Source organism: Streptomyces sp. NPDC030021, assembly GCF_055574035.1.
This window is the reverse complement of record NZ_JBVIAH010000002.1, coordinates 288747-346417: the sequence shown is the minus strand read 5'-3', so window position 1 is coordinate 346417 and position 57671 is coordinate 288747. Positions and strand designations below refer to the sequence as shown.

Below are 57671 nucleotides of genomic sequence, written 5' to 3'. Positions count from 1 at the left end.
GGCGATCACATCACGCGCGCCCGCGCCCGGGGGCGGTACTTCCGTGCCGTCCGCCGGACCGACGGCGCCACCGCCCGACGGGCCGCCCGGGCGGAGCACTGCCTGGGCCGAGGGCGTGGAACGGCTGCGCGAGACGGCGACCACCGAGCCGGGCCGGCTGCGGATCATCGGCGCGGTACTGGCCGCCCTGATCGTGCTGTTCGGCACGGTGAGCGTCTGGGAGATCTCCGACCGGGCCGCGGCCGCCGACGACGTGGTGGGCCGCAGCCAGCCGCTGAGCGCGGACGCGGCGAGCATCTACCGCTCCCTGGCGGACGCCGACACCACCTCCTCCAGCGGGTTCCTGCTGGGCGCCCAGGAACCGCGCGAGGTCCGCCAGCGGTACGAGAAGGACATCGCCAACGCCTCCAAGCTGCTGGTGAGCGCGGCCGCCAACACCGGCGGCAACGAGGACTCCCGCCGGCAGATCACCGTGCTCAGCGAGCAGCTCCCGCGCTACACCGGCCTGATCGAACAGGCCCGGGCCACCAACCGGCAGGGCCTGCCGCTGGGCGGCGCCTACCTGCGCTACGCCAACGAGCAGATGACCACCCAGCTGCTGCCCGCCGCCCAGCGGCTGTACGAGTCGGAGACCAGGCGGCTCTACACGGACCACGACGACGCCCGGTCCTGGCCGCTGGCCTCGATCGGGCTGGGCCTGCTCGCGGTCGCCGCCCTGGTCTGGGCGCAGCGGCGCAACTACCGGCACACGAACCGGGTCCTCAACCACGGACTGGTGGCCGCGACGGCCGCGTCGGTGGTGGTCCTGTTGTGGCTGACCGTGGGGCACACGGTGGCACGCTCCTCGCTGAGCGAGGCCCGGGCGGACGGGCAGGAGTCGATGAAGGTGCTCAACGACGCGCGGATCGCCTCCCTGCAGGCGCGGGCCGGTGAGAACCTGACCCTGATCGCGCGGGGCGCCGTACTGGCCGAGGACAAGAAGTCCGACAAGTACGACGTGGACTTCACGAACAACATGAAGCAGTTGGACGCCGGACTGGCGACCGCGCTGCGGCTCGCCGACGACGCGGCCGGCCGGGACCCCGTCAGCCGGGCCGCGGAGGGCGTGAAGCAGTGGAAGCAGCGGCACACGGCGGCCCGGGAGGCGGACTTGAAGGGGGACTACGAGGCCGCGCTGCCCCAGGTCGTCGGGGACGAGAAGCACAAGGAGAGCAGCGGCGCCGCCTTCGACACGGTGGACGCCTCCCTGGAACAGGCCGTCGCCCACGAGCAGCGGGAGTTCACCCTGGCCGCCCAGGACGGGCTCGGCGCGCTGGGCGGTCTGGTGACGGGGGCCGCGGTCCTGGCGGTCATCGGTGCGGCAGCGGCCCTGCTCGGCATCGGCCGCAGGCTTTCGGAGTACAGGTGAGCGCGATGCGGATACGGGCGAGGCGGGCCGCCGAAGGTCACGAGAACCACGAGGGCCACGAGAACCACGCGGCCCGGGAGAGCCGGACGGGCCGGGCCGGGCGGGCGGCGACCGCGGGCGCGGCCTCCGGCATCCGCCGGGCAGCGGGCCGGCTGCGCGGCTGGGGCGGGGTGAGCGCGATGGCCGTCGCCTGCGCGACGACCGCCGCCGCCGTGCTGCTGCCGCTGGCCCACGCGACGCCCGACACCGGCCGGCCGGTGGTCCGCCGGCCCGCGTCGATGGCGGCGGCCCCGGCCGCGCCCTGGGCCCTCACCGACACCTGCCAGGACCCCGAGGCCAGCCTGCGCCCCTCCGACGTGGACGGCGCGACCATCGCGCGGATCAAGGCGGCCGGCAAGCTCGTCGCCGGCGTGGACCAGAACAGCTTCCGCTGGGGCTACCGCAACCAGACCGCCGAGGGCAGCCGCCTCGACGGCTTCGACATCGACCTGGTCAAGGCCATCGCCAAGGACATCCTGGGCGACGAGAACGCGGTCATCTACCGGGCCATCCCCACCAGCCAGCGCATCCCCGCCCTCCAGGAGGGGCGCGTCGACATCGTCGTACGGACCATGACCATCAACTGCAAGCGGCTGGAGGACGTCGCCTTCTCGACGGCCTACTTCGAGGCCGGTCAGCAGGTGCTGGCGCCCAAGGGGTCGCCGATCACCGGGTACGACCCCTCGCTGAAGGACCGGCGGATCTGTTTCGCGGCCGGTTCCACGGCGGAGGCGGCCCTGAAGGCCCAGTCGTACGGCTCGGTGCCGGTCACCGTCGCCAACCAGCTGGACTGCCTGGTCCGGCTGCAGCTGGGCGAGGTCGACGGCATCATCACGGACAACGCCCTCGCGGCCGGTCAGGCCGCACAGGACCCGTCGGTGCAGCTGGTGGGCTCGCCCTTCACCCGCGAGTTCTACGGGGTGGCGATGAACAAGGACGCCTCGGACCTGGTCCGCCGGGTCAACAGGGTGCTGGAGAACTACCGCGCGGGCGGCGGTGACAGCCCGTGGATGAAGGCGTACCTCAAGCACCTGCAGCCCGTGCTGCCCGGTGTGACGGCGCCCCCCGCACCCAAGTACCGGGACGGCTGAGGCCCGTGACGGTTTCGGACACGGGACCGGGCGCGGGGCAGGATACGAGGACGCACACGGAGGCGGCGGAAGCGGAGGCACAGCCGGTGGAGGTGGGGTCTGCAGTGATGGACCGGGACGACGTCGACCGCGCGCTGGCCCGGCTGGGCGCGGAGCACGAGGCCGTCGAGACCTCGCTGCTCGCCCTCCAGGACCACGCCGGGCGCCGGCTGCTGGAGGGCGCCGCGCTGAGCGGGACCACCAAGGAGCGGTGGACGGCCGCCGACGCGGACATCACCCGGCTGTGGACGTACTTCGACGCCTACAGCGGGGCCCTGACCGCCGCCCGGGAGGTACGGGAGCGGCGCCGCTGGCCGAACCGCGAGGACCTGATCGAGCTGACCGAGCGGCTGCGCGGGCCCGGGGTGCTGATCGCCGGGGCCGGCGCCGAGGGCGTCGCGCTGGCGGAGCGGCTCTCGCTCGCCGAGCTGGTGGCCCGGATGAACGGCCTGTACGCGCGCTCGCTCGACGTGGTGGTCGCCGCCGACGCCGTGTGGTCGGCGCTGCCCGCCCGGATCGACCTGCTCGCCGCCGAGCTGCACCGCACCCGCTCGCTGGCCCAGTCGGTGGGCGTACGGCCGGGCGAGCACCCCTCCGGCGACGACCTGGAGGACATCACCGCCGAGCTGACGGAGCTGCGCACCCGGGTGATCGCGGACCCGCTGGCCTTCTGGCTGCCGGCGTCGGGCAGCTCGGCGCCCGGCGGCGGCCGTCCGGACACCGGGCGCTACGACCGGGCCGCGCTCGCGCTGGAGGACGTACGCCGCGAGATCGAGGCGGTGCTGGACGTACGGCAGGACGCGGAGCAGCGGCTGATCGCCCTGCGGGACGTGCTCTCGCGGGCCGACCGGACCCTGGCGGAGGCGCGGACCGCGCGCGGCGAGGTGCTGGCGAAGATCGCCGCGTCCGAGGTGCCCGCGGTGAGCGGCCCGCCCACGGTGCTCCAGGAGCAGCTCGCGGCGGCGGCCGAACACCGGCGCCAGGCGCGCTGGCACCGGCTCTCGCCGCTGCTGGAATCTCTGGAGGAGCGCGCCGAGGAGGAACTGCGGCGGGCCCGTGAATCGTTGACCGCGGTGACGGCGCCCCTGGCCGTACGGGCCGAGCTGCGCGGGCGGCTCGACGCGTACAAGGCGAAGGTGGCCCGCCACGGAATGGCGGAGGACCCCCTGCTGATCGAGCGGTACGACACCGCCCGGCGCATGCTGTGGAGCGCGCCCTGCGACCTGCGGGCCGCCGAACAGGCCGTCCTGCGCTACCAGCAGGCGACGGCGGAGTCGCTGATGCCGCCCCAGGACCGGCCCGAGCAACCACGACACCAGGAACAGCGGCCCGACGGGCCCGGGGAGGAGGACGCATGAGCCTGATCGGAACCGCCTGCGTGCGTCCCGGCTGCCCGGGGGCGTACGAGGACATGGGCGGCGGCGAGGTCTACTGCGACACGTGCGGGCTGGCGCCGATCGGCTCGATCGCAGCGGGCGCGGACGAGCTCGTGTCGCCGCCGACGGGGATGACGAGCGCGGCCCGGGGCTCCCTGGGCTCCGGCGGGTCCCGTGGCTCTATGGGTTCGCAGGGCTCCCACGGCTCGGCGCGGTCCTCGGCCTCGGCACGGTCCTCCCGGTCCTCCTCCTCGCGCCGCTCGGTGTCCGGGCGGCTGTCGCGCTCGGTGTCGGGGACGACCTCCACCCGTTCGGTGTCGGTGCGCAGTTCGGGCTCGGCGGCCTCGGGCCGCAGCCGGCTGGGCGCCGGTCTGGTCAACGTGCCGGAGGTGCCGCGTCCGAATCCCTCGACCGCGGTCCTGGAGAACCCGGAGGTGCCGGAGCGCAAGCGGTTCTGCTCGCGCTCGGACTGCGGGGCCCCGGTGGGCCGCTCCCGGGGCGACCGGCCGGGCCGGACGGAAGGGTTCTGCACCAAGTGCGGGCACCCGTACTCCTTCGTGCCCAAGCTGCGCTCCGGTGATGTGGTGCGCGGCCAGTACGAGGTGGCGGGCTGCCTCGCGCACGGCGGCCTCGGCTGGGTGTACCTGGCGGTGGACCGGGCGGTCGCGGACCGGTGGGTGGTGCTCAAGGGCCTGCTGGACACCGGGGACCAGGACGCGATGGAGGCCGCGATCTCGGAGCGGCGCTTCCTCGCGGAGATCGAGCACTCCAACATCGTGCGGATCTACAACTTCGTGGAGCACCTGGACCAGCGGACCGGTTCGCTGGACGGGTACATCGTCATGGAGTACGTCGGCGGCAAATCGCTGAAGGAGATCGCGAACGAGCGGCGCCGGCCGGACGGGCGGCGCGACCCGCTGCCGGTGGAGCAGGCGTGCGCCTACGGCATCGAGGCGCTGGAGGCGCTCGGCCACCTGCACAGCAGGAACCTCCTGTACTGCGACTTCAAGGTCGACAACGCGATCCAGCAGCAGGACCAGCTGAAGCTGATCGACATGGGCGCGGTACGGCGGATGGACGACACCGAGTCGGCCATCTACGGCACGGTGGGCTATCAGGCCCCCGAGGTCGCGGAGCTGGGCCCCTCGGTCGCCTCCGACCTGTACACGGTGGCGCGGACGCTGGCCGTGCTGACCTTCGACTTCCAGGGCTACACCAACGTGTTCGTGGATTCGCTGCCGGATCCGGAGCACATCGAGGTGTTCCGGCGGTACGAGTCCTTCTACCGGCTGCTGGTGCGGGCGACCGATCCGGACCCGGGGCGGCGGTTCTCGTCCGCGCAGGAGATGGCGGACCAGCTGACGGGCGTGCTGCGGGAGGTGGTCGCCCTGCAGACGGGCCGGCCGCGGCCGCAGCTGTCGACCCTCTTCGGCCCGGAGCTGCGGGTTCCGGACACCCAGCTGTTCGCCGACGCGGCCGGCACCGTCGTCTCCCGGCTGGGCTACCGGCCGATCGCCTCCCGGCGGGGCGGCGGACTGTTCGGGCTCGCCGGCCGCGGCCGGGCCGCGGCCGGAGCGCACGCGCCCGGCGGCAGCGCCCTGCCCGGGTCGGCGGCCGCCGGGGCGCTCGGCCCGCAGGGCCGTACCCCTGTCGGCGGCACCCCGCCCGGCGGCACGCCCGTGCCCGGGGCGGCCGGCGGCGGCGCGGCGGGTACGTGGGCGCCCGCGACCGGCGGACCGGGGGCGGGCGTGGCCGGGCTCGGGACCACCGCCACGCGGGTGACGGGCGTGCCGGGTCCGCGGCCCGCGCCGCCCGCTGTGGTCCAGGGCGCGGGGGCCGCGCCCGTACCCGTACTCCTGTCCCCGGAGCCGGCTGCCGCGAGAGCGACGACCCCCGACGCGCGCGACACCGCGCTGGCCCTGCCCGTACCGCTGGTGGACGCGGCCGACCCGAACGCCGGTTTCCTGACGGGTCTGCTGGCCTCCGCGCCGGGCGACCTGCTCGGTGCCCTGAGCGCGGCGCCGGCCGATTCGGCCGAGTTGCGGCTGCGGGAGCTGCGGGCCCGCCTGGAACTGGGCGAACTGGCCGAGGCCGGACACACCCTGGCGGAACTGGAAGCCCGGCATCCGGACGACTGGCGGGTGGTGTGGGCCCGTGGCATCGCCTCGCTGGCCACCGGTGACGACGAGATAGCGGCCCTGTCCTTCGACGCGATCTACGACGCCTTCCCGGGCGAGCCCGCGCCGAAGCTGGCGCTGGGGCTGTGCGCGGAGGTGCTGGGCCAGCTGGACAACGCCGCCGAGTACTACCGGCTCGTGTGGACCACCGACCCGGGGTTCGTGAGCGCGGCCTTCGGGCTGGCCCGCGTCCAACTGGCCGCCGGGGACCGGGACGCGGCCGTGCGCACGCTGGAATCCGTGCCCGAGGCGTCCATCCACTACACCGCCGCGCGGGTGGCGGCCGTACGCGCACGTCTGCGCGACCGGTCCCCGCAGGAGCCGCTGCTGGCCGACCTGGCGGCCGCCGCGGACCAGGTGGAAGCCCTGCGGCGGTTCGGACTGGACCCGGAGCGTCAGGAGCGGCTCGCGACGGAGGTTCTGGGCTCGGCCCTGGACTGGGTACTGTCGGGTAGCCGGGGTTCCGACCCCGGCCGGACCTCGCTGCTCGGCAGTCAACTGGACGAGCGGGGCCTGCGCTTCGGACTGGAGCGCTCGTACCGCGTCCTCGCACGGCTGGCGCGGCGTGGCGAGGAGAGGATCGAACTGGTGGAGCGGGCAAACCGTTTCCGTCCCCGGACGTGGGTGTGAGTGATGTCGATGCATCGGCTGTCGGGCTGCCCCAGCTGCGCGGAACCCCTGGAGGAGGGTGACCGTTTCTGCGGCGTCTGCGGCTACGCCGTGAGCGCTCCTCCCCCGGCCGCCGTGGACCACCCGACCATCCCCATCCCACCGGCGCCACCGGCGCCGACCGCGCCACCGGCCCGGCCGACCGCTGCGGGCGGTTACGGGAGCCCGGCTCCCGGCGTCCCGCACGCCGCCGCCGAGCCCGCCCCGGGCTGGGGCAGCGTGGCCGCGGCCGCGCCGACGCTGGTCGGCGACCCGGCCGCCTGGGTCACCGCCCCGGCGGAACCGGAGCCGGAACCGGAGCCGCGGCAGGGTCCGGCCGGGGTCACCTACGCGGCCTCCGGCCACGGGAACCCGTACGGGAACGGCACCCCGCCGGAAGGCACCCCGTGGGGCGCGGCCGAACACCCGTACGGCGCCGCGGACGGCCCCGAGACCCGCCACGACCGGCCCGGGGGCGACCCCGGCACGCCTGCGGAGGGGACGCCCTGGGGCACGGGCGAAGCCCCGTACGAGAATCCGCCCCAGCCCGGCGGCGCGGCCGGCGGGAAGACCTGCGTCGCCTGCCGCGCCGGGCACGTCGACACCGACGGGTACTGCGAGCACTGCGGGCACGCGCAGCCCCGTGAGCGCGACCACATCGAGGAGGAGCTCGGGAGCGTCGCCGCCGTCACCGACCGGGGACTGCGCCACCACCGCAACGAGGACTCGTTCGCCGTGTCGGCCACCGCCCTGCCCGACGGCTCCGCCGCCACCGTGGCCATCGTCTGCGACGGCGTCTCCTCCGCCAGCCGCCCCGACGAGGCATCGGCCGCCGCGGCCGTCGCCGCGAACGAGGCGCTGCTCGAAGCGCTCCCGCGCGGCGCCCACCCCCAGGAGGCCATGCACGAGGCGATCCTGGCCGCCGCCGAAGCCGTGAACGCCCTGGCCCCGGAGACCCCCGGCGCGCAGAACGCCCCCGCCTGCACCCTGGTCGGCGCCGTCGTCGGCGGCGGCCTGCTGACCATCGGCTGGGTGGGCGACAGCCGTGCCTACTGGGTCCCCGACGACCGCGCCGCCCTGCCCCGGCGCCTCACCGAGGACGACTCCTGGGCCGCCCAGATGGTCGCCGCCGGCCTGATGGGCGAGGCCGAGGCCTACGCGGACGTCCGCGCGCACGCCATCACCGGCTGGCTGGGGGCCGACGCGTACGACCTCGAACCGCACACCGCGACCTTCAAGCCCGACCACCCCGGGGTGGTGGTGGTCTGCACCGACGGACTGTGGAACTACGCGGAATCCGCGCGGGAGATGGCCCAGGTGGTACCCGCCGACGCCGCGACCCGCCCGCTGCACAGCGCCCAGGTACTGGTGGGATACGCACTCGACGGCGGCGGCCACGACAACGTCACCGTGGCAGTCGTGCCGTTCGCCACGCACCCAGAGCAGGAACCGGGACCGGATGCGGAGCCGGGCCCGGCGGCAGGACCGGAATAGGAAGTGGAAGCGCGCCCGCAGGTCTGACCCGCCTGCCCGAGCCCCCTAGGAGTCCAACCGATGGCGAATTTCGCCAAGCCGAGTGCCCCGCGGTTCAGCGTGGAGGTGTACCAGAACGAGTTTCTCCCCGAGGGCGGACGGGACGTCCACGCGATCGTCACGGTGACCGCCACCGGCGGTGCCACCGCCACGCGCGCGCCGGTCGCCGACGGCACGGCGGCCGTGGTGCTCATGGTCGACTGCTCGGGGTCCATGGAGTACCCGCCGGAGAAGATGCGCGGCGCCCGTGAGGCCACGGCGGCCGCCGTCGACACCCTGCGCGACGGCACCGCCTTCGCCGTGATCGCCGGGACACACGTGGCCAAGGAGGTCTACCCCGGCCAGGGCCGCCTCGCGGTCGCGGACGCGACCACCCGCGCCCAGGCCAAGGAGGCCCTGCGCGGGCTGAGCTCCGGCGGCGGCACCGCCATCGGCACCTGGCTGCGCCTCGCCGACGGCCTGCTGCGCGGCTCCACCGCCGCCATCCGGCACGGCGTCCTGCTCACCGACGGCCGCAACGAGCACGAGGAGCCGGCCGTGCTCCGCGCCACCCTCGACGCGTGCGCGGGCCGCTTCACCTGCGACGCCCGCGGCGTGGGCACCGACTGGGACGTCAAGGAGGTCACCGGGATCGCGAACGCGCTGCTCGGCTCCGCCGACATCGTGGCCGACCCGGCCCATCTCGCCGAGGACTTCACGCGCATGATGGAGAACGTCATGGGCAAGGAGGTCGCGGACGTCGCGCTGCGCCTGTGGACCCCGGTCGGCGTGGAGATCCAGTACGTCAAGCAGGTGGCTCCCGTCCTCCAGGACCTGACCGACCGCCGCACCGAGGTGGGCCCGCGCGCCGGCGACTACCCGACCGGGTCGTGGGGCGACGAGTCCCGCGAGTACCACGTGTGCGTGCGCGTCCCGACGGCGACCGTGGGCCAGGAGATGCTCGCCGCCCGCGCCACGCTCGTGCTCCCGGCCGCGGCGGGCGGGCCGGACGGGAAACCGACCGTCCTGGCCCAGGGCCTGGTGCGCGCGGTGTGGACGGACGATCTGGCGGCGTCCACCGCCATCAACGCGCAGGTCGCCCACTACACCGGACAGGCGGAGCTGGCGGAGGCTATCCAGCAAGGTTTGGAAGCCCGCAAAATGGGCGATGTCGGTGGTGCCACGGCCAAGCTGGGGCGTGCGGTACAACTGGCGAGTTCCTCCGGAAACGCCGACACAGCGCGACTCCTGGCGAAGGTGGTGGATGTGGTGGACGCGGTGGCGGGTACTGTGCGGCTGAAAGCGAAGGTCGCCGATGCCGACGAGATGACTCTTGACACGCGTTCGACGCAGACCGTCCGAGTGAAGAAGACCTGAGAAGACCTGACGTGATGACGCAGGGAGAAGAAGGGGGAAGCGCCGCCATGCCGACCTGCCCGAACGGGCACCAGTCCGCGTCCGACGACTGGTGCGAGGTCTGCGGCCACCGCATGGCTGCCTCGGAGGGCCCGCCCCCGGTGCCGTCCTACGGCTACGGCTTCCCCCCGACCGCCGGTGAGCCGACCGCCCAGGCCGAGCTCTGCCCGCAGTGCCGGACCCCGCGCGAGGCCATGGCCCCGTTCTGCGAGGAATGCCGCTACAACTTCCTGACCCGTACCCCGACTTCTTACGCCCCGCCGGCCCCGGAACCGGGACCCCAGGCGACGGGTGCCGGCGTCGGTGGCGGTGCCGGGGGCCGCGGTACGCCTCCGCCGCCCGTGCCCGCTCCCGGGACCTACTCCCAGGACCACTTCGAGTACCAGGGCTCACGGCCGTCCCGGGTCAACCGGCCGGCCGAGCCGCTGCAGCGCGAGGACGACTGGCTGCTGCCGCCGCCCGCGCACGAGTCGCCGCTGGAGTACCAGCGGGCCCCGCAGCCCCAGTACCAGCAGCAGCCCCCGCCGCAGCACCAGCGGGAGTACCAGCAGGAGTACCAGCAGCAGGGACCGCCGCCCCAGCAGCAGTACCAGCAGCAGCCTCCGCCGCAGCACCAGCCCTTCCCGCCCCAGGGCGGGGGCGCCTGGAGTGCGACGATCGCCCCCGACCGCTCGTACTTCATGGCGATGATGCAGCGCAGCGGCCCCGAGGCCGCCGGGCTGAACCTGCCCGCGTACTCCCCGGAGCAGCACCTTCCGCTGTCCGGCGGCCAGATCACCATCGGCCGCCGCCGCGCCTCCACGGGCGAGTCCCCGGACATCGACCTGTCGGTGCCCCCGGAGGACCCGGGCGTCTCCCACCAGCACGCGGTGCTCGTCCAGCAGCCCGACCTCAGCTGGGCGGTGGTGGACCAGAACTCCACCAACGGCACCACGATCAACGGCGGCGAGGAGCCGATCCAGCCCTACGTCCCGGTCCCCCTAGCCGACGGCGACCGGGTCCACGTGGGCGCCTGGACGACGATCACGATCCGCCGCGGCTGATTCACCCCTCCCCCAGGGGCCACACGTACGGCCCCTGGGGATCGTCGAGCCACGACCACTGGCCCCCGGTGCTGACCGAGACCCCGAAGCGTTCCCGGGCCGGGCGGCCCTCGCGGCGCCACAGGTCCAGGGCCTCGCGGGGGTGCAGGGCGCCCGCGGTCAGCACGAGCATGAACTGGAAGCGCTCGTTCTCCACCAGCTCGTACGGAAGCCCGTACCCCGTACCGGCCGGGTCGGGCTGCGGGGCGGCCGTGGCACCGCGCAGCGGGACGAAGTACGCCGAGGTGTGCAGGAAGTTGCCCTCGGCGAAGCCGGCGTCCCGGACGGTCAGCGCGATCAGGCCGGTCGACAGCGGCGCCAGGATCCGCGCACCCGGCCGGCACTGGCCGAGCCAGGCGTGCGGGATCAGCGGCAGCGTGCAGGTCACGATGATCCGGTCGAACGGGGCCCGGGCGGGGCAGCCGCGCGCCCCGTCCCCGGTGACCACCACCGGGTGGTAGCCGAGCTCGGCCAGGTGCACCCGCGCGGACTCGGTGATCTCCTCGTCCAGGTCCACGGTGGTGACGTGCTCCTCGCCGAGCCGGTGGCAGAGGAGGGCCGCGTTGTAGCCGGTGCCCGCGCCGATCTCCAGGACGTCGTCGCCGTCGTGCACGTCCAGGGCGGCCAGCATCTTCGCCATCAGGGAGGGCTGGCTGCTGGAGGAGACCTGCAGGCCGTCGCGCATCCGCGTGGCCAGCGGGGTGTCGACGTAGACCCCGCGCAGCCAGCGGGCGCGGCGTTCGGGGTCGGGGTCCTGCGCCCAGAGCCGCTCGTGGCCGGCGCCGCGGCCGGTCCAGAAGTACGGGACGAACACGTGCCGGGGCACGGCGGCGAAGGCCGCCCGCCAGCGCGGGTCCTCCAGCACCCCGCCGGCGGTCAGCTCCCGCACCTGGGCGGCGTGCGCGGTCTCCCGCAGGTCCCGTGTCTCGGTGTGCGCGGTGTGTGCGGCCATGCCTCCACTGTCCTGCGCCGGGCCGCCGCGTGCGAGCGCGAGGGGGGTCGGGGGGCTTGAGGGGGCCTGTGAGGGCTTCGGAGGATGGTCCTAGGACCTCGGTCCTGGATCCGGGCGTCTGAGACGATGGTCGGGTGAATGAGATTCCGCGGGGCACGCTTCAGGAGCAGACCTTCTACGAGCAGGTGGGCGGCGAGGACACCTTCCGCCGCCTCGTCCGGCGCTTCTACCAGGGGGTCGCGGAGGACCCGCTGCTGCGCCCGATGTACCCGGAGGAGGACCTGGGCCCCGCCGAGGAGCGGTTCGCGCTGTTCCTGATGCAGTACTGGGGTGGTCCGACCACCTACAGCCAGCACCGCGGCCACCCGCGCCTGAGGATGCGGCACGCGCCGTTCCAGGTGGACGCGGCCGCCCACGACGCGTGGCTGAGGCACATGCGGGTCGCACTGGACGAGCTGGGCCTGGCGCCGGAGCACGAGGCGCAGCTGTGGAAGTACCTGACGTACGCCGCCGCCTCGATGATCAACACGGCCGGCTAGAGCGCGAGCCCGGCCTGATCGGCAAGACACCCCCTGGGGCCCGTACGGGGCAAGAGTGCGCTCTTCGCGATACACGGCTCTCCCTGCCGGGAACCTCTCCTGCGCACCAACCAACCCACGGAGAGCAGGAGACTCATGTCCCACGACACTACCGACGGTGCGGATCCGACTACCGATGCGGACGAAGAGGCACTGGAACGCGTGCTCACTTCGGGCCGGCCTGCTGCCGGCTCCGGCCAGGCACAAGCGGTGAGCACGAGCGCGTCGAGTCCCAGTCTGGGGCCGGCGACCCTGGTCCGGTCCGACGGCAGCCCGGCCGCCCGCAGGCAGCCGGAATCCGAGTAGGAGGCGCGTCATGTCGTTGAGGCTCCAGAACAACTACCACACGGAAATCTGGACGATGGTCGAGTGGCACCAGCCCAACTGCTCCGACGGCAGCAGCTGGGTGAAGAAGGGCTGGTGGAGGATCGGCCCCGGGCAGAGCTCCACGGTCTTCGGCGGCGACGTCAACTTCAACCCGATCTGGTACTGCTACGCCTACGCGACCGACGGCGCCGAATGGCGGGACCGCTATCAGGAGGTGGTCCCGCACCGCGCCTTCGAGTGGTGCTCGAACACCTCGGACTCGACCTCGCGGACGATCCTCATGAACGAGTTCGTCGTGAGCCGCCCGAACCACGTCCACACCTTCAACGGGTAGTCCCGGATCAATCAGCCCCGGCGGAGGCGCGAGCTAGACCGGCCGGACCTGGAGGGCGCCCAGGCCGCCGGTGACGCCGGGGCGGCGCATGGCGACGGATCCGTACGGGGTGCGCAGCCGCAGCCAGGTCCCGGCGGCGAGCAGGGCCACGGGGGCGGAGGCGGAGGCGCCGGGCAGGGGGGCGGGGGCGGGCACGGCGGCCCGTACCGGCCGCAGGAAGCCCAGCGACTGCGCGGCGTGCACGGCCCGCAGCGGGAGCTCGGTGTCACCGAGGGTGCGGGACCAGATCTCGCGGCCGATGCGGTCGCGCTCGGACCGGGTCCGGTGCTGCAGGGGCAGGGCCTCGTCCCGGGCCCGGAACTCGGCGACGGCGGCGGCCACGGCCGCTCCCATCGCCTCGGGGCCGGGCAGCCCCGGAACCTGCCGCCAGCCACCGCGGGGCGGGAGCACGCCGGCCCAGGGCGGTCCGGTGACCGGCCCGGGCACGGTGGCCTCGGCCGAAACCTCGTCCACGGATTCCAGCAGCTCACCGGCGGACACCGTCAGGTCCAGCGGCATCGCGACGGGTGCGGCGAGCCGCACCGTGCGGATGGCCAGGATGTCGAAGGACGGCGGCCGTCCGAAGACGGCGAGCGCGCCGCCGCCCCCCTGGAGGCGTACGGCGGCGGCGCGGTCGTAGTGCACCAGCCGGCCCAGGAAGGCGGCGAGGTCCGCCGCCTCCCCGGAATCGGCGAAGCGCAGCTGGTCGTTCATGCCGCGAGGGGCCCTTCCCGGCCGGTGCCGGACTCGGACCCGGTCGCGGGTGCGTCGAGGTACTCCTCGAGGAAATGCCTCTCCTCGGCCGTGATGCGGCGGGGCCGCCCCGCGGCGAGGTTGTAGGGCACGACCACGGTCTCGGCGCGCACGTAGACCGTCTCGGGCGCGTCCTCGGTCGCCTCGTCCTTGACCTCGTAGCCGATGGTCAGGGACGCGGCGCCTATCCGGGTCACCCAGGACTCGATGAGGACAGGCTCGTGTCGGTGTACGAGGGGCAGCTTGTAGTCGATCTCGTGACGGGCCACGACGGACCCGCCCGTGAAGGACTCACTGCCCTCCCCCGGCGCGAGGCGGAACATGAAGTCGATCCGCGCCTCCTCCAGATAACGGAGGAAGACGACGTTGTTGACGTGCCCGAAGGCATCCATGTCCGCCCAGCGCAGGGGGCACCGGTAGTGGTGTCTGGCCATGACCGCGACCTCAGCCTCGGGTGAGCTTCTTGTAGGTGGCACGGTGCGGACGGGTCGCGTCCACGCCGAGCCGCTCGACCTTGTTCTTCTCGTACGACTCGAAGTTGCCCTCGAACCAGTACCACTTCGACTCGCCCTCGTACGCCAGGATGTGCGTGGCGACCCGGTCGAGGAACCAGCGGTCGTGGGAGATGACCACGGCCGCACCGGGGAACTCCAGCAGCGCGTTCTCAAGCGAGGACAGGGTCTCGACGTCGAGGTCGTTGGTGGGCTCGTCGAGGAGCAGCAGGTTGCCGCCCTCCTTGAGCGTCAGCGCCAGGTTGAGGCGGTTGCGCTCACCACCGGACAGGACGCCGGCCGGCTTCTGCTGGTCCGGGCCCTTGAAGCCGAAGGCGCTGACGTACGCGCGGGACGGCATCTCGACCTGGCCCACGTTGATGTAGTCGAGCTCGTCCGACACGACCGCCCAGAGGGTCTTCTTGGGGTCGATGTTGGCGCGGGACTGGTCGACGTAGCTGATCTTGACGGTCTCGCCGACCTTGACGGAGCCGGAGTCCGGCGCCTCCAGGCCCTGGATCATCTTGAAGAGCGTGGTCTTGCCGGCGCCGTTCGGGCCGATGATGCCGACGATGCCGTTGCGCGGCAGCGTGAAGGACAGGTCGTCGATGAGGACCTTGTCACCGAACGCCTTGGAGAGGTTGTTGACCTCGACCACGATCGAGCCCAGACGCGGGCCCGGCGGGATCTGGATCTCCTCGAAGTCCAGCTTCCGCATCTTGTCCGCCTCGGCTGCCATCTCCTCGTAGCGGGCGAGGCGGGCCTTGGACTTGGTCTGGCGGCCCTTGGCGTTGGAGCGGACCCACTCCAGCTCTTCCTTGAGGCGCTTCTGGCGCTTCTCGTCCTTGCGGCCCTCGACCTTGAGGCGGGTGGCCTTCTTCTCCAGGTAGGTGGAGTAGTTGCCCTCGTAGGGGTGCGCGCGGCCGCGGTCGAGCTCAAGGATCCACTCGGCGACGTTGTTCAGGAAGTACCGGTCGTGGGTGACCGCCACGACGGCGCCCTTGTACTGCGAGAGGTGCTGCTCCAGCCAGTTCACCGACTCGGCGTCGAGGTGGTTGGTGGGCTCGTCGAGGAGGAGCAGGTCCGGGGCCTCGATCAGCAGCTTGCAGAGCGCCACGCGGCGCTTCTCGCCACCGGAGAGGGTGGTGACCGGCCAGTCGCCGGGCGGGCAGCCCAGGGCGTCCATGGCCTGCTCCAGCTGGGCGTCGAGGTCCCACGCGTTGGCGTGGTCCAGGTGCTCCTGGAGCTTGCCCATCTCGTCCATGAGGGCGTCGGTGTACTCGACGCCCATCAGCTCGGCGACCTCGTTGAAGCGCTTGAGCTTCTTCATGACGTCGGCGGCGCCGTCCTGGACGTTCTCCAGGACCGTCTTCGACTCGTCGAGCTTGGGCTCCTGCATGAGGATGCCGACGGTGAAGCCGGGCGACAGGAAGGCGTCACCGTTGGACGGCTGCTCCAGGCCCGCCATGATCTTCAGAACGGTGGACTTACCGGCGCCGTTGGGGCCGACCACGCCGATCTTCGCGCCGGGCAGGAAGTTCAAGTAGACGTCATCAAGAATCACCTTGTCGCCGTGCGCCTTGCGCGTCTTGCGCATGGTGTAGATGAACTCAGCCAAGAGAAACCGTCCGGCAGATCGATGGTGGGCAGATACACCCCATCTTGCCGTACGTCCATACCCTCGGGCGAATGGGTAGGTCAGAGGCCCCTGACCTGCGGCGCGGCCGGAGGGGGAGCCTCCACGTCCGGTCACTGTCGGTCATCGCCGGTGTGCGAGCCAAGAACGCACGCCCCCGCGGGGTGCGGCGGCGCCGATCCGCCGGGCGGCACCCACCACTGCTTCACCCCGGGGCAGGATGCCTCTGTCAGGACGAACGGACATGGATGCCAGGGGGGCGGCGGGGAACACACTGATGGCACTGGACGCCATGCGGGCCGATCTCGGCGTGGAGAGCAGCAGGTAGGCCGGCGAGCGGGGACAGCCACCGGCCGAGGTGCATGAGTACGGGCCCCGCAGGACGGGCCCCTGCGGCCCGGGCCCCGCGGGGCCCGGGCCGGGCAGGATGGCGGGGAATGCGGGGGCGCGGCCTCCGTCGGCCGTACACGGAGGTACATGTGAACAACGCGCTGCTGGCGCTCGCCGGCGCGATCGTCGCGGTGACCGGCACCCTGCTCGCGCCGATCCTCTCCCAGCGCGTGCTCGCACGCGTGCAGACGGAGCAGTTCGAACGGCAGGAGCGGGCGGCCGACGCCCAGTGGGCGCGCGAGCAGCGCGTGGCGGGGGTGGAGAAGCGGCGGGCCTGCTACGTCACGGCGAACTCCGGCTACCGCCGCTACCGCATCGAGCTCATGAAGTACCTGTGGCTCGTCCACAAGGGCGAGGCCACCGCGCAGGCGCGGACCGATCTGGAGGAGACGCGGCTCGCCATGCACACCGCCTTCGCGGAGGCCCAGATGGTGGCTTCGGACGCGGTGCTGCAGGAGCTGGACGCGATGACGACGACCCTGGCCGGCGCGTACAGGCGCACCCTGCACCTGGAGGAAGGCAACCCGCACCCCGGCTGGTCGTTCGAGGAGATACAGACCGAGCTGCTGCAGCTGGGGGACCACTGGAAGAACATGCGCGGCCTCATGCGGGCCGACCTGGGGGTGAGCCCGGGCCCGACCGCCGCCGACGCCTGACCCGTCAGCGGGGGCGGTAGACGGTCAGGGCGTCGGGGAGCTCGTCGAGGACGAGGTCGGTCGGGGCCGCGGCGTGCTCGCCGTCGTAGGCGAGCGGCGTGCCCGCGGGGATGTCCCCGATACGCAGGCTGCGCAGGCGGGTGGCCACGTGGATCGGGGAGCGGCTCAGCGGCCCCGTGAAGGCGGCGGCCAGGAGCCGCGGGCCGGGGCGGCCACCGCCGTGGACGAGCCGCAGGTCCAGCAGGCCCTCGCCGAGATGGTCACGGCGGCGGGGGGTGGGGCCGGTGCCGTGGTAAGTGCCGTTGCCCGCGAAGAGCAGCCATACGCTCCGGGGCCGCCCGGCCAGCCGCAGCCGCACGGGCCGCTGGGAGCGCAGCACCCGCCAGGCCGCCAGCAGCGCGGCGGGGCCGCCGCCGATGCGCGGGGCCCAGCGCAGCCGGTGGCCGAGCAGCTCCGGATAGGCGCCGATGCTGAAGTTGTTCAGGAAGTAGCCGGGCTCTCCCCCGGGCCCCGGGGAGAATCGGCCCACGCCGACGCGGACGGCCTGCCCCTGCGCCACGGCCTCGCAGGTCGCCTCGGCTCCGGCGAGGCCGAAGTCCATCGCGAAGTGGTTGAGGGTGCCGCCGGGGAACACGGCCAGCGGCACCCCGGCCCGCAGTGCGGCGGTGGCGGCCGCGTTGACCGTGCCGTCGCCGCCGCAGACCCCGAGCACGGTGGCCCGCGAGGCCGCCTTCGCGAGTGCGGCGGACAGTTCCGGGCCCCCGCACTCGATCACCTCGGCCGCGGGCAGGCGGGTGCGCAGGATGTCGAGACCCGCGGCGGCGGCCGTCCCCGACCCGGTGTTGACCACCACGGTGAGCCCGGCCCCGTCGGAGAGCGCGGGGGCCCCGGCGGCCGGCCGCTCGTCGCCCGGCACGACCCGGGCCTCCTGCGCGTCGCGCGCGAGGCGGCGTACGACGAACCCGGCGGCCACCCCCAGTGACGCGCCCACGAGCACGTCGGAGGGGTAGTGCACCCCGGTGTAGACCCGGGAGAACGCCACGGACGCGGCGACCGGGGCGAGGACGGCCCCCCAGCCCGGGGAGGCCAGCGCCACCCCGGTGGCGAAGGCGAAGGCCGACGCGGAGTGCCCGGACGGGAAGGAGGTGGTCTGCGGCTGTGTGGCCAGCTGCCGGGTCATGGGCACGCCTTCCAGCAGCGGTCGGCGACGGCGTACGGACCACTTGCCGACGGTGTTGATGGTCGCGGAGGCCAGCGCCAGCGAGGCGACCCCGCGCACGGCGGCCTTGCGCGCACCGGCCGACCCGAAGACCGCGATCGCCGCGGCGGCCCCGCCCCACAGCACCCCGTGGTTCGCGGCCCGGCCGAGCCGCGGCAGCACCCGGTCGGCCCCGGGCCAGTGCCGCTGCGCCACCGCGTCGAACAGCCGGCGGTCCCACCGGGCGAAGGCGCCGGACCAGGTCAGTTCTTGATCAGCCATCTTCTGCCCTTACCCCGGGCGGCGGATCCGAACCGGTCCGCGCGGCCACCCGGCCCATCGGGCCCATCCGGTCGGGCCGCACGGCCCGACCGTCACGACACCCCGCAGGTTCTCAGGGCGTGTCCTCCTCGTCCAGCGGGCGCTTGCGGAGCAGCAGCACCACCAGGCCGCCCAGGACCACCAGGCCCACCGCCAGGGAGGCGATGACCGGGGTGGCCGCCGAGCTGCCGCTGATCGCCAGCCGCTCGTCGTCCGGGGAGGTCGTCGCGAGGGCCGCGGACCGCTCGCCCAGCACCTCGGCCGCCGAGCCGGAACCGGCCCCCGGGGCATCGCCCGAGGTGCCTCCCGGCGCCGGGACCGGGGGCTGCGGCCAGACCGCCGTGGCCGTGGCGGCGGCCGCGGACTCGCTGGAGCCGGCCACGATCTGGGCGTGGGTCGGCAGCTCGCCGGTGAAGACCCGCCCGACCGGCACCTTGGTCGCGCCCTGGACGGTGACCGAGGCCGACCCGTCGGGGGTGCCCGCGGGCACCTCGAAGTACAGCCGGCTCCCGTTGACGGCCGTGGTCAGCGGCTGCCCCTCGGCGTCCACCACCCGCACCCCCATCGCGACGGCCGCCGCGTCCGGGACGACCGACACGCTCGGCGCCCCGGTCCGCACGGTCACCGGGCCGACCCGGGTGCCCACGGCCCCCGACACGTCGCCCGGGTCCAGCGCGAGCGAGGCCGGCGGCTCCGGCAGCTGCCCGGCGGCCCGCTGCAGGTAGTCGGCCAGCTTCTCGGCCGCCGGGTCCGCGGCCTCGACCTGCGCCCCCTCCGCCAGCCGCCAGATCGCCACCTGGGTCCCGGCGGCCGCGCTCTGCGCCGTGAGGGCCCCGGCCCCGGCCGCCTTGGCGAGCCCGGCCAGATCGTTGTGCTGCGGGTAGGAGTGCTCCAGGACCCAGCGGATCCGGCCCGCCTCCCGGTTCCCGGCGAGCGGGCTGCCGCTCCAGCCGCTCTCGGTGTACCGGGCCTGCGGCTGGGCGTTGCCCGTCACGCCGACCCCGTACGTCTGGAGCATCCCGCCGCCGTCGACCCGCATCTCGTAGAGCCCGGCCGGGATCTGCCGGACCGAGCCGTCCCCGGACCGCAGGACCGCCTGCCCGAACGTCTTCAGCCCGTCCAGCACGGCGCTCGCACCCTCGGGTGACCTGGGCGCGGCCGGGCCGGAGTCGGCGGCCGCCCGCGCCGCGGGCGCGGTGGCGAGGGCCGCGGCCAGCAGGGCCACCGCCAGCGGCCGCCGCGCGGAGCCCCGTACCGCGGCGGGAGGTTCGAGAGGAACCGGGCCAGGAGCAGGAGCAGGAGCTGGAACAGGCGCAGACGCAGACGCAGACGCAGACGCAGGAGTGGGATCAGGAGCGGAGGATGCGGGAACGGCAATCGACACAGTCTTCCCCTTCGGGCCAAAGACCCAGGTGCCCGTGAGTACCGGGGAATCCTATCCGTCTCGAACACTCAGACCACCGCCGCCTTCTGATTGATCATCAGCGGTGTCTCCGTCCGTACCACGCGCCGGAAGGCGGCGGTACCCCGGTTCAGGTCATGACCGATGGCCGTCGCGTCGATCTCCGCGGAGAACCACCGGTTGCCCTCCCCGTCGGGCGGGTCCTCCCGCACCCGTAGCCGCCCGTGCACCACCAGCGGCTCGCCGACGGATACGGAACCGGCGAGGTTCACGGCGAGCGTCCGCCGCGCCCACACCGTGTAGAAGCTGGTGGTCCCGTCCGTCCAGGCGTCCTTGCGCCGGTCGAAGTACCTCGGCGTCACCGCGAAGCGGAACCGCGCCGCCGGGCCGTTCACCGTCTCCTTGTAGTCGATCTGCGTCGCCACATAACCCACCAGCGTCACCTGGGTGTCGTACATCCCGGTCGCCCTCCCCCATGGTTCCGGCCCGTACGGATCCGTACGGACCAGCCGTACGGACCATCCGTACGGGGTGCGAACCATGCTGGGGCAGGCCGCCGGTCCCCGCTCCGGCCTGTGGATTACTGCCGGGTTGTGGACAACCTGCTCCCCCCTGCGGCCACCGTGGCGTACTGCTCCCGCACCTCCCGGTAGCGCAGCAGCTCCGCCGCCACCGGTTCCAGCACCCGGGCCCGGCCGCACCCGGCCGCCGCCTGCCGCAGTCTGCGCTCCGCGTCCTGCCCGTACCTGCGCGCCGGACCCCGGGCCGCGATCGAGCAGGACCATTCCACGAGCGGCCCGCCGATGATGCCCGCCACCATCAGCAGCACCGGCGGCAGCAGCCTCGGCTCCAGGACCCCGACGATCTGCCCGACCAGCCACAGCCCGCCGTAGATCTGCAGCAGGGTCATGGCCGCCTGCGCCAGCACCGCCGCCGGCCACCACCTGGGCCGCGGCGGTTTGACGCTCGGCACCGCGACCGCCGCCCCGAGGGTCACCGCGATCTCGTCCAGCGCCTCCGGCAGCCGCTCCGCGCCGCGCACCGCGGTCTCGCGGACCGCCTGCGCCCACGGGTCCGGCAGTCCGGACACCGCCTCGTCGGCGACCGCCCGCACGGCCTGCTCCACCCGCTGACGCGCGGTCACCTCCTCCTCGACCGGGGCCTCCGCGACCGCCGGGCCGCGCCCGCCGATCGCCGCGAGGGCGGCCAGACCCGCCAGGGTGCGGGGCGCGCGGCGGCCCTCGTACCAGCGCCACAGCCGCAGCCACGGCGTCCCGCACGCCTTTCCGGCGTTGCGCCGCCACGCGCGCTCGGCGGCGAGCCCGGCCGCGTACGCCCCGACCGCCTCGGCGAGCCGGTCCTCGAACTCGGCGCGCGCCGCCTCCCCGATCTCCGGCCCGGCGTGCCCGTCGGCCACGTACAGCGGTCGCAGACGCACGGCCGCGCGGTCGACGTCGGCGGAGATCCGCCGGGTGGCCGCGCCCTTCTCCTGGGTGAACTGTCCGAGGAGCTCGCGCAGTTCCCCGACGCCCTCCCCGGTGAGTGCGGACAGCCCGAGGACGGTGGCGCCGGGCTCGCCGTGCTCGCCGAGGGCGATGCCGTCGTCGTCGAGGAGCCGGCGCAGGTCGTCCAGTACGAGGTCGGCGGCCTCCCCGGGCAGCCGGTCCACCTGGTTCAGGACGACGAAGGTCACCTCCGCGTGCCCGGCGAGCGGCCGCAGGTACCGCTCGTGCAGCACGGCGTCCGCGTACTTCTCCGGATCCACCACCCACACCACGGCGTCGACCAGCGCCAGCACCCGGTCCACGTGGTCCCGGTGCGCGCCGACCGCCGAGTCGAGGTCGGGCAGGTCGACGAGGACCATCCCGCGCAGCGCCTCCGCCTCCGAGGTCTCGCGGGGCCGGCGCCGCAGCCGCCCGGGGATCTCCAGCCGGTCCAGCAGTCCGGCGGCTCCGTCCGACCAGCTGCACGCGATGGGCGCGGCGGTGGTCGGGCGGCGCAGCCCCATCTCGGAGATCTGCACACCGGCGAGTGAATTGAAGAGAGTGGACTTGCCACTTCCGGTGGCTCCGGCGATCGCGACGACCGTGTGCTGGGGCGACAGCCCACGGCGCGCGGCCGCCTCGTCCAGTACCCGCCCGGCCTCGGCGAGGGTCTTTCCGTCGAGCCTGGTCCGGGACAGCCCGACCAGCTGGCGCAGCGCGTCGAGGCGCAGCCGCAGGGCTTGTCCCTCCGGGCTGAGCGGGGGCGCGGTCGACTTGCCGCCGTCGCTGCCCGCGCCGGAGACGGCCCGTACGAGGGCCTCGTCGCCCTCGTACCCCTCGTACCCCTCGTCCCCCTCCTCGTCCTCGTGCCCGTCCACGGGCCGGGGGCGCGAGCGCGCGATGAGTCCGTCGTCCCAGCGGTCGTCGGTGCGGTCGGTCAGGGCGGTCACCGCGTCACCTCTCCTTCTGCAGTACGGACAGCGCGGCAATCAGCTCGGCCTGTGGTTCCGGGGTCACTTCGAGCGCCTCCAGCGGGGCGAGCCGGCGGTCGCGTTCGGCGCGCAGCACCTGGTCGAGGTGGTCGCCGACCAGTTCCCCGCCCCGGTCGCGCAGCCGCAGGGCGGCCTGCGCGCCGATCCGTTCGGCGAGCTTCTCCCCCGCGGGCCGGGCCCGTTTGCCGCCGAGGAGGGCGGCGACGAGCAGGGCGGCCACGCCGTCGGGGTCGGGTGCGGGCTGCCGGTCGCTCTTGGCCACCTCCTCCTCGGCGAGTTCCTCCAGGACCCGCCGCCAGCGGCGTACGGCCATGCCGATGCGCTCGCCCGCCTCCCGGTCGGGCGCGGGCAGCGAGACCGCGCCGGCGGCCGGCTCGCGCCGCCAGGCCTCGGCGATGCGCTCGTCGGCGGCGGCGACGGCGCACTGGAGGAGCGCGGCGAGGGATTCGGCGAGCGAGTCCAGCAGTTCGTCGGCGCTCGTGTCGAGCGGGTAGCCGCGCCACCGGGTCAGCGCGTCCCCGGCCAGTACCGCGCCGTGGTCGAGGCGGCCCCGGACCCGCTTGCCCTCCCGTTTGTACGCGTCCTCGACGGCCGAGGTCAGCCGTACGGCGGCGGCGTGCTGGGCGGCGACGGCGGAGGCGAGCTCCGGCATCCGGCGCCGCAGCGAGTCCAGCGCGCCGAGCGCGGTGCGCCCGACGGCGTACTGCCGGGCGGCCGGGTCCTGCGCGTGATGGGCGAGCCAGGCGAACAGCGGGGCGACGGCACTGGCCGGCAGCAGCCCGCCCCCGCCGGTGGACTCGGGCAGCTCCGGGACGGTGAACCGCGGTACGTCGCCCAGCCCGGCCTTGGTGAGCAGGGCCCCGTACTGCCGCGAGACCTCGGCGAGCACCTGGTGCGGGACCCGGTCGAGGACGGTGATGAGGGTGGCCCTGTACTGCTTGGCGGTGCGCAGCAGGTGCCAGGGGACGGCGTCGGCGTACCGCGAGGCGGTGGTGACCATCACCCAGACGTCGGCGGCGCAGATGAGTTGGGCGGCGAGGGTCCGGTTCTCGACCACCAGGGAGTCGATGTCGGGGGCGTCGAGGATGGCGAGCCCGCGCGGCAGGCTGGAAACGGTCTCGATCCGCATCTCGCGGGTCGCGTGGGTGTCGGCCGGTCCGCGGTCGCGGGCCCGGGGTCTGGCGGCGGGGGGCACCTCCTCCTCCCCGTGCGGCACCCAGACCCGCATCAGGTCGGGCAGTACGCGCATTCCGGCGAACCAGTGGTGGTCATCCGGATGGCAGACGAGCACCGGTGTGCGCGTGGTCGGGCGCAGCACCCCGGCTTCGCTGACCTGTCGGCCGACGAGGGAGTTGACGAGGGTGGACTTACCGGCCCCGGTGGACCCGCCGACGACGGCGAGCATCGGCGCCTCGGGCGCCTTCAGCCGGGGTACGAGGTAGTCGTCGAGCTGCGCGAGCAGCTCGGCTCTGGTCTGGCGGGCGCGCGGAGCGCCGGGCAGGGGCAGCGGCAGACGCACGGACGCGACCCGGTCGCGCAGGGCGGACAGGGCATCGAGCAGCTGAGGCCGAACATCCAAGGTCACCACATGCGAAGAATGCCCAATTTGGGACCATTTTTGAAGCTTATACGTCCTCTGCGCGCCGACCGCGACTCCAGTGGGACATTCTGGGCACGACGGACGAGTGGGGCGCAGGCATAACGAGTGCACAACACCAGGGGCGCCGCGGCGCAAAAGCGATGCGAGAATCGCACCTGCCTGCGATTATCGGGACCGCTTCACCGAACCTCCACATCGTGGCTCGCGGGTGAAGCAACCGGGACAAGGCGACCGGAGCCCTATCCTTGACCCGGCACGGACCTCAGCCCCACCCCCACCGGGGGCTCCAGGCCCACCAAGGCCGCCTTCCGGCCCCCGTAGCTCAGTGGATAGAGCAGGTGCCTTCTAAGCACTTGGCCGCAGGTTCGAGTCCTGCCGGGGGCACCACTTCTGCACCGCCCGAAGCCCTCCCTCCGCGGAGGGCTTTCGTGCAGGTCAGCGCACCTTACCGAGATATCGGTAGTCGCGTGATAAGGGCCGGAAGGCCGCGCGGTAACCGCGAACGGCAGTCCGGCCGTATCCGGCTGATTCCCGCTTTCTACGGGTGGCCACGGTGGATACGCGGTGGCGTTCTCGGGCAAGGGCCCTCAGACCTCGGGGAGGTCTCCCCCTGCCTCGATGCGCTTCTTGAGGTCCCCTAGATGACCAACGATGCACCGGGCGTAGACGGCCAGCAGGACCGGGACACTATTACCTGCCCATTCCGCCACCTGCGCCGGCGGAACGCCGTCGTTGAGCCAGTTCGTCAGGCACGTGTGGCGCAGGTCGTAGACACGCTTCCCCAGAGGTGACGCGATCTCCTCCGGGGTCAGGGTCTCCTGGCGAGCGGAACGCCATGCCCGCCGGATGACGGACCCGGCGAGCATCTCCCCCTTCTCACCCGGAAAGAGCAGGTCTCCCGGCTTGAGCTCCTCGCGCTCGACGTGCTCCCTGAGGATCTTGGTCAAGGCGGGCCGGCACGGAACCGTTCGCATGTCGTCCTTGGCCCTACCCTTCAAGCCCCTCTCTTCGTGGATCGCGCCGTCGTTCGTCCAGTGCTTGCCCACTTCGGGTTGCGCAGTGTGGATCAGCAGCTCGCCCCACTGGTCGGCGGCCCCCTCCGGAGGAAGCCGGGCATCCATGACGTACATGGCGACCATTGACCTCTTGGCGGACTACCAGGGGCGCGTGATTGAGCTTTCGCGTATCCGGCGAGAGGCGATCGAGGAGGCGGCGGCATCGGGCATGTCGCAGTCGGAGATCACGGCCCTGTTGGGTGTGAGCCGCGGCCGTGTGGGCCAGCTAGCCCCTCAGGGGCCCCCGCCGGAACGCGCCTTCTTCGGTACAGACCTCATGACCATCTCGCTAGGCGGCAAGTACGAAGCCGGAAAGTTACCTGACGAAAACCCGGGCGAAGTGGTCGCGCGAGAAGACTTGGGGAACTTCGATCGCCTGAGAAGGCTCTTGGCGACGCTCAAGCTCGATGCGCACTACGAGGTAATCCCACCAAGCGGCATGGTCAACCTGAATCGCGACAACCACGTCGTGGTCTGTGGTCACCGGCTCTCGCCGATCATCGCCCAGGTGCTTGAGGGTGACGACTACCTGCGTTTCGAGAAGGACAGGGCCTGGCACCACGACCAGCACGGCCGGCAGGTACCGACGTACAGCGGGGACGCGAATGGCGAGCTCCGTTCGCAACGCGGGCGTTGGCTGACGCCTTCCGCTCCGAGCTGGTCAGCGCCACCCGCCGCGGTGAAGCCTTCAGCGTGTCGACGGGGCGGCCGCTCTCGCACGCCTCAGGTGCAAGCTCTGTCAGCTGGTACGAGTTCGCCGTGAAGTTCGCGGATTTCCAGTGGCACCGGACGAGCGGGAACAGCCGTAAGACGACGTCCAAGGTCTTGATGGCCGCCACCGGAGCGCTCCTGCGCAGTCCGGTGCCCAGCGCGTACGACCCGGTGGTTGTGCGTACCGCGCTGCGGGAGTTCGCCTTCAACGCCCGTCGGCGGAACGAAGCTCCTCCCGAGGTTCTCTCCATCCTCAAGTGGGTCGAGCGCAACTGTCTGTCCATGGCCGCTTGGGAGGACTCGGCTCGGGTGGACGCGGTCTTGCGGGCGGTTTCCAGTCGGCTCGATGGATCCGATACCGCGGCCAGCACCGTCAAGCGCAATCGGCGCGTGCTGAAAGTGATGCTGGAGCACGCCGTGAAACAGGACGTGCTGAGGTCGAGCACCTTGCCGAAGGGGCGAGGAGCGGCACCGAAGACCGCAAGTACCGCGAGCAGTGGACCGGCAAGCTCCCTTCACGGCTGATGATCCTTTCCAACGAACTGCCCCACTTCCACGGGGACGCTGCATGTGGGACCGGTTGTGCAGCGTTCGCGGACGAACGCGCTGGTGGGGGATGCAGCTCAGCACAGCAGGCTTGGACACCGGCTGTGTACACGGCGTGCCGTGGTACGTCGCCCAACTCGGTGGCCACGTCGTCGCCGCTCTAGCAGACCCCGCCATCCCGCTGCCGGACGCGTTGGCAACGGCTCTGGAGCGGGTGGAGAAGCTTCACCAGACCTGCGACCTGAAGAACCCGGGCACGCCGTCGGCGACCGTGGCCATTCTCCGGGAGCGGTCGGACCGCATCGATCACCTAGTCCTCGCCGACTCGCCGATCGTGCTTGAAGGGGCAGACGGGTTCACAACGCTGACCGATCTTCGGGTGGACGACGTCTGCCAAGACCTGCGGGCCGAAACGGAGCTCCACGCGACGGGCTCCCCTGAACACCGCGCCAGCGTGGCGAGGCTCGTGGCTGCTCAACGCCAGATCCGGAACACGCCCGAGGGCTACTGGGTGGCCGCTTCGGATCCGGAAGCGGCATTTCACGCGCTAACGGGCGCAGTGGACCCGAGCAAGGTTCGTTCGGCCGCCGTAGTTTCGGACGGCGTCTCACGACTCGTCACCGAGTATCAGATGGCTTCTCGGGAGGACGTGTTCGTCCAACTGCGGAGGGAAGGCCCCGCAGCGCTGATCGCCACGGTGCGCAAGGTTGAGGCGACTGACCCCAACGGGCACCGGTGGCCCCGGTACAAGGCTGGCGACGATGCCGCCGTGGCCTTTTGCCAACGCGACACCGACGAGTCATCAAGCTCTGTGGCCAACCTGCGGCCAGACCTGTTCCGCGAGGCACCGTCTGTGCCACTGGAGTGTCGGTCAGGGGTGTTTCCTGCCCAAAAGATCGCGACTTGAAAGCCGCCGCGACCTCATGCGGTAAGAGTTTCCCTACTCCATCGAGGCTCGTCGGTGGAGAAAGCTCGACCGAGGCTGCCGAAGGGCAAGTCAGGTCTCCTGACCATTCGCTCACGTCGACGGCAACCCAGACGCTACGCTCACTAACAAACACACCGTGATGGCGATCAGCGCTCGCGCTGGCTAGGGGGATGAAGTGCACACGCTCACGGGAAAGCGAGTGGCCAAGTTTGCACGAGACTTTGGCTTCGAGGGGGGCGAGGCGAAGCAGTTCGAGCTGTACGTCGCAGCCAACTACCTCTTCCCTTATGTACGGGACGATGTCGAGCAGATTGAGCGCGCTGTTCTCGGCGGTGGGACCGACGAGGGCATCGACATCGCTGCCGTCGTAGTCAACGGACAGATCGTCTTCGAACCCTCAGAAATCGACGACCTTATCTCAGACCAGGCGTCTAATTCAGCGAGGGTACTCTTCATCCAGGCTAAGACAAGCGAGTCCTACGACTCTAAGCTCATCGCGAAGTTCCTCCACGGCGTCGAGGCCGTGACAAAGTACGCGATTAAGGCGAAGAGCGTCAACCTTCCTCCGGCCCTGGTCGACCTGGCTGCTTTGATCGATCGGATCGCAGAGAGCGGCGACAAGTTCCAAGACACGCGAATCCCGTGCGAACTCTTCTACGTCACCACCAGCGGCAATGACGGGAAGAGCGCACAGCAAGAGCTTCAGGTCACAGAAGCGATCGGTCGCATTCGAGCTCTCGGCATTTATTCAGAACCTTTGCACCTCAACACTCATGGCCACGATGCACTAGCCGCAAAGCTGAAAGAGCGTCACGGACCACAGAACATACGGTTCAACTTTGAGAAGCGTCAGACCATCCCTGCGACTGAGCGGGTGAGTGAGGCTTACATCGGGCTCTTGTCTGGCACAGAGGTGATGAAGTTGCTGACGGATGAAACTGGCTCCGTACGACCAGGGATCTTCGACGACAATGTGCGTCTCGATCTCGGTAGCCACAACCCAGTGAATACCCGGATCACGAGAACCCTTCAGAGCGACGACCGCGAGCACTTTCCCTTCCTCAACAACGGACTCACGATCATTGCGACATCTCTCCAAGGGTCGGGTGACAGATTCTTCATCTCCGGGTATCAGATCGTAAATGGCGGGCAGACGAGTCACCAGCTCGTTAGGTGGGCGACAAGCGAAGCGGCTAAGGTCAAGCCGGCCCTCCTCTCTGACCTTTGGATCCCGGTGAAAATCGTCAGCTCAGGCGACGCTGGGGTGCGAACGAGCGTGGCGATCGCTACTAACCTGCAAACTCCCATCGGCTCAACTGACATACAGGCGAGTTCCCAGATGGCGAAAGACGTGGAAGAGTATTTCAACCAGTCGGGCGTAAACGGCCTACGTTATCTGCGGCAGAACCAGCATGCGTCTCTTGATTTCCCGCGGACTCGTGTTGTCACGACTCCCGAACTCAACCGAGCGGTCGCTGCAACACTGTTCGGCGATTCTTTCCGAGCGATCGGTGCTCCGAAGGAGCTAGAGGCTGAGGGTTCGTTCGTTTGGGGTGAATACTCCGTTGAGGCTTACTACTACGCGGCCTGGATCTTGTATCGGGTGGACAGATTCTTCGCCCGAACACCCGACTCGACCACTCTCAAAGCCGCGAAGTATCACATCGCGATGATGGTGTCCGCTCTGATCACGCCGGAACTTGTGTCTATCTTCGAAACCTCTGAGATAGAGACAGCAAGACGGCAGCTGAGGGGCGCTAAGAAGCTGAAATTCAAGGTTTCGGACTCGGAGAGGATTGAAGTAGCGATCACTACTGCAGTCGAGCTTGCCACCGAGCAGTTTCAGTCTATCTTGAACGAGGGCAGGAGTTTGCGCAAGGACGATGTGCGCAGCCGTCGTAACCAGGAGGCTCTGCTGCAAAAGGCCAAGGATTCGAGCGCCGACGCCTGATGGCCGGCTTTCGATACATCAGCCGAAAGTAGTCAGACGAAGAAGGCCGGGGATTGACCCTCATTGAGAATCCCCGGCCTTCTGGTCTCTATCCTAGAGATCTTCAACGTCTGAGGTTACGGCGGTTGAAGGTCGAGTCCGGTTTTGGCGAGGGGGCGGTTGATGAGGCCGGGGCGGTATTGCATCCGTTTGAGCCGGGTCTTCACCAGGGCCGTGAGTTCGTCGAGGCTGACGCTGAGAGACGAGCGCTGAGTCCCGCTGACATCCATGGCTGACATCAACAGCAACAGACGCTGACACCACTGCGCGCCCCGGCACGACCGACGCGGCCGGTCAGATCCGCAACTGAGCCGAGCAATGATCGAACTTACAACACAGGTGTCGTGTGTGCGGGGCGGGCCGGCTCCGGCAAGGTGGAACGCGCGGCTCCGGTGCATGCGCGGTGCGACAGGCGGGAAACGGCAACATCTGCGAGCGTAGCTGCAGGTCAGTGCCCTTTGAAGGGGAAACGAGGCCAGTTTTTCTAAGCACTTGGCCGCAGGTTCGAGTCCTGCCGGGGGCACTCTCCACGCACCACCCCGAAGCCCTCCCTCGCGGAGGGCTTTCGTGCGGGTCATCGGCACTTTAGCGCGGACGCCACAGCAGCGGCGTAAGCCCCCGCGCCAACCCTGCGGCGAGGGCGGCACTCCGGCTGAACCCGGTTTGGGACCCTCCTGACGGCCGTGATTCCCGAAAGCCTCCCGATGTCCTGCCCGTCCGGTCCGCAGACGAGGCCATGCCCACGCGGCCACCCGGGCGGGACTCCGTTGTTCAGCCGGGCGTCAGGCGGGTGTGCCGCCCAGGCCGGCGGTCGCCGCTGATCAGCGGCGCCTTCGGGCCTCATGCGCCCTGGGTGGCCCGCTCCGTCCACCTCAGAGGCATGCGGGCAGGAGCTGCGGGCCGGCTACGGCCCTGCGGTTCCCTGCGCCGGCCCTCCGGCCGTGACCGGCCGATCGGACCTACGCACTACGCGATGGTCAGCAAACGTGATGCCGGCTTCCATCTCTTGCCACGCGCTTTCAGAGGTGCCTGCTCCCCGTACTCCGACGTGTTCGAGGGTGAGTTGCCGCTGGAGGATTAGGCTGGCCGGATGGGAAATCCGATCAAGCTTGTAATTTTCGACTGCGACGGCGTCCTGATAGACAGCGAACGCCTGGCCGTGGAGGTGGACGCGAAGGTCCTGGCAGCGTTGGGATGGACGATGTCCGAGGCTGAGATCGTCGAGCGCTTCGTCGGGCGCTCGCACGCGTACATGGTCGGGGAGATCGAGTCACACCTGGGCGGACGGCTTCCCGAGGGGTGGGAAGCGGAGTTCCAGCACCTCTACGACGAGGCCTTCGACACCCGGTTGACCCCGGTCGAGGGCGTCGTCGAAGCCCTCGATCAGATCACTTTCCCCACCTGTGTCGCGTCCAGCAGCAGTCATCGACGTCTTCGCCACACCTTGGGTCTGGTCGGGCTCTACCCCAGGTTCGAGGGCCGAGTCTTCAGCTCGGAGGAGGTCCTCCGCGGGAAGCCGGCACCTGACCTGTTCCTCCACGCCGCAGCCCGAATGGGTGTCGACCCGGCCTCCTGCATGGTGGTCGAGGACAGCAAATACGGTGTCGCCGCAGCCCGAGCGGCCGGCATGCGATCCCTCGGATACTGCGGTGGTCTCACACCGGCGGACTGGCTCCACGGCCCGGGGACAGTCGTATTCGATGACATGAAGGAACTGTCGAACCTCCTTTCGGACGGATGACTTCGCGGGTCAGATCGACCCGGCGAACGCCCTGGATGACGCCCCGTCGGCTGACATGGAGAACATCATCCAGGGTGCCGCAACACCGTCCAGTCCGAACGAGATGGACCGATCTGATTCAGGATGCGACCTCAACAGCGTCCATGAACCAGCCACGGAGATTCTGGATGCGGTCCACCAGTTCTTCCTCGTTCCGGGCACGCACAATTGCAGAGCCGGCACGGCGGACCGTGTCCTTCGTCATGTCGGGCGTCGGATCCCCGACCTGCTGGTCCACATGGGCCTCGACAACTCCTGGCTGTGCCAGCAGTTCTGCCACCGTCGGAACACTGAGCGCTTTGCCCGGGCGAGCCCGCAACAGTGTGCATCCGAAGGCGTCCGATGAGGGCTTCGGGCTTCCCGGCTCCAGCCCGGCCGCCACCTTGGCGTGCTCCTCCAGCAGGTGCAGTCCGAACTTCCCTTGGAAGACCTCGATGATGCCGCCGCCTCCGGCCCGGGCCGCACATTCGGAGAAGGACAAACCGTCGGTACTGCGGAACACCTCCATGTGAAAGACCCCCTCGGTCATGCCGAGCGCCTTCAGGCACTTGAGAGCGAACCCCTGCGCCAAGGAGTACTCCGCTGCGAAGCGCTCAGGATCCAGCATGTAGGAGCCGTTGATTCCGCCGGTCTGGATCTCAAGATTGTTAGTGAGGTACCGGGAGACAGAAAAGACGGTCAGCGCCCCCTGTGAGAGGCAGCCGTCCAGGTGCAACTCGTGGCCGTCGGCGAACGACTCGAGAAGAAATGGACCTGACGCGGCATCCGAGGCGAGAAGATTCGCAACCAACGGCTCCAGCTCTTCCATGGTATCCACTCGATGCGTGAGCGATGTACCGGCGCCGGCCACAGGTTTTATTACCGCCGGCAGTCCTACGGCCGATACCGAAGAGCTGTCGAGATCCTCGCTACAGGCCACGAGCGCCGTGCGGGCAACAGGAAGACCTGCTGCGGCAACAGCCTGCTTCTGCAGATATTTGTCCCGGAAGCGCAGGGCAGTGTCGACATCCAAGGAAGGTTGCAGCTCAAGTACCGAGGTGAGGGCGGCTCCGACCACGACGCTGAACTCATCAGCGGTCCAGACCGCCGAGATCTCCGAGTTACGTATGTCCGACCTGGCCAGGGCCGAAAGAACCGATTCAATGTTCGCGATGTTCCCGCACGGCACCAGTACACGGTTTTCGTCGGCGCGGGAGCGCACTCGGCTGTACTTGGCCATCTCCACCACTGTGACATGTGGGATGCCCACGCGGTCGAGCGCGTCCTCCACCACGCTCTTCCAGCCAAGAATCAAGAGTCGCCGACTGATCATACGCCCTCCTCCGTCCGCGGTTCGACCACGGTTGCCTCCGCAAACCATCGGCTTGCCCGCTCCAGGACGTCTTCGACCTCACTGCGCGTTGCCCCTTCGACCACAACGGAAGCAATCCTCGCGCTGCTGTTCTCGGCTTGGCCCAGGACGGTGCCTATTTCGACGTTGAGCCGGTATTGGTTCACGCCGTCCACCGTGCAGGACTGCGGGGCGTGCGTCAGCGTCCCTGCCTGTCCGGGGAAGATCGCGAATCCGGCCAAGCGGTCGGCTCGTCGAACGGGATCCGGCACGGGGAAGCTTCCGCCCACCGCGCGCACGTAGTCGCGTGCCATGTCCACGTCGAGTGCAAGCCGGCAGGTTTCGTAGATCTTGCCCCCTCCGATGCGGGAAGCGATCTCGTTGAGGAGCAGCTCACCCTCCGGCGTTCGGAAGATCTCCGCGTGGAACGTGGTCGTGGCAGGGGTGGGCAGAGCTCCCATCGCCTCGAGGGTGAGCTGCCTCAGCGGTTCGAAGAGCGGATCCTGTGCGTCCAGCATGGCACTCACGAGAGCGTCTCCGTCCCGGTAGGACAGGCAGGAACCACAGGCCGAGGGCCAGGAGAAGACCAGGACCCCGTCGATGACCAGACCGTCGACGTGGAAGAGATCATGCGCGATGAACTTCTCGGCGAGCAGGGCCGCGTCGTCATCCCCTCCGAGGCAGGGGTTGAGTTCGAGGTAGGCCGCGAGCTCCGCCGAATCGTGGAGGACTTCCACCCCCATCGACCCGGCCCCGGTCCGGGGCTTCACCACGACCGGGTAGCCATGCTCCGCGATGAAGGTGTGCAGCGTGGTGGCGTCGGGGATCGGAGCGTAAGGGGCCATCGGTATCCCTGCCGCAGCCAGAAGCTCCTTCATTACGGCCTTGTCCCGATAAGCCTTGGCGCTGGCGAGCGTCTGTCCTGGGATGCCCAGGGCCGCGCGCAGCCTCGCCGCACGCAGCAGGTCGAATTCGGACATCGCGATGATGGCCTCGAAACCATGCTGCGCATGCAGCTCCCACGCGGCGCTCTCCACTGCCGGATTGGCGTGGAAGCCCTCGACGCGGATGACCTCCAGGTATCCGGCGAGTTCCTCCTGAGCGGCCTGCTCGTCCTTGCTGATGGCATCGGAGGCGGTGATCAGGACACCGCTGTGCTCTGGTCCGAGCCAGTCCAGATAGGGGGTGGTGCTCAGCTTGGAGCGATTGAGAATCAGGATCTTCACGGGTTTCCCTCCTGGGTCGTGGACGGGTGCAGGGAAGCTTGCGAGCTGTCGGATGGGGAGGCGTCGACACGGGGTCCGCCCCGCGGTGGCGCCAGCGCCCACACCATGAGTGCGGCCACGACGGGAACGACCACCGGCAGGAACATCCAGCCCACCGGAAGCGTGACGGCCCACCCCAGCAGCAGGGAGGAGACCGGGAGAGCTCCCACGCCGAAAGCCCGGATGATCGCGTTCACACGTCCCGCGTACGCGGGAGGTATCACTTCGTGCCGGTAGAGCATGGTGGCGACGTTCATGCCTCCGGTGCCGAGGCAGATCAGGGCATATCCGGCGATGGCCGCTACGGGTGAGGGGATCAGCAGCACCCCGGCGCCCGCAGCGCAGCCCGCGAACCAGCCACCGATCCGGCGCTCGACGCTCCTGGCGGTGCCCAGCCGCGGGCCGAGCCAGGATCCGGCCGCCGAGGCGACCGGGCCGGCGGTGAGCGCGAGACCGATCCCCTGCGCCGACCAGCCCCACGCTGAGGCGCCAAGCGCCACCAGGGCGGTCTGCAGTGCTCCGGAGCCGATGTTGAACAGAGACATGCACAGCGTGAGGCGACCCATGCCGGGGAGCCGTCTGAACTCTCGGTATCCATCCCGCAGCATGCTCCGAACCCCTTGGCCGGACTGCTCTCGCTCGGCCTCGGTGGATGGCAGGCGCATCGCCACCGCAGCGGTGATCAGGAAGGTGACGGCGTCCAGCCAGAGTGCTCCGTTCGCGCCGATCGCCGAGATGGTCAGGCCGGCCAGTGGTGGGCCGATGAACCGGGCCACATCCAGCACCGCCGAGTACCGGCCAAAGGCCTGTGCTGTGCGGTCAGGTGGAGCGAGCGAGGGAACGAGCCCGTAGTCACTGGTGATTCCCGAGACGACGCCGCCCAGGCCGACGAGGAACAGGCTGGTCATGACGGCCAGGTTGTGTCCGCCGTGCAACAGCCACGGCACGACCGCCACGGCGCCGGCCTGCAGCACCTCCGCCAGGCAGTAGACCCTTCGGCGGTCGAAGCGATCGATCAGACCGCCCAGCAGCGGTGCCAGCAGGTAGGGCAGGTACTGGAAAGCGAGACTGGCGGCGGCCAGGAAGGGCGATCCTGTGCTGGAAAGGACCACCCACGGAATCGCCAGGTAGAGGAAAGTGTTGCCGATCTTGGAGAGCGCAGAAGCGCCGGTCAGGAGCCAGAAGTAGCGCATACGTCCTCAGGGGTCTGGCGGCCTGGCACCCTGTGCCAGGCCGCGTGGCGCACAGGTCAGGCCTGTTCGCCGGACCGGTGGACGAAGGGGAGCAGGCTCTGGACGGTCAGCGGCCACGCCCCTGCGGTCGGCCGGGCTGTGCCTCGCGGCTTCGGCGAGACGCTCATGGCGGTGTCCAATGTGGGCCTGCCGTCGTACCCGAGGGCTTGCCACAGTTCGCCTGCCAGCGTCGGCGTCACCGGCTCCCCGAGAACGGCGAGGCCCAGCATCCAGGTGAGCGGGGTGTGAACGAGATCGGAGCGCATCCATTCGTCCAGGACCTCGACCGCGCGCGGAAGATCGAAGGATCCAGGCTCGAGGAAGGGCCGTTGTGCCTCAGCCGCTGCCCGCAGCGGATCGCGGTCCAGCGCGTCGTCCCGGCCGACCGACTGCCGAAGTTTCTCAAGAGCAGGCGCCAGCTTCTGCGCGTACCAACTGCGTTGGTCCAGGAGCGAGTCGACCAGTCCGGCCAGGGTGATGTCCGCGACATCCTCGTCCAGCGGCGCTCTGGCAAGGAAGAGACGGAGCTCGTCCCCGCTGATGTCGGTGTTCTCCAGCAGTTCGCTGAGCCAGATCCCGTGGCGCTTGCTCGTCGAGCACTTCTGGCCCTCGAACTGGAGCATCGCGTTGACCACGGTGTGGTCGAAGGGCTTGAGTGTCCCTTCTGATCCCTGGGCGATGACCCCGGGAGCAACCAGGCCCGGGGTGGAGTTGTCGCTGCCGAACAGGCCCACGACGGTGACTCCGCTGTCCGGGTGGAACGGGTTCAGCTCAGCTCCCGTCAGGGCTTGGTGCACCTCGCCGCAGTAGACGCTGTAGAGGTAGTAACCGTTGGTGATGACGGTGCCGGGAGCGGTGGTGGATCCGGTGATACCCCAGCTCCCCCTGCCGGTGAATCGGATACGGCCACCGCGGTTGTGCAGGTACCTGGCTGCTGGTGCCACGAACGAGGGGCGCAGCCCGGACGCGGTCAGGTGATCGACGATCGAGCCGGTGGCACGGGGACGAGCGAACCAGCTTTCCTCGGTACGCCACTCCAGCGGGCTGTCGTCCAGCCGTGACCGCGCATCTATGACCTCCTCCGGCTGGAAGTGCTCGCTGCAGAAGGTGCAGGAGCTACCGCCGCACGGTTTCCCACAGTTCGGACAGCCGCCCGCGATCCACGTACCCACGACCTCGCGGCCGGTGTCGACGGAGTAGGGAATGCGTTCCTTCTCGGCTGCTGCACCGCCGGATCGACGCAGGAGCGCGAGGACGTCTTCATGCAGCCGTCGGTAGCCGGGGTAGTGCTCGGCGGAACGCGGATCGATCCAGACGTCAGGCTGTGCGCCCAGGTTGGCGAGGTCACGTTGGATACCGGCGTGGTAGTGGTCACAGGTCTCTTCCGGTGAACGCCCGGTCCGCTGGGCTTCGGCGAGCACCCAGTTTTCGAAGCCGTCACTGCCAGTGATGCTGTGGACGACATGTCCGCGCACTCTCAGCGCGCGAGCCAGGACATCGGCACGCAGGTAGGTCCCGGCCCCATGACCAACGTGCAGACGGCCATTGGGAGTGGGCTGCATGGGAACGAGCAGATACTGCCTTTGGCTGGCCTTGTGGAGCATGGTGTTGTCTCCGCTTTCTTTCATGGCGGTTGAGGAATGAACCGGTTAGACGGGAGCAACTTCGAGGTGGAAGACGTTTTCGACTGATGTGACGATCTCCCGCGGTCCCTGCGCCTCGGTCAATCGGGCGAAGACGTATCCGCTGACCGAGGAGGAGTCCATCAATCCATCGACGGTGTCGCCTACCGCGAGTCGGAGGTCCGCTTCGATGAATCCGGGCACGCCGGAAAAGTCGGCTGCCGCACTGATCTTCTCAACGACCCCCCGTCGGGAGGGCAACATGACCTGCATGACCTGGCCTTCGCCGGGTCCTTGCGTGAGAGGGTCGAACTGGTACGGCTCACCCAAGCTGCAGGCGATATGTGCGGCCCAGCTGTCGAACCCGGCGTCCAGCTGCAGCATCCGGCGGATGCCGCCGCCACCGGGGCGGCCCGCGATCTCGCCTGCGAACAGGCCGCGTGAGGTACGGAGAACCTCGAAGTGGGTGACTCCATCGCGCAGGCCGACGGACCGGACGGCTTGCGCGTGCATCTCACGGACGGCCTTTGCGTCCGGGTGTGCGGGATCAAGCAGATATGAGCCGAACGTTCCGGAGGAGTACGCCAAGACCGGGCGCAGGTAGCGGGACACCTGAACGTATTCCACCTGGCCGTCCACCAGGTATCCGTCACAATGGTATTCCTCGATGACGTCGAAGTACTCCTCCACGAGCACGGGAAAGCTCTTCTGAGAGGTTGTGGCCGGCGCCGACAACCGCTTCAGGAAGTCATCGATGTGTGACGAACCCATTTCCTGCGCCGACTGAATCACTACCGTGGCGTCGACACCCGCACCGACGACCGGCTTGACGATGACCGGGTAGCCGACCTCCTCGGCGGCGTCGACGAGCTGTTCCGCAGAACCGGCCATGGCGAAACGCGCCGTGGGGAGTCCCGCATCGCGAAATCGGCGCTTCATGGCGTACTTGTCGGTGCAGTTGACGATCGTGTCGAACGACGGACCGGGAAGCGCCAGCAGGCTGCGCAGGCAACCGGCTGTAGGTGCTGCGCGCTCCGACAGGGCAACGACGTGTGAGTACTTGCCCAATGGGCGCTGCCTGGCTACCGCGCGTGCGGCCGCCGCGGGGTCGTTGAGGTCGTCGACCAGCGCGATGTCGGTTCCTACGGGGTACTGCGGTATGAACCGTGGCTCGGTGACGAAGAGGACGTGCAGGTCCGGACGAGCCGCCAGTTGAGCAGCGTGGACGGTGTCACCGGTGTTGGTGGCGATGATGTACTTCACGGTCGGATTCCCTTGTGAAAGCATCGGTCCCGAAAACCCGTCGGGCAGGCTCGACGGGCGCAGAGCGTCCGAAGCTGGACTAACTGGGGATGGCCAGCTGCAGTAGGTCGGAGAGGCTGGTGATGCGGGCTCCGGACCACTCGCGACCTTCACCGAGATCGAGCAGGACGGCCTGCATGCCTGACTCCGCCGCGCCGGCGAGCTCGTTGTCGTTTCCGTCTCCCACGTAGAGGCACTGAGAGCAATCGACGCCGAGCCGCTGGGCAGCGAGCCGGAAGATCTGCGGGTCAGGCTTCATGAGGCCGACCTCCGCAGAGAGCACCTGGACCTCGAACTGGTCGCCGAGGGCGGATTCGTCGAGCATGTCGCGGACATCAGAACTGCAGTTGGAGACAAGACCGGTTCGCAAGCCGGCCTGTCGGAGGCTCGACAGGACCTCGACGGCCCCCGGCGACAGATCGGCGAACCCTGCTCCGTGGTTCTTCCGCCGTACGCGCATCGCCTCGGCGGCCTGTGCCCGGCTCCACCCCGCGCCGAGGCTGACCCGGAGCGCCGCCAGATAGTCGGTGAGCGGGGTGGTTTCTCTGGTGACCCGACCGGCCTGCCAGGGTCCGCGCAGCTCCTGCGGGGCCACACCCAGCGCGTGGCAGGTTTCGATGAAGGCGCGCTGTTTGACCGAATCGGGCAGCGGTACCAAGGTCTTCCACAAGTCGAAGACCACCGCTCGGACTGTCGTCGCCTGGTCAGCGCTCATGGTTGACGCTCCCGGTCACGCCGCCGGGCCAGGCAAGTACTGCGGGTGCGGCCCAGTCCGAGTTGTCGACGATGACCTCGGCGTGGTCGACAGGCGGATGCTCGACCAGGTACCGCCGTTGGGCCGGAAGGTACTTGTGTCGATACTTGTGCATCACTTGCTCGCCCTGCGTGGGCACGTCCCGCAGGCGTCCTCGTGCCAGCACGACGTCTTCGCGGACATCGAGGAAGACGAACAGGTCGATCAACTCGCGCACTTCCGGGCGGAAGAGGAAGACACCCTCGACCAGCACGATCGTGTGCGCGTCCACGTGATAGCTCCGTCGCAGTGTGGGAGTGTCCGTCCTCAGATCCAGCAGGGTCAACTCGGTCTTCAGGCACCCCTTTTCACGGATCGGAGTGAGGACCTGGGCTGCCGCCCTGGCGAAGTCGATGCTGTTCTTGTAGTACTGCTCGGGCTGAGGCAGGTCGGGGCGGTATCGGTGCGCCTGCGAGTGATGGAAGTCATCGATCCGCACGAGCTGGTTGGCGGCCCCACGGCGCCCCATCTCGGCGGCCAACACCGTCGCCAACTGGGACTTTCCCGAGGTGTCCATTCCTGTGATACCCACGACCAGGGGCCGTTCGGGCTGCTTGCGGTCCTGGAACAGGTCTGCCAGCCGGGCGATGAGCTCTGCTCCCGTGAGCACGGTGTGGTCGGGACTCCCCTGTGGAGCTGACGTCATACGTGTGTCTCCAGTGCTTTCGTGCTGCTCAGACAAGTTCCGATACGTACGGCAAGCTGCTTGTACAGGCCGCTTCCGTATACCGAGTGGTCCCGCAATTCCAGGGGGGTGGGCTCGATCCGGAGAACCGAGAGCGAGGGATAGGTGTGCCCGCCGATGAGTGCAGCACCGTCCTCGGTGTGACCCAATCGCTGCTGAGAATCGGACGGACGTACCATCACACCGTCCACCAGAATGTCCGGGGCGTGGCCTCGGTAGCCGAGGGCCTGGATCACCAGTGCGGCGTCGTCCAGCAATCCAGCGCTCTCGCCCAGACGAGCAGCGCGTACCAATTTCGCGCCTGGAATCTCCCCTTGCCACAGAGCGCAGTAGAGGGCCCTGGACTCGTGCCGCAGGCCCGAGTCGCGATACACGATGCCGGACTGCGGGCAGACGTCGGTGGCCGGATCGACGAGACGCTCCCGCCCCACCACCTGCTGGGCCTGTGCCGCCGTCAGGCTCTCGTACATCAGCCGAGCGGGGCTGCGCTGCAGGACATGGATGACCGGAGCCTGGTACTCGGGCCTCAGATCGCGGTTCTCCTGCACCAGTTGCAGAAGTACCTGCAGCGCGGACATGGCGCTGTGCGACGAACCTGCGATGACGATCGACCGGCCGGCGAGTGCACCGAGCGTGGTACGCAGCCGACTACGACCGCTGTGACTGATGATGTCACCGGAGAGCCGGACTCGTGCCTTCCACGATGCGAGTTCAGGGTTGGGTCGCTCGATGCGTCCGGAAGCCACCACCACATGCCGACAGCGGACCTGACGACCGTCCGACAGCCGTAGTTCGGCTTCGGGGCCGCTGCTCGACAGGTTGATCGCGGCCACCTCGCGCCTCAGATGGACGTGTTCGGAACCGAGTTCATGGGTAACCGCTGAGCCGACCTCCCGGAGTGCTCGTGCCAACTGCTGCATGTGCACCGGCTCCTCAGCGCCGGCGACTTGTGCCACCTGCGGGGACTCGCGCATCAGCCCCAGCGGGCCGTGCCGGCTCAGATCCTTGAGGAACCGGGAACCGACCGAGGTGGTGGTGATGCCGTAATCGCCGAAGCCTCCGGGCCCCATACCGTCTCCGCGCTCGAAGACGGCTGTCCGGAACGCAAACAGGTCGGGTGCGGAAGACAGGAAGCTGGTGGTACGGAACCCTCCGCCCACGAACGCCAGGTCGTAGTCCATCAGCGCTCCATCGCGTATCGGGCGCAGTCGCCCTCGGCACAGCCGAGTCGGGTCATCATCCGGCGTGCTGCTTCAGCAGCGCGTCGAAGCGGTCGCAGATGAGATCTGCCTCCTCCAGGGTGAGCACCAGAGGGGGACGGATCTTGAGGACGTTGCCGTGGCCATAGCGTGATGTGCGAAGCATCAGGCCGTGGTCCATGGCTTTGTCTGCGAGGTGGTTGGTCAGGTCGCTGTCGGGCTTGCCCGCAGCATCGGCTATCTCGATGCCGATCATGAGACCGACACCCCTGACATCCGAGATACAGGCGTGTCGGGTCGCCATCTCCGCGAGTCGGCCCAGGATCCGCTCGCCTGTGGCACGGACGTTCGCGAGGAATGCAGGGTCGTCGATGATGTCCAGTGTGGCCAGCCCGGCTGCTGCGGCCAGCAGATTGGCGCCGTAGGTGAAGGAGTGGTCGCTGGTCGGCAGCCCGGAGAGTTCATCACTCGCCAGAATGGCGGCGACCTGTGCGCCGGAACCGCCCAGGCCCTTGCCCACCGTCATGGCGTCCGGCTCCACACCGAAATGCTCAGCCGCGAACATTCGCCCGGTTCGGCCGATGCCAGTCTGGATCTCATCGAAGATGAGCTTGATTCCGTGATCGTCGCAGAGTTCACGGAGCTTGGGGAAGTAGCCGTCCGGTGGCACGATATTGCCGCCGTTGCCGGAGATGGGCTCAACGAGTATGGCCGCCACGCTGCCGCTGCTGGCGAACTCCAGGAAGTCACTGATCCTGTCGACGCACATAAGGCCGCAAGAGCCTTCCTTTTGGCCGTAGAAGCACCGGTGGCAGTAGGGATCGGGTACCTGCATGCCGCCGGGATAGAGCGTGGGGAAGGGTGCCCTGCGGAAGGCGTTGCCGGACAGGCTGGCCATCATCATGGTCTGCCCGACATGGCTGCGGAACATGGTCACGACATCGCGGCGACCAGTGGCGAGCTGGGCCATTTTGATGGCCCCCTCGTTGGCTACCGAGCCTCCCGACACCTTGAGGTGTGCCTTCGTCAGGCGCTTCGGGGCCAGATCGACGAGCCGCGCGGAGAGAGAATTGATCGGATCCGTCTGAAAACTGGACGAGACATGGATGAGCTCATCAGCCTGATCCTTGATGGCCTTTATCACAGCCGGATGTCGGTAGCCCAGACTGAGATTGAACGTGGCGGAAGCACAGTCGATGTACCCACGACCATCCGAGTCATACAGATAGATGCCCTCACCCGAGACCATCCGAGTGTCGGACACTGAATAGTAGACAGCCTCGGGACCTACGATTGAAGACAAGGGGACTTACCTCTCGGCAATATGCGGGATGCTCCGCAGAGCATCCCGAGACACGAGTATGGCGAATACTTGGACCTGTCGAGGGCAGCGAATCGGAGCACCAGTCTCAACTGAGCAACTGCCACGTCATTGCAGGTCTGTGGTTCGGAACGGCCGGACCGCCGCCCTACGTCTTTCACCCTGCCCGGTGCGCGAGCAATGACCTGGGGGCATGTGTGGGTACATCGACGACAGGCAGCTGGAAGCCGTGTGCATGGAGTCCGCTCAGGGCCCTTGACCAGAAGGCCGCCCAGGCGGAGAAGAACTGTTTCTCGTCAACGACAATCGTTTCAGAGCAAGTCTGATCGGTGCAGCCGGACTGTCGAGCGAAGAAACAGAGGGGCCGACGCCCCCGAATATCGATACGGGTACCGGTCCTGAATTCCCGGCCGGAGTCGGACGAAGCGCGCCGGGCGAATGTACGGATCATGGGCCGGAAGAGTCGGCCGCGGCGGAACGATATCCTCAGTCCCAGCGAATGTCCGTTGACAGGATCCGGTGCGACTGCGATTCCCCGAGAGCATGAGTGGCGATCTGCGACATCACAAGGGAGTCACCTCGGACGGCCGCCACGACTGCGGGATTCTGCAAACCGAGTCCGGCGCTTGCCGCGAGGCCGACGAACATACCACAAGTCAGTATTCGGGCGGCTGTGGCCCACATATCACCAGGGCTAAAAATGGAAAATAACATCATGCAGCTTCACTTTCTTGCTCCCCCGAGCATTCAGTTGACGCGTGGGGCTCGCGACAGTTGCACACACGCCTGAACCACCGGCCTTCTGGCCCAACAGGTAACGGCGACGAGTGGACGCGAGGGTTCCTCCGACCCCACAGCGGCGCACACCGAGATCCAGGGGCGAGGGGTACGACGGGAAAGCCCCGTCGACGCTCCGGCCGGCTCCGGTATCTCTGCGTTTGCGACACCTGAAGTATGCTCAGAGTTCACCAAGATGATCTAGCTCAATGACGGGGCATCAAGCTGCACTGCAGCAACCGGAGGGCGATGCGGATGTCGCATTGCACCTGAAATACGGACAGGACGGCCATGAGTACGCCCGACCTCGCGGCCCTCTACCAGTACACCGTGCAGACAGGCCACCTGGAGTTGGAGAAGGCCGCCGACGTCCTGGACTGGACGCTCGACCGAGCCCGCAACGCCGCCGAGACCCTGACGCACAAGGCACTTCTGCGCCCGACCCCGCACGCGCCTGGGTGCTTCTCGCCAGTCAGCCCATCCAGCGCGGCCGCGCATCTCGTACTCCCGCTCATGAACAAGATCGAGCAATACGAGAACCAGGCGAACCTTCTCCGGCAGGACCTGTCCGAGTTCACCCAGATCTACCAGAAGGCCGCTCAGATCTCCGGGGGGGTCTACACCCTGGAGGGCGTTGCAGAGATCAACAGGGAAATCATTCGGATATCAGCCGGATGTCAGGTCGAGGTGTGCACCGCCCAGCCTGGCGGTGGACGCCTCGCCGAATCCCTTGAAGCGGCCTGGAACGACACCAAGACCTTGCTCGAACGCGGCGTCCGCATGCGAACCATCTATCAGCACCCGGCCGTATTCAGTGGCCCCACACGTGAGTACGTGTCCCGGGTCCTCCAACACGGCGCGGAGGTCCGCACCATGACGGAGTTCTTCGAGCGGATGTTGATCTTCGATCGCGAAGTGGTATTCATCCCCGGAGGCGAGGGCCGGGACTTTGCGATTGTTATCCGACACCCCGCGATTGTCACGTTCCTGGCAGGGGTCTTCGATCGCGCCTGGCTCACGGCCAAGCCCTTCACGACCGAGTTGAGGGCCGAGGCGGTCTTCGAAACGACGAGTGACGTCCGCCTCACGATCGCACGTCTGCTTGCTGCGGGAGAGACCGACGAGGCCGTCTCCCGCCGAGTCGGTCTGAGCGTTCGCACCTGCCGAACCCACATCTCGAAACTGTACGAACAGTTCGGTGCCCATAGTCGCTGTCATCTCGGGGTCCTGTTGGCCAGAGCCGGCGTGCTGGACCAGTGAGCGTCGCGCATCCTGACAGCGGCTGATCATGGCGTCCGGCGCGTGTCGGCAGGGGCTCGCGCTGCGAAGGCGTGCTCGACTCGGGCGCGGACCTGCTTGTGGGAACGGCTGTGCTCCTGTTGCCAGTCGGGGAGCTCCTCACCCTTGCGGCGGCGGTGGGGCTGCAGCGCCAGGAGCGGACCGAGGTGGTCGATGATGCGGTCGGCAGCGGATGTGGATACGCCGAACAGCGGGGCGAGCCGGCGCATCGTCAAGTTCGGGCGCCAGTAAGCCGTGACCAGCAGTGCTCCGTCTGCGAGCGGCAGGCTCCACGGCCTGCCCCGGCGGGTGACATCGACTCCCGTGCGACGCAGTACCGTCACCGGCTTCGTGAACCGGCGCGGGCTCAGCCCGGTGAACGGGACCATCCACGACGGCTCCGACGCCGTGACAGCACCGGCCACAGCAAGATCATTGCACTGTTGTGGAACCCTCCAGCCGGTGAGGGCGGGGTCCGGAGACGAAGGCGAGGATGTCGCGGACTGCTTCGTGCAAGGTGTCGAAGTGGCGATGCACGCCGTCCACCGCTGCGGGGGTGTTGACGCCCCACACCGTCATCCCGGCACGCAGCCCGGACTGCACTCCGGAGGGGGCGTCCTCGATGACCAGGCAGTCCTCCGGTTGTGCACCAAGCCGCGCGGCGGCCTGCAGATACGGCACTGGTGACGGCTTGCCTTCCTCCACCGCGGCGGCGTCCACGAGGACTTCCGGGACCGGCAAGCCCGTCCGGGCGAAACGTCCACGTACCCGGTGCTCGTAGTTCGACGTCACCAGTGCCCAGGCCCCGGGTCGCAGAGCGTTCAGCAGCTCCGGGGCACCGTCGAAAGCCGCATAGGTGCCGGTGCGGACGTCCTCGTCCTCCAGCTCGTGCAGTTCGGCCAGGCACTTCTGGGCGTCCCGGTCCGGAGCGACCTGCGCGAAGGTCTCCATCGGCCTCGTCCGCAGCGCCACCCGGTAGACCTCATCGGGGTCCAGACCGTACCGCTCTGCCCACGTTCGCCAGACCAGGCGCTGATTGTCCACGGCATCGATCAACGTGCCATCGACATCGAACAGGACATACCTCATCGCACCGGACTGACCGGGTTCGCTGATCACGCCTCGATCATGCCATGAGGCCCTGAGCAGGCAGTTTGCGGGACAAGCCCTAGGCGTCCAGGGCCGGGCGGTACTTGTAGTACGTCAGGAACATGTCCACCCCGGTCTCGCTCAGGGCCGTGGTGGTCTCCTGTGGCAGACCCACGCCGTAGGCGCTGTGGATCAGGTGCGGGTAGAGCACCAGCGAGTAGAACTGGATGATGGCGACCTCGACGTCAGGCATGTCGAGGCGGCCTTCCGCGATGAGCCGCTCGAAGGTGTCGAGCAGGGCCGGACGGACCCGGTCGGGGCCGCTCCGCTTCCAGGCAAGGCCCAGTTCGGGGAAGCGGATGGTCTCGTTGACCACCAGGTGGCGCAGCGCCATCACGTCGGGCCGGATCATGCCCTTCACCCAGGCCTCGGCGGTCCACACCAGCGCGGTGCGGAGGTCGTCGATGTCCTGCAGGCGGGCGGCGGTGCCCTCGACGGCCGCGCCCAGGGCCTCTTCGAGGGCGTCCCCGATGACGGCCAGGAAGAGCGCGTCCTTGTTGCCGAAGTGGTTGTAGACGGTCACCTTGGAGACTCCGGCCTCCGCGGCGATGGTGTCCATGCCGACCTTGAAGCCGTCCCGCACGAAGGCCGTTCGCGCGGCCCTGACGATCGCCAGCCGCTTGCGGGCGGCCCGGTCGCCCGTCGGCACCCGCGGGGTCTCTTCCATCACCGCTCCGCTCGCCTTCGCATCCACGACCCGATCCCCCACCGGTCGGGCGCCAGCCTAGCAGCCCCTGAACTGATCAGTTGAGTTCATATGAACCGACCTGTACAGTTCGAACGCGCCGAGTCCCACGGGGGTGGGCTGGGCGCCCCACCTCGGCCGAAGGAATCCCGGCGCGCGTCGCTCCGCCCGGCCCGGTCGAGGCCGCGGCGGTCGAACCGATCGCAGCGGGCTGCCGGCCGCCGTGGCCGGGCTTCCGCCGAGCGAGCGGCCGGCCGAGCTGCGGATACGCGCGCCGGGCCCTCGTTCGAGACGCCGTACACCCGTCTCACACTGCTCCGCGGCGAGTTCGGCCGGACGCCGAGCGCCGTACCGGGCCGACTCCCGGCGCAGTGGACCGGCTGCACGGGCCGGCAGGCCGAGTTGCGCGAACTCGCCGGACCGCTCGCCGCCGCACGGCTCGTCCCGACCCCGTCGGCCGACCGCAGACCGCCGCCGCGGGCCGGTGTCAGCGGGCTGTCAGCCGGTCGTCAGCGGGTGGCCGCATCGTCCTCCTGTCGGGCAGGACCAGGCACGCACCCCCAGGAGAGACCTGAGATGAGCAACGAAACCAACGGCATGCGACGGGACGAGCTGTCCGCGTTCGTCGAGGCGACCGCAAAGGAGTTCGGCATTCCCGGGGTCTGCGTCGGGGTACTGATGGAGGGTCAGGAAGCCTGCGCTTCCTACGGGGTGACCAACCTCGACCACCCGCAGCCGGTCGACGGCCACACGCTCTTCCACCTGGCGTCGGTGACCAAGACCTTCACCGCCACCGCGCTGATGCGCCTGGTCGCGGAGGGCCGGGTGGAGCTGGACGCCCCGGTACGCCGGTACGTTCCCGAGCTGGAGCTCGCGGACGAGAGCGCGGCGGAGCGGATCACCGTGCTGAACCTGCTCAACCACACCGCGGGCCTGGAGTGGAACCTCGTCTTCACCGGCGACGAGGCCGACACCCTGGCCGGCTTCGTGGCACACCTGCCCGAGCTGCCGCTGATCGCCCCGCCCGGTACCCGCGCCTCCTACAGCCAGGCCGGCTACAACCTGCTCGGCCGGATCATCGAGACGGTCACCGGCCTGCCCTTCGAGAAGGCCATGGACCAGCTGCTGCTGGAGCCCGCCGGGCTGACGAACACCTTCTTCGACCTCGACGAGATCATGGTCCGGCGGTTCGCCGTCGGTCACACCCCCGGCGGCGGGAACGAGCAGCTGCGCCCCGCCCGGCCGTGGACCTCCTGGCGCGCGGGCGCGCGCGGCAACAACCCCGGCGGCGGCATCTCCTCCTCCGTGAGCGACCTGCTGTGGTGGGCCCGCTTCCAGCTCGGTACGGGCGAGGACGTACTGCCCGCCGAGGCCCTGCGGCACATGACGGAACAGACGGTCGCGCTGCGCGCCGGCACGCTCGGCGACGGCCTCGGCATCGGCTGGTTCCTGCGCGAGGTGGACGGTGTCCGCACGATCGGGCACGGCGGCTCGGGCAACGGCCAGTCCGCCGAGCTGCTCATCGTGCCCGAGCGGGACTTCGCGGTGGTCTCGCTGGCCAACGCCGGCCCGCACGGCCACCTCTTCAACCAGGCCGTGGTGCGCTGGGTGCTGGAGCGCTGCCTCGGCGTGGTGGAGCGGGACCCGGAGCCCGTCGCCTACGACGGGGCGCGGGCGCGCGAGGTCGCGGGCCGCTACGCCATCGACGCCATGAACGTGGACATCGCCGACGACGGGGTCCGCCTCACGCTGGCGGTGGAGATCAAGCCGGAGATCCGCGAGGCGTCCGACGCCGACATGCCCGACGACCTCCCGCCGGCCGCGATCGGCTTCCTGTCCCCCGACGGCGACGAGTACGTCGTCACGGAGGGCGGGCTGACCGGGCAGCGCGGCCTGTTCAGCCGTGACGCCGAGGGCACGGTCGTGGGCATCGACCTGGCGGGCCGGCTCTTCGGCCGGGTCCCGGCCGCGTCCTGACCACGTCCTGGCCTCGTCCTGACCACGTCCTGGCCTCGTCCTGACCTCCGTACCCCGACCGACTTGCGGGAAGGCCGGGGATGCGGTTGCGTCGAAGGAGATGGGTACGTGGTTTCCGTCTCCCCTGGGTTGGGGGTGAGCCATCGTGCTGTTCACCCATCGCGCGGAGGCCGGCGAGAAGCTCGCCGAAGCGCTCCGGCACCTGAAGGAGGAGGATCCCGTCGTGCTGGGCCTGCCCCGCGGCGGAGTCCCGGTCGCCTATCGGGTGGCCCGCGCGCTCGGCGCCCCGCTCGATGTGATCGTGGTGCGCAAGCTCGGCGTCCCCTACCACCGTGAGCTGGGCTTCGGCGCCATCGGCGAGGGCGGCGTACGCGTCATCAGCGAGGACATCGTCCGCGGCGGCCGTCTGGGACCGCAGGACATCGAGGCGGTCGAGCGCGCCGAGGAGGCGGAGCTCATCCGGCAGGCCACGAGGTTCCGCGGGGACCGGCCGCGGGTGCCCCTGGAGGGCCGGACCGTGATCGTCGTGGATGACGGGATCGCGACCGGGGCCACGGCCGCCGCCGCGTGCGAGGTCGTACGGGCGCAGGGCGCGGCCCGCGTGGTGCTGGCCGTTCCGGTGGCCCCGCCCGACGCGGTCGCCCGGCTGGGCTCGGCGGCCGACGAGGTGGTGTGCCTGGCCACACCGCACGCCTTCCGTGCCGTGGGCGAGTGGTACCAGGACTTCTCCCAGACCCCCGACGAGGAGGTCGTCTTCCTGCTGGCGCGGGCGGCGGCCGACCCCGTCACCCGCCCGCCCGTCCGGGCCGCCGAGGTCGAGGTGGACGCCGGCGGCCTCGTCCTGGCCGGGGACCTCGCCCTGCCGGAGGGCGCCGGGGCGGTCGTGGTGTTCGCGCACGGCTCAGGCAGCAGCCGTCACAGCCCGCGCAACCGGTCGGTGGCGGCGGACCTCAACCGGGCGGGCCTGGCCACCCTGCTCCTCGACCTGCTCACGCCCGACGAGGAGGCCGACCGGGCCAACGTCTTCGACATAGAGACCCTGGCCGGGCGGCTCGCGGACGCCACCGCCTGGCTGCGACGCCGCGAGTCCCTCCCGACGGGCTGGTTCGGGGCGAGCACCGGGGCCGCCGCGGCGCTGTGGGCGGCCGGGGAGACGGGCGCGGAGATCGGCGCCGTGGTGTCCCGCGGTGGCCGGCCGGACCTGGCCGGTGCGCGGCTCGCCGCCGTACGGGCCCCCACGCTGCTGATCGTGGGGGGCCGGGACTCGACGGTGCTCGACCTCAACCGCCGGGCCCAGCGCGAGCTGCGCTGCGAGAACCGGCTGGAGATCGTCCCCGGGGCCACCCACCTCTTCGAGGAGCCGGGAGCCCTGGACGAGGTGGCCGGCCTGGCCCGCGACTGGTTCACCCGCCACCTGATGCCGTCGTAGACCGGACCGGTCGCCGTAGACCGTGCCCGGTCGCGCGGTGGCGCGGCAGCGGCGGCACGCGCGACCATGAGGAGATGGAGCAGGCGTCGGTGCAGGATGTCAGCACCCCGGGCCGCATCGCGTCGCCCGGTGAGGGCATCGGCCCGGAGGAGCTGGCGCTCGCGGCCCGCAACCACGGGCTTCCGCTGGAGGCCCTGCGCTACGAGGTCACACCGCCCGGACTGCACTACGTCCTGGTCCACTACGACATACCCGCCGCCGACCCGGACGAATGGTCCCTCACCGTCGGCGGCCGGGTCCGTACCCCGCTGACCCTGGACCTCCCCGCCCTGCGCGCGTTCCCCTCGGTCACCCACCGCGTCACCATGGAGTGCGCGGGCAACGGCCGGGCCCGCCTGACGCCCCGGCCGGTCAGCCAGCCGTGGCTGGTCGAGGCGGTGGGCACCGCCGACTGGACGGGCGTACCGCTGCGTCTGGTGCTCGCCGGGGCCGGGGTGCGGCCGGACGCCGTCGAGGCCGTGTTCACGGGCGCCGACCACGGGGTCGAACGCGGCGTCGAGCAGGACTACCGGCGCAGTCTGCCGGTGGCCGCCGCCACCGGGGACGACCCCGAGGTGCTGATCGCCTACGCCATGAACGGCCTGCCCCTGCCCCCGCAGCACGGGTGTCCGCTGCGGCTGGTCGTCCCCGGCTGGTACGGCATGGCGCACGTCAAGTGGCTGCGCGAGATCACCCTCGTCGACGCGCCGTTCACCGGATTCCAGCAGGCCGTGGCCTACCGCTACCGGCGGGCCGCCGACGATCCGGACGACCCCGGCGAGCCGGTCACCCGGATCGCGCCGCGCGCCCTGATGGTCCCGCCCGGATTCCCCGACTTCATGTCCCGCACCCGTGTCGTGCGTCCCGGCCCCGTACGGCTGGAGGGGCGGGCCTGGTCCGGCCACGGGGCCGTCGAACGGGTGGAGGTGAGCGCCGACGGGGGCCGCTCCTGGACCCGGGCCGAGGTCGCGCCGCCGGGGCCGCACCGGTGGGCTTGGCAGGCCTGGTCCTGTGACTGGGCGGCGGCGCCGGGCCGCCACACGCTCACCGTCCGCGCCACGGACGCCGAGGGCGGCACGCAGCCCCTCGAACAGCCCTGGAACCGGGGCGGTTTCGGCAACAACCTGGTCCAGCACGTCCCGGTCCTGTGCTGCTGATCGGGCGTCCCCGTCAGCGGCGGCATCGGCCCCGTGATCCCTAGGAAATTCCGAGAAGTCGCACCGCTTGGTAGTAGGTCCACGCGGTGCCGTCGCAGGAGCTCCTGCGGGAGCCCGAGTACTGCGCGCAGACCCGCTTCAGGTCCGCGTGGAACGCCAGGTCCAGCCGGGTCTTGGCGGCCGGAAACAGCCCTGCCGCGCGGTGGTTGCGGTACCCGAAGTCGTGGCGCGCGCAGGCGTCCGCGAAGGGGAAGCCGAGGGGGTTGTCGGGGGACGAGGTGCAGTGGTCCGTCGACCAGTCGAAGCCGTACGCGGTCCAGGCGGCCCGGTGCTCGCGGGCGTCGGCCCATTCGCGGTAACTGGCGGCACTGGTCTGCGTCCAGCGGCTCAGCACCTGCGGCTTGTCGGCCGGGACCTGCGGGGTCGCCCAGGCCGCCGGGGCGAGGGCGAGCACCGCGGTGGCGGTGGCGGTGGCGAGAGCGGGGACGAGGCGGCGACGGCGCATGGGGTTCCTCGGTGCCTGGGCGGACGGGTCACCTCCGGCCAACTCCCCCGGGCACCGCGCGGTTACTGCGCGTCGGCGGAACCGGACCCGACACCCTCCCAGGTATGAGTCCGTATGGGACTTGCGGCGCACTTCCGGTTCGTCCTGAGGAGGGACGCGCGGCGGGGGCCCGCCCGCCGACACTGGAAGGCATGAACCGCCGCCCGCTCGTCGTCGCCGCAGCCACCGTGGGAGTCCTCGCCACCGCCGCCTTCGCGCTGCCCAATCTGCCGCCCAACCCCGTGACCGACACGATCGACAGCAAGGTGTACAAGGAGAAGGGCAAGCGCTTCGCGAGCGCCGCCGACGCCCCCACGCGGGACAAGGCGCCGTTCGCCCTGCCGTCCTGGATACCCAAGGACGCCACCGACGTCCGCATACGGGTGCGCACGAGCGGCGAGGCCCGGCTGATCCGGTTCACCCTCGGCGCGACCCCGCTGGACGGCCCCCAGTGCGGCGCGGGCGCGTCGAAGCCGGTGGGCGCCGCCCCGGATCTGCACGCCAAATGGTGGCCGGGCAGCCTGCGGGACGGTGTGCGGCCTGAGTGCCGGGGTGCCCACCAGTACCAGGTCGTGGTGCGCGGCAAGCGGGTCTACGCCTGGACGGACGGCACCCCGTCCCCGGGCTCCGTGGGGCCCCGGGACGGCGCCGCCTCCACGCCCCGGACCTAGGGCTGACCACTCCGCACGCCCGGCCGGCCAGGCAGGCAGGGCAGGCGGGCCGCGCAGGGCGGGCCAGGCCTGCCGGGAGGGCCGGGACCGCTCAGTCGCGGGCCAGTGCCTCCGCGGTGGCCCGGGCGAAGCCGTCCGGGTTGTCGAGCATGATGTTGTGCCCGCAGTCGGGGACGGACACCACGGCCACGCCCGAGGCCTGGAGGGCTTCGGCGCCCGGGAGCGGGCCGTCCGCCTCGGGCAGCAGGTAGGTGCGCGGGATCTTCGACTCCAGCAGCAGCTCACGCATGGTGGGCGTGGTGCCGGCGGCCAGGTGGACGGCCGTTCGGTACAGGGCGGTTCGGCCGGCCAGCCTCATCGTGGACCACCAGTGCGCGCCGACCCTGTCCCGTACCTCGGCCCAGCCCCCGGCCAGGAACTCCTCCTCGGTGTAGGAGGCGATCCCGCTGCTGCCCGGCATGACGGGACCGGGACCGGGCTGCTGCGGATCCAGGTTGGCGTCGACGAGCACCAGCCGGGACACCAGGCGGGGATGCCGGTCCGCGAGCACGATGGCCACGGCCCCGCCCATACTGTGGGCGATCAGCTCGACGCCCTCCGCTCCGGCCTCGGAGAGGGCGGCCGCCAGCGCGTCGGCGTGCGCTTCGAGGGTGTAGCCGAACCCCTCGGGCCGGTCGCTGTGCCCGTGGCCCAGCAGATCGACGAGCAGCGAACGCCGCCCCGCCAGCAGCGGATGGGTGGCGCTCGCCGCGAAGTAGGCGGGCGAGGTGGACCCGAGCCCGTGCACGTACACCCGGGCCGGCTCCTCCCCCGCCAGCTCGACCCAGCGGATCCGGTCGCCCTCGGGCGTGACCACGGCGTTCCTCACGATGCTCCCCCTCAAGTGGTTCGACAGCACTCTTCGACAGCCCGAACAGGCTAAGGGCCGCCCCGGGCGCGGGGGTGTGCCGCGGCCGCCACGCCGTGCCGCACGTCGGCTGACCATCCGTCATCTGCGCACTATCGTGGCCGCCATGGACATCCGCCGGGCCCTCACCCCCGCCGAGCTCACCGCCGCCGAGCCCCTCTTCGACGGGCCTGCCCGCACGGAGTGGTCCGAGCGCTTCCTCGCCGCCCCGGGCCACCTGATGCTCATCGCCTACGTCGACGGCGTGCCCGCCGGGATGGTCTCCGGCATCGAGATGAGCCACCCCGACAAGGGCACCGAGATGTGCCTGTACGAGCTCTCCGTGGACGAGGGGTACCGGCGTCGCGGCATCGGCCGCGACCTGACGCTGGCCCTCGCCGAGGAGGCGAAGGCCCGCGGCTGCTACGGCATGTGGGTGGGGGTCGACACCGACAACGAGGCCGCTCTGGCCACCTACGACGCTGCCGGCGCCCGTGACGAGGGTGTCTTCTCGATGCGCGGCTGGCCCCTCGCCCCGTAGCCGGGTCACGCCGCCCGCACCCCGTCACGTCCTGTCCGGACGCCGCCCCGCCCGGCCGTTCCTCGGGCCGCCTCCCCGGCAACCTCCGGCCCCGGCCCGGCGCTTAGGGTGTTCGCTGGTCGGCCCATCGGTTGACCGGGGGATCGGGGGAGGCCGATGAACAGCGCGACCGAGGTGTTCGAGCCGCTGCGGGCGGACGATCCGTCCACCGTGGCCGGATACCGCATCGCGGCGCGGCTCGGCGCGGGTGGCATGGGCCGGGTCTACCTGTCGCACACCCAGGGCGGGCGGCCGGTGGCGCTCAAGGTCGTACGACCGGAACTGGCCGAGGACCCGGCGTTCCGGCGGCGGTTCCGCCGTGAGGTGGAGGCCGCCCGGCGGGTCCGGGGCGCGTACACCGCCGAACTGATCGACGCCGACGCGGACGCGACGCCGCCCTGGCTGGCCACCCTCTACGTACCCGGGCCCTCGCTGTCGCAGGCCGTGGCCCGGCGCGGACCGCTGCCCGTGTCCGCCGTGCTGTGGCTGATGGCGGGCGTGGCCGAGGCCCTGCAGGCCATCCACGGCGCGGGCATCGTGCACCGCGACCTGAAGCCGTCGAACGTGCTGCTGGCCGCCGACGGGCCCCGCGTCATCGACTTCGGCATCTCGCTGGCGTCCGACACCACCGCGCACACCGCCACGGGCGCCACCATCGGCACGCCGCAGTACATGTCCCCCGAGCAGGCGTCGGCGGATGAGGTCACGGCAGCCTCCGACGTCTTCGCGCTGGGCCAGACGGCGGCGTTCGCCGCGCTGGGCGAGCCGCTGTACGGAACCGGCCCCTCCGCGACCGTGCTGTACCGGATCGTGCACTCCGCGCCCGACCTGTCCCGGCTGCCTCAGGAGCTGCGTCCACTGATCGCCCGGTGCCTGGCCACCGATCCGCAGGAGCGGGCCACCCCCGCCGAGATCGTGGCGTGGTGCCGGACGCAACTGGGCGAGGACGCCGACGCGGACGGCGGCCCGGCGCTCTGGCGCGAGGTGACCGGACCGGAGCTGACGGTCCCGGAGCCCCTGCCCGAGCCCGTACCCGAGCCGACCCCGGAGCTGGTACCGGCACCCGCTCCGTCGCCCGCCCCGGCTCCCGGCTCTCCGCACACGATGAGCCAGGTGTGGCAGCCTCCGCAGCTTCCGGAGCCGGCGGCTCCGGAAGGACCGGAGCAACGGCGCAAGCGCCGGCGGCGCAACGCGCTGCTCACCGCCGCATCGGTGACGGTGGTCGCCGTGCTGCTGGGCACCCTCTGGGTGGTCGCCGACCGGACGGCGGACGGTCTGCGCGACCGGGCGAAGTCCCCGACGGCCGAGGGAACACCGGCGGGTGGTGCCCGCTCGGCGAGCGGCGACCCGACCCGGGGAGCCGCCGGATCCGGCGGATCCGCTCCGAAGCCGAGCCAGAGCCCGAGTCCGAGCCCGTCCGCGAGCGCACCCCCGAAGGCCGTCCCGTACCCCTCGTTGCGCCTGGACGAGGAGAACTCGGTCGGCATCAAGGATCCGGTCGAGCGTGCCAATCGCGCCGGGGACCTCCGCCTCGACTGCGAGCAGGTGGGCTGCACGCTGGAGAGCGACACCAGTGTGATCACCCTCCTGTCGGGCGAGCCGCACGGCTCCCTCGACTCCTGCCGGACCGCCCTCGGAGGCAGGCCCACGAGAAGCCAGACACTGTCCCAGGCGGCGCAGGGCAGCGAGTTCTGCATCAAGCACCAGTCGGGGGACATCGCGCTGCTCGTGCTCACACTCAAGTCGACTCCGTGGATGCGGGAACTGCCGAGCTTCCTGATGGCGGACATGACGGTCTGGCGCGCGGCCTGACGGAGCGGTCGGCGGCGCGGGACCGGGCCGGGCTCGGATCCGCCCGCGCGGCGGCGTGTCGTGCGCCCACCCGGCGCACCCTCCGCGCGCCCGCGCCGCCGCTCGCGGAGCATCGGCCGCATGACCGCATTCGCCGCGCTCCTCCCCGCCGCCGCCCTCCTCGCGGCGGCCACCACGGCCGCCACGGCCGCCACGGGCGCCACACCCGCCACGGGCGCCGCTCCGGCTCCCCGCTCCGGCACCGCCCCCTACGTCGTCGTCCTCAAGGACACCACCTCCCGCGCCCCGACGCGCGCCCTGGCCGCCGCGGCCGTGGACGCCGGCGACGAGGTCGGAGCCGTCTACGACGCCGCCCTGAACGGCTTCGCCGTCCGCACCACGGCCGCCCGGGCCGCCGCCCTGGCCGCCGACCCCCGGGTGGCCTCGGTGGAGCCGGACACGGAGTTCCACACCACCGACACCCCCGGAGCCACCGACACCCCCGAACCGCTGATGGCGCCGCAGGCTCCCGCGCCCTGGTCCCTCGACCGCATCGACCAGCGCGAACTCCCGCTCGACGGCTCGTACACGTACCCCGGCAGGGCCGGGGGCGTCACCGTCTACGTCGTCGACACCGGCATCAACACCAGCCACCTGGAATTCGGCGGCCGCGCCCGATTCGGCTACAACGCGGTGTTCCTCGGCAGCTCCCGCGACTGCAGCGGCCACGGCACGCACGTCGCGGCGACCGTGGGCGGGGAGACGTACGGGGTGGCCAAGGGGGTCTCGCTCGTCGGGGTGAAGGTGGCCGACTGCCATGGTTCCGCGTCCCTGTCGGCGATCCTCAAGGGTCTCGACTGGGTGGTGAAGGACGCCTCCAAGGCTCCCGCCACCCCGGCCGTGGCCAACATGAGCATGGGCGGCACCCGCAGCTACGCCCTCGACACGGCCGTGGTCCGGGCCGTGTCCGCCGGGATCACCTTCACCGCGGCCGCCGGGAACGAAGGCAAGGACGCCTGCGGCGGATCCCCGGCCTCCGTCCCCCAGGCCATCACGGTCGCCGCGACCGACGCCGAGGACCGGCGGGCGCCGTTCTCCAACCACGGCCCCTGTGTGGACCTCTCGGCTCCGGGCGTGGGCATCACCTCGGCCTGGAAGGACTCCACCACCGCCACGGCCCGCGCCTCCGGCACCTCGATGGCCGCCCCGCACGTGGCCGGGGTGGCCGCTCTCATCCTGGCGCGCGGCACGGCGCGCACCCCGGCGCAGGTGACCGAGGAACTGCTGCGCAGCGCCGTGTCCGACCGGATCACCGGGCTCCCGGCCGGCACCCCGAACCTGCTGCTCCACACCCCCACCGGACGCTAGTACCTCCCCTCCCCCGGCTCCCGACCGGTCGGTATCCGATGGGCCATCAGACTCTCCCTGATGGCCCATCAATTTCTGTGTGCTTCGGGCGAAAGCAAGTCATTGACTTCTCATCACGGCGACGCGTCAATATCGGCCACCGCACCGGCTCGGCCTCCCCCACACAGCGGGTGGGGGGAGGGGTTCGTCATGACGAAGGAGTCGCGACCCAGTGAGTACGAGAACGTATCGACGAAGAGTGCTGGCCGGGGCGGGAGCCCTGTCTCTGGCCCTGACGGGCGGCGTGGTGGCCCTGACGGGATCCGCGCAGGCCGCGACCAAGACCACGGCTGTCTTCGAGAACTGCGACGCCCCGGCGCCGCAGCCGGACGGCTCGGGCAACCAGAACTGGACGGTCACCCTGCCCGACGGCGCCAAGGCCGGCGACGTCGTCCCGATCACGATCGACCCGGGCGCGAGCCCGCTGATCCCCGGGTTCTCCGTCACCACGGTGAACACCTCCAAGATCACCCTCAAGGTCGGGACCACCACCCAGGTGGTCACCAGCCCGCCGGAGACCGTCTCGGTCATCGCCGGGCAGCCGCTCGACCCCAAGGCGTTCTCCGGAACCATCAAGATCCCGGACGGCACCGAGGGCACGACCGTCCAGGTCGCCCTCGACCTGGCGGTGACCGACGCGGACCTCTCCGGTTCGGTCTTCACCACCACCTGCACCCCGGCGCCGCGCCCGAGCGCCTCGCTCGGCTCGGTCGCGGTCGAGGCCCTGCCCAAGGACCCGGTCACCACGAAGCTGACGCCCAACAGCGGCCCGGCGGGCACCGCCGTCGCCGTGACCGGCGCCAACTTCCCGGCCGGCGCCGTCACCTGCTCCGCCCTGCTCGCGGGCGCGGTGACCGGTGACACCGGTGCGGGCACGGCCGACGCGTCCGGCGCGGCCACCTGCAACATCACGGTCACCAAGAAGGCCGACGCGATCAGGATCGACGGTTCGATCACCCCGTACAAGGCCTTCGTGTTCCTGGAGGAGCAGGCCGGTGTGAAGAACCCGGTCGACGTCGAGGTCCTGCCCGGCCCGCTGGCCCTCGGCCCGAAGGACGGCCAGCCGGCCGTCAGCTTCGGCGCGGTCACCATCAACGGCAAGGCCCAGTCGGTGGTCGGCGTCTTCAACGCCGCGACCGTCCAGGACTTCCGCGGCGGTTCGCTCGGCTGGGACGTGACGGCGACGCGTACGCCGTTCCTGAACCAGACCACCGGCCACTCGATGGCGAAGGCGCAGATCGGCATCCAGCCGTCCTGCACCGTGACCAACCCGGACAGCCCGAGCACCTGCACCGCGGGCACGCCCGGCGCGATCTCCGACGTCCCGATGAAGGTGGCCTCCCAGGCCGCCGGCGGGGACGAGCTGACCGGCGGTGAGTTCGCCGTCGGCGGCGCCGGAATGATCCAGCTCCCGCCCTTCATGTTCGCGGACACCTACCAGACGGTCGTGACCTTCTCGATCGCCTGACCCGTACGGCCGCTCGGCCAGGGTGGTGGGGGGGGGGGGGGGGGCGCCCCCCCCCCCCCCCCCCCCCCCCCCCCCCCAAACCCCCCCCCCCCCCCCCCCCCCCCCCCCCCCCCCCCCCCCCCCCCCCCCCCCC

48 protein-coding genes, 1 tRNA gene and 2 pseudogenes (1 of these 51 only partly in view) are annotated in these 57671 nt (G+C 70.5%); 25 read left to right on the top strand and 26 right to left on the bottom strand.

The features are described from left to right. The 3 genes from ACZ4YL_RS04660 to ACZ4YL_RS04650 form a co-directional block, all read left to right on the top strand. Positions 1-1408, top strand: partial view of a hypothetical protein gene (locus ACZ4YL_RS04660; RefSeq protein WP_468113704.1) — the 3' portion only. It extends 2 nt beyond the left edge of the window; only the last 1408 of its 1410 coding nucleotides appear in the window; only part of the start codon is in view: it crosses the left edge, with 1 base visible at position 1; its stop codon occupies positions 1406-1408. Positions 1409-1587: 179 nt separating this feature from the next. Next, positions 1588-2538, top strand: coding sequence for a glutamate ABC transporter substrate-binding protein (locus ACZ4YL_RS04655; protein ID WP_468114092.1), 951 nt, complete (start codon positions 1588-1590; stop codon positions 2536-2538). A gap of 107 nt (positions 2539-2645) precedes the next feature. Continuing rightward, positions 2646-3935 carry a coiled-coil domain-containing protein gene (locus ACZ4YL_RS04650; protein ID WP_468113703.1) on the top strand — a complete coding sequence of 430 codons (1290 nt, stop codon included), beginning with the start codon at positions 2646-2648 and terminating at the stop codon, positions 3933-3935. A 70-nt stretch (positions 3936-4005) separates the two neighbouring features. Here the strand turns inward: ACZ4YL_RS04650 and ACZ4YL_RS04645 are convergent, their stop codons facing one another. Beyond that, on the bottom strand, positions 4006-4332 hold the full coding sequence (locus ACZ4YL_RS04645) for a hypothetical protein (RefSeq protein ID WP_468113702.1): 327 nt from the start codon (positions 4330-4332) through the stop codon (positions 4006-4008). 10 nt (positions 4333-4342) lie between these two features. Between ACZ4YL_RS04645 and ACZ4YL_RS04640 the strand changes: the two genes are divergently transcribed. Genes ACZ4YL_RS04640 through ACZ4YL_RS04625 form a run of 4 tightly spaced genes read left to right on the top strand, consistent with a single transcriptional unit; the run spans position 4343 to position 10749 of the window. Then, positions 4343-6760 carry a serine/threonine-protein kinase gene (locus ACZ4YL_RS04640; protein WP_468113701.1) on the top strand — a complete coding sequence of 806 codons (2418 nt, stop codon included), beginning with the start codon at positions 4343-4345 and terminating at the stop codon, positions 6758-6760. A 3-nt stretch (positions 6761-6763) separates the two neighbouring features. Next, entirely contained in the window at positions 6764-8272 is a 1509-nt protein-coding gene (locus ACZ4YL_RS04635) for a protein phosphatase 2C domain-containing protein (protein ID WP_468113700.1), read from the top strand. Positions 8273-8332: 60 nt separating this feature from the next. Next, positions 8333-9667 carry a VWA domain-containing protein gene (locus ACZ4YL_RS04630; protein WP_468113699.1) on the top strand — a complete coding sequence of 445 codons (1335 nt, stop codon included), beginning with the start codon at positions 8333-8335 and terminating at the stop codon, positions 9665-9667. A 14-nt stretch (positions 9668-9681) separates the two neighbouring features. Next, positions 9682-10749 carry an FHA domain-containing protein gene (locus tag ACZ4YL_RS04625; RefSeq protein ID WP_468113698.1) on the top strand — a complete coding sequence of 356 codons (1068 nt, stop codon included), beginning with the start codon at positions 9682-9684 and terminating at the stop codon, positions 10747-10749. A gap of 1 nt (position 10750) precedes the next feature. Here the strand turns inward: ACZ4YL_RS04625 and ACZ4YL_RS04620 are convergent, their stop codons facing one another. Beyond that, positions 10751-11740: a methyltransferase domain-containing protein gene (locus ACZ4YL_RS04620; RefSeq protein ID WP_468113697.1), complete on the bottom strand. Its 990-nt coding sequence runs from the start codon at positions 11738-11740 to the stop codon at positions 10751-10753. A 134-nt stretch (positions 11741-11874) separates the two neighbouring features. Between ACZ4YL_RS04620 and ACZ4YL_RS04615 the strand changes: the two genes are divergently transcribed. Together ACZ4YL_RS04615 and ACZ4YL_RS04610 are read left to right on the top strand one after the other, a co-directional pair. Then, complete coding sequence (locus ACZ4YL_RS04615; protein WP_314244663.1) at positions 11875-12279, top strand: globin; 405 nt, start codon at positions 11875-11877, stop codon at positions 12277-12279. A 355-nt stretch (positions 12280-12634) separates the two neighbouring features. Beyond that, entirely contained in the window at positions 12635-12979 is a 345-nt protein-coding gene (locus ACZ4YL_RS04610; protein WP_468113696.1) for a DUF1036 domain-containing protein, read from the top strand. A 33-nt stretch (positions 12980-13012) separates the two neighbouring features. On the opposite strand, the gene ACZ4YL_RS04605 is transcribed toward ACZ4YL_RS04610, so the two are convergent. The 3 genes from ACZ4YL_RS04605 to ettA are packed head-to-tail and all read right to left on the bottom strand — an operon-like array spanning position 13013 to position 15880. After that, positions 13013-13732 carry a DUF8010 domain-containing protein gene (locus ACZ4YL_RS04605; RefSeq protein WP_468113695.1) on the bottom strand — a complete coding sequence of 240 codons (720 nt, stop codon included), beginning with the start codon at positions 13730-13732 and terminating at the stop codon, positions 13013-13015. Next, positions 13729-14205 carry an acyl-CoA thioesterase gene (locus ACZ4YL_RS04600; RefSeq protein ID WP_468113694.1) on the bottom strand — a complete coding sequence of 159 codons (477 nt, stop codon included), beginning with the start codon at positions 14203-14205 and terminating at the stop codon, positions 13729-13731. Before ACZ4YL_RS04600 ends, ACZ4YL_RS04605 begins: the two co-directional genes overlap by 4 nt. A 10-nt stretch (positions 14206-14215) precedes the next feature. Then, positions 14216-15880, bottom strand: coding sequence for an energy-dependent translational throttle protein EttA (gene ettA, locus ACZ4YL_RS04595; protein WP_468113693.1), 1665 nt, complete (start codon positions 15878-15880; stop codon positions 14216-14218). 497 nt (positions 15881-16377) lie between these two features. Here ettA and ACZ4YL_RS04590 point away from each other — a divergent pair, with 497 nt between their 5' ends. Next, positions 16378-16944 (top strand): hypothetical protein, encoded by a 567-nt coding sequence (locus ACZ4YL_RS04590; protein ID WP_468113692.1) that lies wholly within the window; start codon positions 16378-16380, stop codon positions 16942-16944. Positions 16945-16948: 4 nt separating this feature from the next. Here ACZ4YL_RS04590 and ACZ4YL_RS04585 read toward each other — a convergent pair whose 3' ends face one another. From ACZ4YL_RS04585 to ACZ4YL_RS04565, 5 genes are all read right to left on the bottom strand, one after another. After that, positions 16949-18424: a phosphatase PAP2 family protein gene (locus ACZ4YL_RS04585; protein ID WP_468113691.1), complete on the bottom strand. Its 1476-nt coding sequence runs from the start codon at positions 18422-18424 to the stop codon at positions 16949-16951. Positions 18425-18536: 112 nt separating this feature from the next. After that, complete coding sequence (locus tag ACZ4YL_RS04580; protein WP_468113690.1) at positions 18537-19688, bottom strand: thioester domain-containing protein; 1152 nt, start codon at positions 19686-19688, stop codon at positions 18537-18539. Positions 19689-19915: 227 nt separating this feature from the next. Further along, positions 19916-20323 carry a single-stranded DNA-binding protein gene (locus tag ACZ4YL_RS04575; protein WP_468113689.1) on the bottom strand — a complete coding sequence of 136 codons (408 nt, stop codon included), beginning with the start codon at positions 20321-20323 and terminating at the stop codon, positions 19916-19918. A gap of 122 nt (positions 20324-20445) precedes the next feature. Continuing rightward, positions 20446-22299 (bottom strand): GTPase, encoded by a 1854-nt coding sequence (locus ACZ4YL_RS04570; protein WP_468113688.1) that lies wholly within the window; start codon positions 22297-22299, stop codon positions 20446-20448. Positions 22300-22303: 4 nt separating this feature from the next. Next, a complete protein-coding gene (locus tag ACZ4YL_RS04565) occupies positions 22304-23920 on the bottom strand; it encodes a dynamin family protein (protein WP_468113687.1) in 1617 nt (538 codons plus the stop codon). 332 nt (positions 23921-24252) lie between these two features. Between ACZ4YL_RS04565 and ACZ4YL_RS04560 the strand changes: the two genes are divergently transcribed. Beyond that, positions 24253-24328: transfer RNA gene (locus ACZ4YL_RS04560), tRNA-Arg, on the top strand. Between the two features lie 200 nt (positions 24329-24528). Here the strand turns inward: ACZ4YL_RS04560 and ACZ4YL_RS04555 are convergent. After that, the gene (locus tag ACZ4YL_RS04555; RefSeq protein WP_382544100.1) at positions 24529-25071 is read right to left on the bottom strand and encodes a tyrosine-type recombinase/integrase; all 543 of its coding nucleotides are present in this window, start codon (positions 25069-25071) and stop codon (positions 24529-24531) included. On the opposite strand from ACZ4YL_RS04555, the gene ACZ4YL_RS04550 reads away from it, so the two are divergent. The 4 genes from ACZ4YL_RS04550 (at position 25061) to ACZ4YL_RS04535 (ending at position 29132) form a co-directional block, all read left to right on the top strand. Beyond that, positions 25061-25759 (top strand): hypothetical protein, encoded by a 699-nt coding sequence (locus ACZ4YL_RS04550; protein ID WP_468113686.1) that lies wholly within the window; start codon positions 25061-25063, stop codon positions 25757-25759. The genes ACZ4YL_RS04555 and ACZ4YL_RS04550 overlap by 11 nt on opposite strands. Further along, positions 25756-26232, top strand: coding sequence for a hypothetical protein (locus ACZ4YL_RS04545; RefSeq protein ID WP_468113685.1), 477 nt, complete (start codon positions 25756-25758; stop codon positions 26230-26232). The genes ACZ4YL_RS04550 and ACZ4YL_RS04545 overlap by 4 nt, the downstream gene beginning before the upstream one ends. A 91-nt stretch (positions 26233-26323) precedes the next feature. Continuing rightward, on the top strand, positions 26324-27160 hold the full coding sequence (locus ACZ4YL_RS04540; RefSeq protein WP_382544092.1) for a hypothetical protein: 837 nt from the start codon (positions 26324-26326) through the stop codon (positions 27158-27160). A 220-nt stretch (positions 27161-27380) separates the two neighbouring features. Continuing rightward, complete coding sequence (locus tag ACZ4YL_RS04535; protein ID WP_468113684.1) at positions 27381-29132, top strand: AIPR family protein; 1752 nt, start codon at positions 27381-27383, stop codon at positions 29130-29132. A gap of 116 nt (positions 29133-29248) precedes the next feature. Here the strand turns inward: ACZ4YL_RS04535 and ACZ4YL_RS04530 are convergent. Continuing rightward, positions 29249-29362, bottom strand: a pseudogene (locus ACZ4YL_RS04530) (IS630 family transposase); the annotation flags it as partial. A gap of 899 nt (positions 29363-30261) precedes the next feature. On the opposite strand from ACZ4YL_RS04530, the gene ACZ4YL_RS04525 reads away from it, so the two are divergent. Then, positions 30262-30912, top strand: coding sequence for an HAD family hydrolase (locus ACZ4YL_RS04525; RefSeq protein WP_382544086.1), 651 nt, complete (start codon positions 30262-30264; stop codon positions 30910-30912). A 118-nt stretch (positions 30913-31030) separates the two neighbouring features. Here the strand turns inward: ACZ4YL_RS04525 and ACZ4YL_RS04520 are convergent, their stop codons facing one another. The 9 genes from ACZ4YL_RS04520 to ACZ4YL_RS04480 all read right to left on the bottom strand — a co-directional run bounded on the left by ACZ4YL_RS04520 (position 31031) and on the right by ACZ4YL_RS04480 (position 41628). Further along, positions 31031-32263 carry an ATP-grasp domain-containing protein gene (locus ACZ4YL_RS04520; protein WP_468113683.1) on the bottom strand — a complete coding sequence of 411 codons (1233 nt, stop codon included), beginning with the start codon at positions 32261-32263 and terminating at the stop codon, positions 31031-31033. Then, positions 32260-33507 carry an ATP-grasp domain-containing protein gene (locus ACZ4YL_RS04515; RefSeq protein WP_382544080.1) on the bottom strand — a complete coding sequence of 416 codons (1248 nt, stop codon included), beginning with the start codon at positions 33505-33507 and terminating at the stop codon, positions 32260-32262. Before ACZ4YL_RS04515 ends, ACZ4YL_RS04520 begins: the two co-directional genes overlap by 4 nt. After that, on the bottom strand, positions 33504-34739 hold the full coding sequence (locus tag ACZ4YL_RS04510; protein WP_382544077.1) for an MFS transporter: 1236 nt from the start codon (positions 34737-34739) through the stop codon (positions 33504-33506). Before ACZ4YL_RS04510 ends, ACZ4YL_RS04515 begins: the two co-directional genes overlap by 4 nt. A gap of 56 nt (positions 34740-34795) precedes the next feature. Further along, positions 34796-36382 carry a class I tRNA ligase family protein gene (locus ACZ4YL_RS04505; RefSeq protein ID WP_468113682.1) on the bottom strand — a complete coding sequence of 529 codons (1587 nt, stop codon included), beginning with the start codon at positions 36380-36382 and terminating at the stop codon, positions 34796-34798. Between the two features lie 45 nt (positions 36383-36427). Next, positions 36428-37663: an ATP-grasp domain-containing protein gene (locus tag ACZ4YL_RS04500; protein WP_468113681.1), complete on the bottom strand. Its 1236-nt coding sequence runs from the start codon at positions 37661-37663 to the stop codon at positions 36428-36430. A 79-nt stretch (positions 37664-37742) separates the two neighbouring features. Next, positions 37743-38417 carry an HAD family hydrolase gene (locus ACZ4YL_RS04495; RefSeq protein ID WP_382544069.1) on the bottom strand — a complete coding sequence of 225 codons (675 nt, stop codon included), beginning with the start codon at positions 38415-38417 and terminating at the stop codon, positions 37743-37745. Then, entirely contained in the window at positions 38407-39105 is a 699-nt protein-coding gene (locus ACZ4YL_RS04490; RefSeq protein ID WP_468113680.1) for a nucleoside/nucleotide kinase family protein, read from the bottom strand. Before ACZ4YL_RS04490 ends, ACZ4YL_RS04495 begins: the two co-directional genes overlap by 11 nt. Positions 39106-39137: 32 nt before the next feature. Then, positions 39138-40361 carry an FAD-dependent oxidoreductase gene (locus ACZ4YL_RS04485; protein ID WP_468113679.1) on the bottom strand — a complete coding sequence of 408 codons (1224 nt, stop codon included), beginning with the start codon at positions 40359-40361 and terminating at the stop codon, positions 39138-39140. A gap of 55 nt (positions 40362-40416) precedes the next feature. Next, positions 40417-41628 carry an aspartate aminotransferase family protein gene (locus ACZ4YL_RS04480; RefSeq protein ID WP_382544060.1) on the bottom strand — a complete coding sequence of 404 codons (1212 nt, stop codon included), beginning with the start codon at positions 41626-41628 and terminating at the stop codon, positions 40417-40419. A gap of 1140 nt (positions 41629-42768) precedes the next feature. On the opposite strand from ACZ4YL_RS04480, the gene ACZ4YL_RS04475 reads away from it, so the two are divergent. Further along, complete coding sequence (locus ACZ4YL_RS04475) at positions 42769-43737, top strand: helix-turn-helix transcriptional regulator (protein WP_382544057.1); 969 nt, start codon at positions 42769-42771, stop codon at positions 43735-43737. 62 nt (positions 43738-43799) lie between these two features. Here ACZ4YL_RS04475 and ACZ4YL_RS04470 read toward each other — a convergent pair. From ACZ4YL_RS04470 to ACZ4YL_RS04460, 3 genes and pseudogenes are all read right to left on the bottom strand, one after another. Continuing rightward, a pseudogene (locus ACZ4YL_RS04470) lies at positions 43800-44180 on the bottom strand (helix-turn-helix domain-containing protein); the annotation flags it as partial. 7 nt (positions 44181-44187) lie between these two features. After that, on the bottom strand, positions 44188-44874 hold the full coding sequence (locus ACZ4YL_RS04465) for an HAD family hydrolase (protein ID WP_468113678.1): 687 nt from the start codon (positions 44872-44874) through the stop codon (positions 44188-44190). A gap of 49 nt (positions 44875-44923) precedes the next feature. Beyond that, positions 44924-45598 carry a TetR/AcrR family transcriptional regulator gene (locus ACZ4YL_RS04460; protein WP_468113677.1) on the bottom strand — a complete coding sequence of 225 codons (675 nt, stop codon included), beginning with the start codon at positions 45596-45598 and terminating at the stop codon, positions 44924-44926. A gap of 567 nt (positions 45599-46165) precedes the next feature. On the opposite strand from ACZ4YL_RS04460, the gene ACZ4YL_RS04455 reads away from it, so the two are divergent. The 3 genes from ACZ4YL_RS04455 (at position 46166) to ACZ4YL_RS04445 (ending at position 50191) form a co-directional block, all read left to right on the top strand. Next, positions 46166-47566, top strand: coding sequence for a serine hydrolase domain-containing protein (locus ACZ4YL_RS04455; protein WP_468113676.1), 1401 nt, complete (start codon positions 46166-46168; stop codon positions 47564-47566). Positions 47567-47711: 145 nt separating this feature from the next. Continuing rightward, positions 47712-48995 carry a phosphoribosyltransferase family protein gene (locus tag ACZ4YL_RS04450; protein WP_468113675.1) on the top strand — a complete coding sequence of 428 codons (1284 nt, stop codon included), beginning with the start codon at positions 47712-47714 and terminating at the stop codon, positions 48993-48995. 74 nt (positions 48996-49069) lie between these two features. Then, positions 49070-50191 carry a sulfite oxidase gene (locus ACZ4YL_RS04445; RefSeq protein WP_468113674.1) on the top strand — a complete coding sequence of 374 codons (1122 nt, stop codon included), beginning with the start codon at positions 49070-49072 and terminating at the stop codon, positions 50189-50191. A 40-nt stretch (positions 50192-50231) separates the two neighbouring features. Here ACZ4YL_RS04445 and ACZ4YL_RS04440 read toward each other — a convergent pair whose 3' ends face one another. Further along, the gene (locus ACZ4YL_RS04440; RefSeq protein WP_468113673.1) at positions 50232-50696 is read right to left on the bottom strand and encodes a phospholipase; all 465 of its coding nucleotides are present in this window, start codon (positions 50694-50696) and stop codon (positions 50232-50234) included. Between the two features lie 191 nt (positions 50697-50887). Between ACZ4YL_RS04440 and ACZ4YL_RS04435 the strand changes: the two genes are divergently transcribed. Then, complete coding sequence (locus ACZ4YL_RS04435) at positions 50888-51406, top strand: hypothetical protein (protein WP_468113672.1); 519 nt, start codon at positions 50888-50890, stop codon at positions 51404-51406. Between the two features lie 91 nt (positions 51407-51497). On the opposite strand, the gene ACZ4YL_RS04430 is transcribed toward ACZ4YL_RS04435, so the two are convergent. Then, positions 51498-52274 (bottom strand): alpha/beta fold hydrolase, encoded by a 777-nt coding sequence (locus ACZ4YL_RS04430; RefSeq protein ID WP_468113671.1) that lies wholly within the window; start codon positions 52272-52274, stop codon positions 51498-51500. Positions 52275-52419: 145 nt separating this feature from the next. Here ACZ4YL_RS04430 and ACZ4YL_RS04425 point away from each other — a divergent pair, with 145 nt between their 5' ends. The 4 genes from ACZ4YL_RS04425 to ACZ4YL_RS04410 all read left to right on the top strand — a co-directional run bounded on the left by ACZ4YL_RS04425 (position 52420) and on the right by ACZ4YL_RS04410 (position 57538). Next, positions 52420-52833: a GNAT family N-acetyltransferase gene (locus ACZ4YL_RS04425; RefSeq protein ID WP_468113670.1), complete on the top strand. Its 414-nt coding sequence runs from the start codon at positions 52420-52422 to the stop codon at positions 52831-52833. Between the two features lie 156 nt (positions 52834-52989). Continuing rightward, entirely contained in the window at positions 52990-54684 is a 1695-nt protein-coding gene (locus ACZ4YL_RS04420; protein ID WP_468113669.1) for a serine/threonine-protein kinase, read from the top strand. Between the two features lie 120 nt (positions 54685-54804). Further along, positions 54805-56031: a S8 family peptidase gene (locus ACZ4YL_RS04415; RefSeq protein WP_468113668.1), complete on the top strand. Its 1227-nt coding sequence runs from the start codon at positions 54805-54807 to the stop codon at positions 56029-56031. Between the two features lie 211 nt (positions 56032-56242). Then, positions 56243-57538, top strand: coding sequence for a hypothetical protein (locus ACZ4YL_RS04410; RefSeq protein WP_468113667.1), 1296 nt, complete (start codon positions 56243-56245; stop codon positions 57536-57538). The last annotated feature ends 133 nt before the right edge of the window (positions 57539-57671 follow it).

Coding starts and splice junctions, on each gene's coding strand:
- ACZ4YL_RS04445 (WP_468113674.1), top strand. CDS start 49,070: ATGGAGCAGGCGTCGGTGCAGGATGTCAGCACCCCGGGCCGCATCGCG.
- ACZ4YL_RS04605 (WP_468113695.1), bottom strand. CDS start 13,732: ATGAACGACCAGCTGCGCTTCGCCGATTCCGGGGAGGCGGCGGACCTC.
- ACZ4YL_RS04585 (WP_468113691.1), bottom strand. CDS start 18,424: ATGGCTGATCAAGAACTGACCTGGTCCGGCGCCTTCGCCCGGTGGGAC.
- ACZ4YL_RS04475 (WP_382544057.1), top strand. CDS start 42,769: ATGAGTACGCCCGACCTCGCGGCCCTCTACCAGTACACCGTGCAGACA.
- ACZ4YL_RS04635 (WP_468113700.1), top strand. CDS start 6,764: ATGTCGATGCATCGGCTGTCGGGCTGCCCCAGCTGCGCGGAACCCCTG.
- ACZ4YL_RS04625 (WP_468113698.1), top strand. CDS start 9,682: ATGACGCAGGGAGAAGAAGGGGGAAGCGCCGCCATGCCGACCTGCCCG.
- ACZ4YL_RS04650 (WP_468113703.1), top strand. CDS start 2,646: ATGGACCGGGACGACGTCGACCGCGCGCTGGCCCGGCTGGGCGCGGAG.
- ACZ4YL_RS04505 (WP_468113682.1), bottom strand. CDS start 36,382: ATGCTCCACAAGGCCAGCCAAAGGCAGTATCTGCTCGTTCCCATGCAG.
- ACZ4YL_RS04415 (WP_468113668.1), top strand. CDS start 54,805: ATGACCGCATTCGCCGCGCTCCTCCCCGCCGCCGCCCTCCTCGCGGCG.
- ACZ4YL_RS04425 (WP_468113670.1), top strand. CDS start 52,420: ATGGACATCCGCCGGGCCCTCACCCCCGCCGAGCTCACCGCCGCCGAG.
- ACZ4YL_RS04495 (WP_382544069.1), bottom strand. CDS start 38,417: ATGAGCGCTGACCAGGCGACGACAGTCCGAGCGGTGGTCTTCGACTTG.
- ACZ4YL_RS04455 (WP_468113676.1), top strand. CDS start 46,166: ATGAGCAACGAAACCAACGGCATGCGACGGGACGAGCTGTCCGCGTTC.
- ACZ4YL_RS04485 (WP_468113679.1), bottom strand. CDS start 40,361: ATGGACTACGACCTGGCGTTCGTGGGCGGAGGGTTCCGTACCACCAGC.
- ACZ4YL_RS04510 (WP_382544077.1), bottom strand. CDS start 34,739: ATGCGCTACTTCTGGCTCCTGACCGGCGCTTCTGCGCTCTCCAAGATC.
- ACZ4YL_RS04480 (WP_382544060.1), bottom strand. CDS start 41,628: ATGGTCTCGGGTGAGGGCATCTATCTGTATGACTCGGATGGTCGTGGG.
- ACZ4YL_RS04655 (WP_468114092.1), top strand. CDS start 1,588: ATGGCCGTCGCCTGCGCGACGACCGCCGCCGCCGTGCTGCTGCCGCTG.
- ACZ4YL_RS04435 (WP_468113672.1), top strand. CDS start 50,888: ATGAACCGCCGCCCGCTCGTCGTCGCCGCAGCCACCGTGGGAGTCCTC.
- ACZ4YL_RS04620 (WP_468113697.1), bottom strand. CDS start 11,740: ATGGCCGCACACACCGCGCACACCGAGACACGGGACCTGCGGGAGACC.
- ACZ4YL_RS04600 (WP_468113694.1), bottom strand. CDS start 14,205: ATGGCCAGACACCACTACCGGTGCCCCCTGCGCTGGGCGGACATGGAT.
- ACZ4YL_RS04575 (WP_468113689.1), bottom strand. CDS start 20,323: ATGTACGACACCCAGGTGACGCTGGTGGGTTATGTGGCGACGCAGATC.
- ACZ4YL_RS04525 (WP_382544086.1), top strand. CDS start 30,262: ATGGGAAATCCGATCAAGCTTGTAATTTTCGACTGCGACGGCGTCCTG.
- ACZ4YL_RS04420 (WP_468113669.1), top strand. CDS start 52,990: ATGAACAGCGCGACCGAGGTGTTCGAGCCGCTGCGGGCGGACGATCCG.
- ACZ4YL_RS04520 (WP_468113683.1), bottom strand. CDS start 32,263: ATGATCAGTCGGCGACTCTTGATTCTTGGCTGGAAGAGCGTGGTGGAG.
- ACZ4YL_RS04630 (WP_468113699.1), top strand. CDS start 8,333: ATGGCGAATTTCGCCAAGCCGAGTGCCCCGCGGTTCAGCGTGGAGGTG.
- ACZ4YL_RS04555 (WP_382544100.1), bottom strand. CDS start 25,071: ATGTACGTCATGGATGCCCGGCTTCCTCCGGAGGGGGCCGCCGACCAG.
- ACZ4YL_RS04550 (WP_468113686.1), top strand. CDS start 25,061: ATGACGTACATGGCGACCATTGACCTCTTGGCGGACTACCAGGGGCGC.
- ACZ4YL_RS04440 (WP_468113673.1), bottom strand. CDS start 50,696: ATGCGCCGTCGCCGCCTCGTCCCCGCTCTCGCCACCGCCACCGCCACC.
- ACZ4YL_RS04610 (WP_468113696.1), top strand. CDS start 12,635: ATGTCGTTGAGGCTCCAGAACAACTACCACACGGAAATCTGGACGATG.
- ACZ4YL_RS04540 (WP_382544092.1), top strand. CDS start 26,324: ATGCAGCTCAGCACAGCAGGCTTGGACACCGGCTGTGTACACGGCGTG.